General features: G+C 55.7%; 50 protein-coding genes and 1 riboswitch. Of the genes, 26 read left to right on the forward strand and 24 right to left on the reverse strand.

From position 1 onward, the window contains the following. Window positions 1-104: 104 nt before the first annotated feature. The 9 genes from FHW17_RS02240 to FHW17_RS02280 all read right to left on the reverse strand — a co-directional run bounded on the left by FHW17_RS02240 (window position 105) and on the right by FHW17_RS02280 (window position 9,270). The gene (locus FHW17_RS02240) at window positions 105-1,829 is read right to left on the reverse strand and encodes an ABC transporter substrate-binding protein (protein WP_112522619.1); all 1,725 of its coding nucleotides are present in this window, start codon (window positions 1,827-1,829) and stop codon (window positions 105-107) included. 112 nt (window positions 1,830-1,941) lie between these two features. Further along, window positions 1,942-2,223 (reverse strand): DUF2160 domain-containing protein, encoded by a 282-nt coding sequence (locus FHW17_RS02245; RefSeq protein WP_112523072.1) that lies wholly within the window; start codon window positions 2,221-2,223, stop codon window positions 1,942-1,944. Between the two features lie 271 nt (window positions 2,224-2,494). Beyond that, entirely contained in the window at window positions 2,495-2,827 is a 333-nt protein-coding gene (locus tag FHW17_RS02250; protein ID WP_112522621.1) for a hypothetical protein, read from the reverse strand. After that, a complete protein-coding gene (locus tag FHW17_RS02255) occupies window positions 2,827-3,645 on the reverse strand; it encodes a carbohydrate ABC transporter permease (protein WP_112523073.1) in 819 nt (272 codons plus the stop codon). Before FHW17_RS02255 ends, FHW17_RS02250 begins: the two co-directional genes overlap by 1 nt. Before the next feature lie 86 nt (window positions 3,646-3,731). Further along, window positions 3,732-4,598 (reverse strand): sugar ABC transporter permease, encoded by an 867-nt coding sequence (locus FHW17_RS02260; RefSeq protein WP_112522622.1) that lies wholly within the window; start codon window positions 4,596-4,598, stop codon window positions 3,732-3,734. Window positions 4,599-4,601: 3 nt separating this feature from the next. After that, window positions 4,602-5,669 (reverse strand): ABC transporter ATP-binding protein, encoded by a 1,068-nt coding sequence (locus FHW17_RS02265; RefSeq protein ID WP_091879079.1) that lies wholly within the window; start codon window positions 5,667-5,669, stop codon window positions 4,602-4,604. A gap of 9 nt (window positions 5,670-5,678) precedes the next feature. Next, window positions 5,679-6,761, reverse strand: coding sequence for an ABC transporter ATP-binding protein (locus FHW17_RS02270; protein WP_112522624.1), 1,083 nt, complete (start codon window positions 6,759-6,761; stop codon window positions 5,679-5,681). Window positions 6,762-6,847: 86 nt separating this feature from the next. After that, complete coding sequence (gene glpD, locus FHW17_RS02275; RefSeq protein WP_182509130.1) at window positions 6,848-8,377, reverse strand: glycerol-3-phosphate dehydrogenase; 1,530 nt, start codon at window positions 8,375-8,377, stop codon at window positions 6,848-6,850. A gap of 128 nt (window positions 8,378-8,505) precedes the next feature. Beyond that, complete coding sequence (locus tag FHW17_RS02280) at window positions 8,506-9,270, reverse strand: DeoR/GlpR family DNA-binding transcription regulator (RefSeq protein WP_091879083.1); 765 nt, start codon at window positions 9,268-9,270, stop codon at window positions 8,506-8,508. Between the two features lie 281 nt (window positions 9,271-9,551). Here FHW17_RS02280 and FHW17_RS02285 point away from each other — a divergent pair, with 281 nt between their 5' ends. Next, window positions 9,552-9,974, forward strand: a complete 423-nt coding sequence (locus tag FHW17_RS02285) for a DoxX family protein (protein WP_182509131.1) — start codon at window positions 9,552-9,554, stop codon at window positions 9,972-9,974. Window positions 9,975-10,022: 48 nt separating this feature from the next. Here FHW17_RS02285 and FHW17_RS02290 read toward each other — a convergent pair whose 3' ends face one another. Beyond that, entirely contained in the window at window positions 10,023-10,535 is a 513-nt protein-coding gene (locus FHW17_RS02290) for a DUF992 domain-containing protein (RefSeq protein ID WP_112523075.1), read from the reverse strand. 356 nt (window positions 10,536-10,891) lie between these two features. Between FHW17_RS02290 and FHW17_RS02295 the strand changes: the two genes are divergently transcribed. Next, window positions 10,892-11,377: a DUF523 domain-containing protein gene (locus FHW17_RS02295; protein ID WP_112522626.1), complete on the forward strand. Its 486-nt coding sequence runs from the start codon at window positions 10,892-10,894 to the stop codon at window positions 11,375-11,377. Window positions 11,378-11,384: 7 nt separating this feature from the next. Here the strand turns inward: FHW17_RS02295 and FHW17_RS02300 are convergent, their stop codons facing one another. Beyond that, complete coding sequence (locus FHW17_RS02300) at window positions 11,385-12,260, reverse strand: LysR family transcriptional regulator (RefSeq protein WP_112522627.1); 876 nt, start codon at window positions 12,258-12,260, stop codon at window positions 11,385-11,387. 102 nt (window positions 12,261-12,362) lie between these two features. Here FHW17_RS02300 and FHW17_RS02305 point away from each other — a divergent pair, with 102 nt between their 5' ends. Beyond that, on the forward strand, window positions 12,363-13,175 hold the full coding sequence (locus FHW17_RS02305; RefSeq protein ID WP_112522628.1) for an SDR family oxidoreductase: 813 nt from the start codon (window positions 12,363-12,365) through the stop codon (window positions 13,173-13,175). A 17-nt stretch (window positions 13,176-13,192) separates the two neighbouring features. Then, window positions 13,193-13,483 (forward strand): DUF1330 domain-containing protein, encoded by a 291-nt coding sequence (locus FHW17_RS02310; protein WP_112522629.1) that lies wholly within the window; start codon window positions 13,193-13,195, stop codon window positions 13,481-13,483. 5 nt (window positions 13,484-13,488) lie between these two features. On the opposite strand, the gene FHW17_RS02315 is transcribed toward FHW17_RS02310, so the two are convergent. Next, window positions 13,489-14,562: an FAD-binding oxidoreductase gene (locus tag FHW17_RS02315; protein ID WP_112522630.1), complete on the reverse strand. Its 1,074-nt coding sequence runs from the start codon at window positions 14,560-14,562 to the stop codon at window positions 13,489-13,491. Between the two features lie 131 nt (window positions 14,563-14,693). Here FHW17_RS02315 and FHW17_RS02320 point away from each other — a divergent pair, with 131 nt between their 5' ends. Further along, window positions 14,694-15,506, forward strand: a complete 813-nt coding sequence (locus FHW17_RS02320) for an AraC family transcriptional regulator (RefSeq protein ID WP_112522631.1) — start codon at window positions 14,694-14,696, stop codon at window positions 15,504-15,506. An 86-nt stretch (window positions 15,507-15,592) separates the two neighbouring features. Then, window positions 15,593-16,483 carry a DMT family transporter gene (locus FHW17_RS02325; RefSeq protein WP_112522632.1) on the forward strand — a complete coding sequence of 297 codons (891 nt, stop codon included), beginning with the start codon at window positions 15,593-15,595 and terminating at the stop codon, window positions 16,481-16,483. On the opposite strand, the gene otnC is transcribed toward FHW17_RS02325, so the two are convergent. Next, window positions 16,470-17,111 (reverse strand): 3-oxo-tetronate 4-phosphate decarboxylase, encoded by a 642-nt coding sequence (gene otnC, locus FHW17_RS02330; protein WP_182509132.1) that lies wholly within the window; start codon window positions 17,109-17,111, stop codon window positions 16,470-16,472. The two genes, FHW17_RS02325 and otnC, sit on opposite strands and share 14 nt — an antisense overlap. Next, entirely contained in the window at window positions 17,108-18,133 is a 1,026-nt protein-coding gene (locus tag FHW17_RS02335) for a LacI family DNA-binding transcriptional regulator (RefSeq protein WP_112522634.1), read from the reverse strand. The genes otnC and FHW17_RS02335 overlap by 4 nt, the downstream gene beginning before the upstream one ends. Before the next feature lie 146 nt (window positions 18,134-18,279). On the opposite strand from FHW17_RS02335, the gene ltnD reads away from it, so the two are divergent. The 11 genes from ltnD to FHW17_RS02390 all read left to right on the forward strand — a co-directional run bounded on the left by ltnD (window position 18,280) and on the right by FHW17_RS02390 (window position 30,495). Further along, window positions 18,280-19,212, forward strand: coding sequence for an L-threonate dehydrogenase (gene ltnD, locus FHW17_RS02340; protein WP_182509133.1), 933 nt, complete (start codon window positions 18,280-18,282; stop codon window positions 19,210-19,212). Window positions 19,213-19,255: 43 nt separating this feature from the next. Then, window positions 19,256-20,239 (forward strand): D-erythronate dehydrogenase, encoded by a 984-nt coding sequence (denD, locus tag FHW17_RS02345; protein WP_182509134.1) that lies wholly within the window; start codon window positions 19,256-19,258, stop codon window positions 20,237-20,239. Beyond that, on the forward strand, window positions 20,236-21,012 hold the full coding sequence (locus FHW17_RS02350; RefSeq protein WP_182509135.1) for an SDR family oxidoreductase: 777 nt from the start codon (window positions 20,236-20,238) through the stop codon (window positions 21,010-21,012). Before denD ends, FHW17_RS02350 begins: the two co-directional genes overlap by 4 nt. Before the next feature lie 60 nt (window positions 21,013-21,072). Next, window positions 21,073-22,137 (forward strand): sn-glycerol-3-phosphate ABC transporter ATP-binding protein UgpC, encoded by a 1,065-nt coding sequence (gene ugpC, locus FHW17_RS02355; protein WP_113095222.1) that lies wholly within the window; start codon window positions 21,073-21,075, stop codon window positions 22,135-22,137. A gap of 119 nt (window positions 22,138-22,256) precedes the next feature. Beyond that, window positions 22,257-23,570 carry an ABC transporter substrate-binding protein gene (locus FHW17_RS02360; RefSeq protein ID WP_112522639.1) on the forward strand — a complete coding sequence of 438 codons (1,314 nt, stop codon included), beginning with the start codon at window positions 22,257-22,259 and terminating at the stop codon, window positions 23,568-23,570. 53 nt (window positions 23,571-23,623) lie between these two features. Next, window positions 23,624-24,556: a sugar ABC transporter permease gene (locus FHW17_RS02365; RefSeq protein ID WP_182509136.1), complete on the forward strand. Its 933-nt coding sequence runs from the start codon at window positions 23,624-23,626 to the stop codon at window positions 24,554-24,556. Window positions 24,557-24,571: 15 nt separating this feature from the next. Further along, complete coding sequence (locus FHW17_RS02370) at window positions 24,572-25,471, forward strand: carbohydrate ABC transporter permease (RefSeq protein WP_182509137.1); 900 nt, start codon at window positions 24,572-24,574, stop codon at window positions 25,469-25,471. A gap of 29 nt (window positions 25,472-25,500) precedes the next feature. After that, window positions 25,501-27,303 carry an IlvD/Edd family dehydratase gene (locus FHW17_RS02375; protein WP_182509138.1) on the forward strand — a complete coding sequence of 601 codons (1,803 nt, stop codon included), beginning with the start codon at window positions 25,501-25,503 and terminating at the stop codon, window positions 27,301-27,303. Between the two features lie 22 nt (window positions 27,304-27,325). Further along, window positions 27,326-28,078: an SDR family NAD(P)-dependent oxidoreductase gene (locus tag FHW17_RS02380; protein WP_113095224.1), complete on the forward strand. Its 753-nt coding sequence runs from the start codon at window positions 27,326-27,328 to the stop codon at window positions 28,076-28,078. Between the two features lie 27 nt (window positions 28,079-28,105). Further along, a complete protein-coding gene (locus tag FHW17_RS02385) occupies window positions 28,106-28,945 on the forward strand; it encodes a fumarylacetoacetate hydrolase family protein (RefSeq protein WP_113095225.1) in 840 nt (279 codons plus the stop codon). A gap of 215 nt (window positions 28,946-29,160) precedes the next feature. Further along, entirely contained in the window at window positions 29,161-30,495 is a 1,335-nt protein-coding gene (locus tag FHW17_RS02390; RefSeq protein WP_182509139.1) for an MFS transporter, read from the forward strand. A 123-nt stretch (window positions 30,496-30,618) separates the two neighbouring features. Here FHW17_RS02390 and FHW17_RS02395 read toward each other — a convergent pair whose 3' ends face one another. Beyond that, complete coding sequence (locus tag FHW17_RS02395; RefSeq protein WP_182509140.1) at window positions 30,619-35,220, reverse strand: translocation/assembly module TamB domain-containing protein; 4,602 nt, start codon at window positions 35,218-35,220, stop codon at window positions 30,619-30,621. After that, entirely contained in the window at window positions 35,217-37,145 is a 1,929-nt protein-coding gene (locus tag FHW17_RS02400) for an autotransporter assembly complex family protein (protein ID WP_182509141.1), read from the reverse strand. The genes FHW17_RS02395 and FHW17_RS02400 overlap by 4 nt, the downstream gene beginning before the upstream one ends. A 389-nt stretch (window positions 37,146-37,534) precedes the next feature. Between FHW17_RS02400 and FHW17_RS02405 the strand changes: the two genes are divergently transcribed. Next, a complete protein-coding gene (locus FHW17_RS02405) occupies window positions 37,535-37,762 on the forward strand; it encodes a DUF4160 domain-containing protein (RefSeq protein WP_091879120.1) in 228 nt (75 codons plus the stop codon). Further along, window positions 37,755-38,210, forward strand: coding sequence for a DUF2442 domain-containing protein (locus tag FHW17_RS02410; protein ID WP_112522647.1), 456 nt, complete (start codon window positions 37,755-37,757; stop codon window positions 38,208-38,210). The genes FHW17_RS02405 and FHW17_RS02410 overlap by 8 nt, the downstream gene beginning before the upstream one ends. A gap of 24 nt (window positions 38,211-38,234) precedes the next feature. Here FHW17_RS02410 and FHW17_RS02415 read toward each other — a convergent pair whose 3' ends face one another. Then, complete coding sequence (locus FHW17_RS02415; RefSeq protein ID WP_112523076.1) at window positions 38,235-39,509, reverse strand: D-amino acid dehydrogenase; 1,275 nt, start codon at window positions 39,507-39,509, stop codon at window positions 38,235-38,237. A 216-nt stretch (window positions 39,510-39,725) separates the two neighbouring features. Beyond that, window positions 39,726-39,812, reverse strand: a riboswitch (glycine riboswitch). Between the two features lie 105 nt (window positions 39,813-39,917). Here FHW17_RS02415 and FHW17_RS02420 point away from each other — a divergent pair. Both FHW17_RS02420 and ilvD read left to right on the forward strand, forming a co-directional pair. Next, window positions 39,918-40,154 (forward strand): Lrp/AsnC ligand binding domain-containing protein, encoded by a 237-nt coding sequence (locus FHW17_RS02420; RefSeq protein WP_112522648.1) that lies wholly within the window; start codon window positions 39,918-39,920, stop codon window positions 40,152-40,154. 169 nt (window positions 40,155-40,323) lie between these two features. Next, on the forward strand, window positions 40,324-42,177 hold the full coding sequence (gene ilvD, locus FHW17_RS02425; protein ID WP_112522649.1) for a dihydroxy-acid dehydratase: 1,854 nt from the start codon (window positions 40,324-40,326) through the stop codon (window positions 42,175-42,177). 17 nt (window positions 42,178-42,194) lie between these two features. On the opposite strand, the gene FHW17_RS02430 is transcribed toward ilvD, so the two are convergent. Further along, complete coding sequence (locus tag FHW17_RS02430) at window positions 42,195-43,829, reverse strand: Na+/H+ antiporter (RefSeq protein WP_112522650.1); 1,635 nt, start codon at window positions 43,827-43,829, stop codon at window positions 42,195-42,197. A 1,054-nt stretch (window positions 43,830-44,883) separates the two neighbouring features. On the opposite strand from FHW17_RS02430, the gene FHW17_RS02435 reads away from it, so the two are divergent. Next, complete coding sequence (locus FHW17_RS02435; RefSeq protein ID WP_246706738.1) at window positions 44,884-46,563, forward strand: long-chain fatty acid--CoA ligase; 1,680 nt, start codon at window positions 44,884-44,886, stop codon at window positions 46,561-46,563. Between the two features lie 56 nt (window positions 46,564-46,619). Here FHW17_RS02435 and FHW17_RS02440 read toward each other — a convergent pair whose 3' ends face one another. The 5 genes from FHW17_RS02440 to FHW17_RS02460 all read right to left on the reverse strand — a co-directional run bounded on the left by FHW17_RS02440 (window position 46,620) and on the right by FHW17_RS02460 (window position 51,157). Continuing rightward, the gene (locus tag FHW17_RS02440) at window positions 46,620-46,997 is read right to left on the reverse strand and encodes a glyoxalase superfamily protein (protein ID WP_113095230.1); all 378 of its coding nucleotides are present in this window, start codon (window positions 46,995-46,997) and stop codon (window positions 46,620-46,622) included. 201 nt (window positions 46,998-47,198) lie between these two features. Further along, entirely contained in the window at window positions 47,199-47,933 is a 735-nt protein-coding gene (locus FHW17_RS02445) for an HAD family hydrolase (protein ID WP_182509142.1), read from the reverse strand. Beyond that, window positions 47,933-48,991, reverse strand: coding sequence for a succinylglutamate desuccinylase/aspartoacylase family protein (locus FHW17_RS02450; RefSeq protein WP_182509143.1), 1,059 nt, complete (start codon window positions 48,989-48,991; stop codon window positions 47,933-47,935). Before FHW17_RS02450 ends, FHW17_RS02445 begins: the two co-directional genes overlap by 1 nt. Window positions 48,992-49,071: 80 nt before the next feature. Then, window positions 49,072-50,724 carry a glucose-6-phosphate isomerase gene (pgi, locus tag FHW17_RS02455; RefSeq protein ID WP_112522654.1) on the reverse strand — a complete coding sequence of 551 codons (1,653 nt, stop codon included), beginning with the start codon at window positions 50,722-50,724 and terminating at the stop codon, window positions 49,072-49,074. Window positions 50,725-50,890: 166 nt separating this feature from the next. Further along, window positions 50,891-51,157 carry a hypothetical protein gene (locus FHW17_RS02460; RefSeq protein WP_091879131.1) on the reverse strand — a complete coding sequence of 89 codons (267 nt, stop codon included), beginning with the start codon at window positions 51,155-51,157 and terminating at the stop codon, window positions 50,891-50,893. A 261-nt stretch (window positions 51,158-51,418) separates the two neighbouring features. Between FHW17_RS02460 and FHW17_RS02465 the strand changes: the two genes are divergently transcribed. The 4 genes from FHW17_RS02465 (at window position 51,419) to preA (ending at window position 56,609) form a co-directional block, all read left to right on the forward strand. Continuing rightward, window positions 51,419-51,862 (forward strand): carbon monoxide dehydrogenase subunit G, encoded by a 444-nt coding sequence (locus FHW17_RS02465; protein WP_182509144.1) that lies wholly within the window; start codon window positions 51,419-51,421, stop codon window positions 51,860-51,862. Between the two features lie 125 nt (window positions 51,863-51,987). After that, window positions 51,988-53,601 carry a GMC family oxidoreductase N-terminal domain-containing protein gene (locus FHW17_RS02470; RefSeq protein WP_182509145.1) on the forward strand — a complete coding sequence of 538 codons (1,614 nt, stop codon included), beginning with the start codon at window positions 51,988-51,990 and terminating at the stop codon, window positions 53,599-53,601. A gap of 226 nt (window positions 53,602-53,827) precedes the next feature. Then, the gene (locus FHW17_RS02475) at window positions 53,828-55,285 is read left to right on the forward strand and encodes an NAD(P)-dependent oxidoreductase (RefSeq protein ID WP_182509146.1); all 1,458 of its coding nucleotides are present in this window, start codon (window positions 53,828-53,830) and stop codon (window positions 55,283-55,285) included. A gap of 13 nt (window positions 55,286-55,298) precedes the next feature. After that, window positions 55,299-56,609 carry an NAD-dependent dihydropyrimidine dehydrogenase subunit PreA gene (gene preA / locus FHW17_RS02480; RefSeq protein ID WP_091880163.1) on the forward strand — a complete coding sequence of 437 codons (1,311 nt, stop codon included), beginning with the start codon at window positions 55,299-55,301 and terminating at the stop codon, window positions 56,607-56,609. 181 nt (window positions 56,610-56,790) lie between these two features. Here the strand turns inward: preA and FHW17_RS02485 are convergent, their stop codons facing one another. Further along, window positions 56,791-57,528 (reverse strand): acetoacetate decarboxylase, encoded by a 738-nt coding sequence (locus FHW17_RS02485; protein WP_182509147.1) that lies wholly within the window; start codon window positions 57,526-57,528, stop codon window positions 56,791-56,793. Window positions 57,529-57,671 lie beyond the last annotated feature (143 nt).

The following is a 57,671-nucleotide window of genomic DNA, read 5'->3' on the forward strand; positions in this document are numbered from 1 at the left end:
CGATTGACGGTAAAATTCCAATCTGGCTCTATCGATGCGGTTTTGTTCAAAGAAAAAGGGGATGGCGCGCGAGCACCATCCCCTTTTTCATCGGATAGCAGAGCTTACTTGTTCCAGCTCTTGACCAGCTCATCATAATTGATGGTCTGGGGCTTTTCCTTTTCATTGTCGATCTTCAGCTGAGGTGCGAGATGACCGTTCTTGACGGCATCGGCATTCCAGTAGGCAAGATCATGCTCTTCGGCCAGTTTCGGACCGATATCGCCCTGCACACCCGACTTTTCGATGCGGCCCATGACTTTTTCCTGCTCAGCGCAGAGAGAGTCCATGGCGGCCTGCGCCGTCTTTGCACCTGAAGATGCGTCACCAACAGCCTGCCACCAGAGCTGTGCCAGCTTCGGATAGTCAGGAACATTGGTACCTGTGGGTGACCACTGAACACGGGCGGGCGAGCGATAGAACTCGATCAGACCGCCGAGCTGCGGCGCACGCTTGGTGAAGCTCTTGTCCTTGATGGTCGATTCACGGATGAAGGTGAGGCCGATCTGGCTCTTCTTCACGTCAACCGTCTTCGAAGTGACGAACTGTGCGTAGAGCCAAGCGGCCTTGGCACGGTCTGTCGGTGTCGACTTCATCAGGGTCCATGAACCCACGTCCTGATAGCCGAGCTTCATGCCGTCTTTCCAGTAAACGCCATGCGGTGAAGGAGCCATGCGCCACTTTGGCGTGCCGTCGTCGTTCATGACTGGCAGACCCGGCTTGACCATGTCGGCAGTGAAGGCGGTGTACCAGAAAATCTGCTGCGCGACATTGCCCTGTGCCGGTACGGGACCGGATTCAGAGAAGGTCATGCCCTGTGCTTCCGGCGGTGCATAGGCCTTCAGCCAGTCGAGATATTTCTGGATTGAGTAAACCGCTGCTGGTCCATTGGTATCACCGCCACGGGCAACGCAGGAACCGACAGGCTGGGACTTCTCATTGACCTTGATGCCCCATTCATCCACAGGCAGACCGTTTGGCAGGCCCTTATCGCCGTTGCCAGCCATGGAGAGCCAGGCATCGGTAAAGCGCCAACCGAGTGACGGGTCTTTTTTGCCATAGTCCATATGGCCGTAGACCTTCTTGCCGCCGACATCGCGGCCGGTGAAGAATTCGGCGATATCCTCATAGGCAGACCAGTTGACCGGAACACCGAGTTCGTAGCCATATTTTGCCTTGAAGTCCGCCTTGTTCTTTTCGTCGTTGAACCAGTCGTAGCGGAACCAATAGAGGTTGGCGAACTGCTGATCAGGAAGCTGATAAAGCTTCTTGTCCGGTGCAGTCGTGAACTTGGTGCCGATGAAGTCATCGATATCAAGACCGGGATTGGTCACGTCCTTGCCTTCACCCGCCATGAAATCGGTCAGGTTGCGGACCTGCTGATAGCGCCAGTGGGTGCCGATCAGATCGCTATCATTGACCCAGCCGTCATAAAGGTTCTGGCCGGTCTGCATCTGCGTCTGGATCTTTTCAACAACGTCACCTTCCTGGATCACGTCATGCGTGACCTTGATGCCGGTGATAGCCGTGAATGCCGGTGCAAGCACCTGCGATTCATACTGGTGCGTGGTCAGCGATTCCGAAACAACCTTGATTTCCATGCCTGCGAAAGGCTTGGCTGCATCGATAAACCACTGCATTTCCTTTTCCTGACCAGCACGGTCAAGCGTGGAAACATCACCGATTTCCTTGTCGAGGAATTTCTTGGCGTCATCGATCCCGGCATAGGCAGAGCCTGCGCCGAGCAACAGCGCCAGTGCTGTTGTTGTCGTTAGTATTCGCGTTCGCATTGAAGTCCTCCCAGAGTTGCGATTGCTGGAACAACCGGATGATACCGGCCGTCCTGTTTCAACATGGCGTTTTGCCCGGAATTATCCTTCGTTTCCGGCGCCACATCATTTCCTACACGAAGCGGAATACGCCAACGGCGTAGACCACGGAGAGAGCCAAGGCCCACCACAGGTTGGGACCAACCAGCCCCAGCCAAGCGAGATGAATGAATGCACTGCCAAGCAGCGACACGAACAGGCGGTCGCCGCGCGTGGTTTCAAAGCGCAGAATGCCAATACGCGGATTGCCACCGGGAGAGACATATTCCCACACGGCCATACCGATGAGCAGTGCCAGAATTGTCAGGAAGAACAGCGCCGTCGGCAGCGTCCATGCCATCCATGAGAAGTTCATGATAGCACCCATCCCAACTGTAAATCGCTCTGGTTCCACCGCTTCGTCATCCTCGGGCTTGACCCGAGGACCCACAGCAAAGAGGCACCTAGCCTTCGGTTTGCTCGGAGCGATCCGGCGGAATGAGCTTCAAGCGGGAGTTCGTCATCGAGATCGACACCAAGCTGGAATGCACCGTGGGATGTGAAAGGGGTGTGCTCCTTAACCGTGGGTCCTCGGGTCAAGCCCGAGGATGACGGCGAGAGAGGTGCCAAAAAGTTTATGCCAATGGTCATGATATTTTCCTTGAAGCCGGCGCGACAAGTGCTCCGCGCAAATCTGCGTAGGCCACGGTTTTCATCAACCCTGCCAGATGGTGAAAGGCATGCCAGTGAGCAATGCCGGAGGGGTCACTGAGTTCGGCTTTCAGATCGTCCCAATCTTCTCCCACATTGGATTGAACGGGTTCGGGCTTCTCATCATTGAAGACATCGTGGAAATACACCCGCCAATACTGTTCCTTTTCAAGTGGTATCTCCGAAACACCCTGCGCGATAAGGGAAGCGAACAGCTTTGCGGTCGCTTCCTGCAACTCGGAGATCGGAATAGCTTTAAGATCAGGCATTACACCCTCCCCAGAGCAAAGCCCTTGGCGATATAATTGCGCACGAAATAGATGACGATGGCGCCTGGGATCAGCGTCAGCACACCGGCGGCGGCCAGAAGCCCCCAGTCCATGCCCGATGCGGAAACTGTGCGGGTCATGGTTGCTGCGATCGGCTTGGCGTCTGTTGTGGTCAGGGTTCGGGCAATCAGCAGTTCCACCCATGAGAACATGAAGCAGAAGAAGGCTGCCACACCAATGCCGCTCGCGATCATCGGGATAAAAATCTTCACGAAAAAGCGCGGGAAGGAATAGCCATCAATATAGGCCGTTTCATCGATCTCCTTCGGCACGCCCGACATGAAACCTTCCAGAATCCAGACGGCGAGAGGCACGTTGAACAGGCAATGGGCCAAAGCAACGGCGATGTGCGTGTCGATCAGTCCGAAGGCCGAATAGAGCTGGAAGAATGGCAGGGCAAACACCGCTGGCGGTGCCATGCGATTGGTCAGCAGCCAGAAAAACAGATGTTTGTCGCCAAGGAAACGGTAACGCGAAAAGGCATAGGCCGCAGGCAGCGCCACCAGCACCGAAATCACCATGTTCATCACCACGTAGATGATGGAATTGATGTAGCCGCGATACCATGCCGGATCGGTGAAGATGATAGCGTAGTTGTTCAGTGTCGGGTTCTGTGGCCACAAGGTGAAACTGTTGAGAATCTCCTGATTGGTCTTGAAGCTCATATTGACGAGCCAATAGATCGGCAGCAGCAGGAAGATGATATAAAGCGTGGGTATCAGCCACCAGAACTTTGATTCATCGCCGCGCTTGCGCATCTTGCGCGCCAGCGCCTTGTCGAGCTTTGTCTGCTCGGGGCTGACCGTTGCCGTGCGGGCGAGTGTTTCGTTTTGCACGCTCATAATCAGCGCTCCGCATCATAGTTGGTCATGATCGTATAGAAGACCCATGACAGAAGAAGAATGATCAGGAAGTAGACAATGGACATGGCTGCTGCCGGTCCAAGATCGAACTGGCCAATGGCAATCTTCACAAGATCAATGGACAGGAATGTGGTCGAATTGCCCGGACCGCCGCCCGTTACCACGAAGGGCTCGGTATAGATCATAAAACTATCCATGAAGCGCAGGAGCACAGCAATCAGCAAAACGCGGTTCATCTTTGGCAGCTGGATGTAACGGAACACGGCCCAGCGCGATGCACCATCAATCTTGGCGGCCTGATAGAAGGCGTCGGGGATTGAGACAAGACCGGCATAGCAAAGCAGCACGACAAGGCTTGTCCAGTGCCAGACATCCATGAGGATGACCGTGAACCACGCATGCAGCGGGTTTTGCACGTAGTTGTAGTTGATCCCAAGGCTTTCCAGAGTGTGCCCCAGAAGACCAATATCAACGCGGCCAAACACCTGCCAGATCGTGCCAACCACATTCCACGGAATGAGCAGCGGGAGTGCCATCAGCACGAGACAGACCGGAACACCAAGACCCTTGCGCGGCATATTGAGCGCAATGATGATGCCGAGAGGAATCTCGATGGCGAGAATAATAAACGAGAATACCAGATTGCGGAAAAGCGCAGAGTGAAAGCGCTCCGACTGCAGAATTTCCGTGAACCATTCTGTGCCAGCCCAGAAGAACTGGTTATTGCCGAACGTATCCTGCACCGAATAGTTGACCACAGTCATCAGCGGGATAACAGCCGAGAAAGCCACAAGCAGCAGCACCGGCAGAACCATGAACCAGGCTTTGTTGTTCCATGTTTTTTCCATGGCTCAGTTCCCCCCGACGCGCCAGGAATCGGCGTAGATGTTGATGCCCTTCGGATCAAAGGCGATGTGCGGATCAGCAGGAATGGATTCACCCTCAGCCACGATAACCGCGATGTCCTGATTTTCCAGCTTGGTACGCACGATCTTGTGGCGGCCAATATCCTCGACCTTGGCGATGGTGACAGGCATGCCCTCACGGCCAAGCCTGATATATTCAGGGCGGATACCGAGTTCGATCTTCTTGGCGTCCGCAGGCATAGCCGGTGATGGCAAGGCAATCTTGTGACTGCCGACCTGCGCGGTATCACCAGCCAGTTGAACCGGCATGACATTCATGCCAGGTGAACCGATGAAATAGCCGACGAATGTATGTTTTGGCCGCTCGAACAGCTCTTCCGGTGTACCGATCTGCACGATCTCGCCGTCATACATAACGACAACCTTCTGGGCGAAGGTCAGCGCCTCGGTCTGATCGTGGGTAACGTAAACCATGGTGTAGCCGAAGCGCTGGTGCAACTGCTTCAATTGCGAGCGCAACACCCATTTCATGTGCGGGTCGATAACTGTCAAAGGCTCGTCAAACAGAATGGCATTGACGTCCGAGCGCACAAGACCGCGCCCCAGCGAAATCTTCTGCTTCTGGTCAGCCGTAAGGCCGCGTGCCTTCTTGTTAGTCCAGCTGGCAAGATCAATCATCTCCAGCGTCTCGCGCACCTTGCGGTCAATTTCTGCTTCCGGCACACCGCGATTGCGCAGCGGGAAGGCCAGATTGTCGTAAACCGTCATGGTGTCGTAGATGACGGGGAACTGGAACACCTGCGCAATGTTGCGTTCCTGCGTCGACAGGTTGGTCACATCCTGCCCGTTGAACAGCAATTGGCCGTGCGATGGATGGATCAGGCCGGAAATGATGTTGAGCAGCGTGGTCTTGCCGCAGCCCGACGGACCAAGCAGCGCATAAGCGCCGCCATCCTCCCAGGAGTGATGCACTTCACGCAAAGCATAGTCCTTATCCGACTTCGGATTGGGGCCATAGGCGTGACGAATGTGATTGAGATCAATGCGCGCCATGATTTTCCCCTATGCCGCGAGCTTCTGGCGACGGGTAACGGATTGCCCATTCGCGTCGAAGATCATCAGGTTGCGCGGATCGATGAAGATATCGATGACTTCATCGGGTGTGTAGATGTGGATGCCGTGTGTCAGCATGGTCCAGCGTGCATCGGCAAAGGACAGGTGAACAAAGCTCTCAGAACCGGTGATCTCCGTCGCGGTGACGATGGCCTTCAGCGCAATTTCATCGGCATTGCGCCGACTGGTTCCCACATGATGCGGCTGGAACCCAACCGTATAGGTGCCATCGGCAATCTCGCCGAGATTGGACGGAACCGGCATGGCCACGCCGCCTTCCAGCTGGAAGGCCTTGCCGATCTTGGCAAGAGCAATCGTGTTGAGCGGCGGATCGGCAAAGGTCTGTGCGGTGATCAGATCATCCGGCTTGCGGAACACATCGATTGTCGGTCCAAACTGGGTGATACGGCCTTCCGAAAGGGTCGCCGTGTTACCACCGAGAAGCAGTGCCTCATGCGGCTCCGTGGTTGCATAGACAAAGATCGTACCCGCTTCGGCAAAAATCTTCGGCAGTTCCTGCCGCAACTCTTCGCGCAGCTTGTAATCAAGATTGGCAAGCGGCTCATCAAGCAGCACAAGCTTGGCATTTTTGACGATGGCGCGAGCCAATGCGGTGCGCTGCTGCTGACCACCGGAAAGGCTAAGCGGCGTGCGGTCGAGATAGGGTGTCAGCTTGAGAAGTTCGGCAGCCTTGCGCACTTCGCGGTCAATCGTTGCCTTGTCGACACCGGCAACGCGCATGGGCGAAGCAATGTTCTCATAAACGGTGAAGGCCGGATAATTGATGAACTGCTGATAGACCATGGCGACGGAGCGCTTTTGCACGGGAACGCCGGTGACATCCTTGCCATCGAACCAGATGGAGCCTGATGTTGGAACATCAAGACCGGCCATAATACGCATGAGGCTGGTTTTCCCTGATAGGGTCGGTCCCAGCAGAACATTCAGCGTGGCGTGTTGCAGCTCAAGCGAAATATTGTCGAGATGGGTCTTGCCACCCACCACCTTGGACACATTCCGCAATTCCAGCATCTCAGTCCTCCCTGGGACAAAAGGCCTCCAGCCTGTTTGTCCCGCCCTTCGCAATTATCTGCTACGCCGCCGGAGCGGCACAACATCTATTCAGCCGCCACCCTGCTCCGCCGATCAACTGCACCGTCCATGAAACGGTCGAGCGCAGCTGCCTCATCGGCGGAAAGATGCAATCCCATTTTCGTCCGACGCCACAACACATCCTGTGCGGTGACAGCCCATTCATGCGCGATCTGGTGGCGCACTTCGGCCTCGTACAGATCCGCACCGAAAAGCTGTCCAAGATCAGCCAATGATGTCGCTTTGCCCAGAAGAACGCGCGCCTTCGTGCCATAAAGGCGGAACAAGCGACGGGCATGACGCGCATCAAGAAACGGATAATCCGCCTTCAGCTTCTGCAATTCGGCGTCGAATGCAGTTGCCGGGAAATCACCGCCCGGAAGCGTTCCGGTGGCCGTCCAGGGCTTGCCCTTCTTGCCGAGCTGCTCTTCAATCTTTTCCAGCATGTGTTCGGACAATCGGCGATATGTGGTGATCTTGCCGCCGAATATATTGAGAAGCGGTGCCTTGCCGTCTGGCGCATCCGTTTTCAAAACATAATCGCGGGTGGCTTCCTGTGCCTTCGATGCACCGTCATCATAGAGCGGGCGCACGCCGGAATAGGTCCAGACCACATCGTCGCGCTTCACCGGCTCGACGAAATATTCGCTGGCGGCAGCGCAGAGATAATCAATCTCGGCATCGGTGATTTTCACCTCGGCCGGATTGCCATGATAGTCCTGATCCGTCGTGCCGATGAGCGTGAAATCCTGCTCATAGGGAATGGCAAAAATGATACGGCCATCGGTGTTCTGAAAGAAATAGGCGCGGGGATCATCAAACTTCTTGCGCACGACGATGTGGCTGCCCTGAACAAGACGGACATTATGGGCATTATTGATACCGACGACACCGGTCAAAACTTCGTCAACCCAAGGGCCAGCTGCATTGACAACAAGGCGCGAGCGGACCTCTTCGGTCGCACCCGTCAGCATGTCCTGCACAGTCAGGGTCCAGCTATTAGCGTCACGATGGGCTGATATAACCTTCGAACGTGTATGAATGACAGCACCGCGATCGGCAGCATCACGGGCATTCAGCGCAACAAAGCGCGCATCATTGACCCAGCAATCGGAATATTCAAAAGCCTTGGTATAAAGTGACTTCAGTGGCTTGGCTGCCGGATCGCGGGTCATGTCAAGGGTGCGGGTCGCAGGCAGTTTCTTGCGGCCGCCAATATGATCGTAAAGGAACAGGCCCAGACGAAGCAGCCAGGCCGGGCGCAGGCCCGCATGGTGCGGCAGGACAAAGCGCATCGGCCAGATGATATGCGGCGCGGCAGCCCATAGCACTTCGCGCTCCATCAATGATTCACGCACCAGCCGGAACTCGTAATATTCGAGATAGCGCAGACCGCCATGGATAAGCTTGGTGGAACCGGATGACGTGCCACTGGCCAGATCATTCATCTCTGCGAGGAAAACGGAATAGCCACGGCCAACCGCATCCCGGGCAATGCCGCATCCATTGATGCCACCGCCGATCACGAAGACGTCGTAGATCTTGTCCGTTGCCAATGCCCATGCTCCCCATTTCGCAACGCACCATTTCCTCGCAATTGCGAAAGAGATATGGATTAATTACGAAAGCAATACGAAACTAAAAGGAACTATAACGCGCATCACCTGATCACACAAGAGGCAGATCAGACCGAAGTTTCGATCAGCCTGACATCCGCTTCCGCACAAATAGCGCGGATGGCCTCGCTTTCGCATCGGTCTGTGATGAAGGTGTTGACCTGCGACAGATGCCCCATACGAACCGGCGCTGTCCGCTCGAATTTGGTGGAATCAGAAACCAGAATCACATGCCGGGCGTTGGCCATGATCGCCTGCGCCACCTTGACCTCGCGGAAATCGAAATCGAGCAGCGCGCCGTCATGATCGATTGCCGACGTGCCAATGACAGCGAAATCCACTTTGAACTGGCGGATAAAATCCACTGCCGCCTCACCGACAATACCCCCATCGGACCCACGCACAACCCCGCCCGCGATGACCACCTCAATATCTGGGTAGACACGTAACCGATTGGCGACATTGATATTATTCGTAATAACCATCAGGCCTTTGCGATCCAGCAATGCCTGCCCCACGGCCTCGGTCGTCGTCCCGATATTAACGAACAGCGACGCATTATCAGGAATAAGCGCAGCGGCGGCACGGCCAATGGCTTCTTTCTCGCTGGCTGCAATCAGACGACGCGCCTCATATTCAAGATTCTGAATGCCCGAAGGAAACAGCGCACCCCCATGGATGCGGCTTAGAAGCCGCTGATCACACAGATCATTCAGATCCTTACGGATAGTCTGGGGCGTAACGTTGAAATGAACGGCCAGATCGTCCACCAGCACGCGGCCATGTTCTTTGGCCATTTCCAGAATTTCGGCATGTCTGGGCGGCAGGAACATGGAAGCGGCTTTCATTTTCGTTTTTCTGCACGCTATACGAAAACGAAAATGAACATAAGTCAATCAGCGAAAAACGAAGCTGGCTTAAATACCGGATATTTGAATGGTCTTGGACGTCAACCGCTGGCGGCAATTCTTGCGCTTTGCGGTGGGGCTTGATTCTCAACGTGCAAACGGCAGGCAAAAAAATTTCCGACAACTGTGTCGGTATCGGCGATTCCGGTTCGTCCTAGGAACAATCTTCAGGCACAAGGGGTGCCGGATTTACAGGGGACATGATTATGGAAACGACCGGACAGGCAACAGTGATCTCGAACAAGACATTATGGGGAGGCTGGATTCTCAGTGGCCTTGTTATCGCATTTCTGATTTTCGACTTTGGCATCAAACTGGTGCCACTCGATATCGTGCTCAAATCTTTGGCGGAGCTGGGCTATCCCGATACCGTAGCCATGGGGCGCGGGCTTGGTATTCTGCTGATGATCTGCACGGTGCTTTACGCCATCCCGCGCACCTCAATTCTTGGTGCCATCTTGCTGACTGGTTATCTTGGCGGGGCCATTGCCACCCAGCTTCGGGTTGGTAATCCGCTGTTCAGCCATTTGCTGTTCGGCGTGTATCTCGGCCTCATGGTCTGGGGCGGGCTCTATCTGCGCGATCCACGCGTTCGTGCCCTCATTCCATTCCGCGGAATGGATGATTAAAGACTATTGTGTTCTGACCGCCGGAAACCGGCGGTCAGAAAGCTGGTATTAGCGGGTAGAACGCAGCGACAATTGCGTTGCACCGGCGGCAACGTTAAGGCCTTGGGTCGCTTCGGCGCTGAAAGGTTGCAGACCAAAATTCTTCGATGTTCCGCCAACAAGCGCATTAGCGCCCAATCCAACGCCGATGGAGGCACCAGCCGTCACACCAACGTAATTGCCCGCAAGGGCGCCATCACCTGCCCGATTACCGGCGGCTGTATAAACAATCCACTGCAGATAGGATTTCTTGGTGATGCCGATATCCACACCCAGCTTGCCAATACGCCCGGTATATCGATCAACGGAACCGTTGGTCCGCGTGAACTTGCACTGCACCGCTTTGCTTGAACCAATGAGCATTCCGACGCCGCCATCAACCGCGCAGGACAGGGTACCGAGACGCGTCTTGGGGCCGCTCGCGGCATGAGCCTGCTGTTTGCTTTTGTGATGAGGCGCCGCGTAAGCGGTTGCGCCAAAAGCCATCGAAATGGCAGCGGCCATCAGAATCAGTTTTTTCATGATATGTCCTTGTTTGGTTGCGGCCCGGCTCTTGGAAATTGCCGTCGAAGCCTGCAAAGAAACGTGTGCCGGCTTGATTGGTTCCGGAAAATGGGCGCATGGGAGCGTCCAGTCTCGAACTGGGAGTGCCCCCCGGAATGTATTATTTGAAGAGCAACGCTTGAACGCTCATCGCCTGCTGCGGATGAAAATCCGGAAAGGCACGTAGAACAGGTGCCATCTGACGGCGGCTTGATCATGCAATGAATACACTATCAGCGGCATGAACTTGCTGCACCGGTCGCATTGGCGTATTGAGCACGGGATCAAATTAACGCCAGTGATGGATACGGAACAAAGCCGGATACGGAACGGAAATGACAGCCAAAATCCTTGTCAGTGCCTGCCTGCTTGGACGCCCTGTCCGCTACAACGGGTCTGCCAAGACATTGGCTCACCCGTTACTGGCGCAATGGCTGGCAGAAGGCCGCGTGGTGTCGACATGTCCCGAACTTGCCGCCGGTTTCAGTATTCCCCGCCCTCCCGCCGAGATCGGAGAGGGTGAAACCGGAGATGAGGTTTTGTCCGGAACCGCGCGCGTGGTCGATATCAATGGCCGTGATGTAACCGACCTCTATATTACCGGAGCGCACTCTGCTCTTGCGCTGGCACGCGCGAATGACTGCCGTTTCGCATTGCTTATTGACGGCAGTCCGTCCTGTGGAAGCGGTTTTATCTACGATGGAAATTTCGCTGGTAAGAAACATCCGGGAACGGGTGTAACGGCAGCGCTGCTTCGCGCGAATGGGATCGAAGTTTTCTCGGACACCGAGATTGAAGCGCTGGCTATTCAGCTCGCTTAGGTAGCTTTCAGCCGAATCGTTCCGCAACAAAATCAATAAAGCATCGTAGTTTTGGAGGCATCTGGCGATCGCGCAGATAGACCAAATTCATCGGGCGGCTTGGCAGATCGTGATCGGAAAAGAGCCGCACCAGCGTTCCTTCTTTGACATCAGTGGCCAGCAGAACTTCCGGCTGCATCACAATGCCCAGCCCGGAACACGCAGCCACACGCAAGGCCTGACCATTGTTTACCTCCAAGCGGCCCTGCACCGCCGTTTTCTCAGGATGATTGCCCAATCCCAGACGCCACTGCCGACCCGCATAGCTGAAAACGAGACAATCATGCTGCTTTAAATCTTCCGGTCGTTCGGGTGTGCCTCGTTTCGATAAATAGGACGGTGCGGCACACACCCACATGCGATAGGGTTGCAACGAGCGGGCAATCAGGGTGCTGTCGGCCAGATTGCCAATACGTAAAGCCGCATCAAAACCTTCATCAATCAGATCAACCGTCCGATCGCTCAAGGCAAGATCAACCGATATCTCGGGATATTGCGTGAGAAACTCGCCAAGTGCAGGCGTCAAACGTTCGGCGCCGAACGAGACAGGTGCGGCGATACGCAGGCGACCACGAGGTGTTGCCTGCGCCGCCTCCACACCTGCATTGGCTTGGGCCACAAGGTGGAGAATTACCCGCACCTGTTCGTAGTAGGTTTTGCCAATATCGGTGAGGCTGTGACGGCGCGTCGTTCGATTGAGAAGCTTCGCACCCACGCGCAGTTCAAGTGCGCGCAGATGATTACCTGCCATAGTGGCAGACATTCCCTCACGCTCGGCAGCGGCGGAAAGACTGCCCAAATCAACAATCTGGGCAAAGACAGCCATACTTTTCAGGTCGTCCAATTCCACACTCCAGCTGTTTAGTGAAAGAATAATGTCATAATTTATCAACTCATACTGATAGATTACAACACAATCTCATATAACCGAACATGGGATTTACCGATGACCGAAGCAAAACAACGCTTTCATAACCGCACCGTCATCATCACTGGCGGTGGAACAGGCATGGGCAAAGCCGCGGCCCTTCGCCTCGGGCGGGAAGGAGCGAATGTCGTGATCGCAGGTAGGCGTCCTGAAGAGTTGAACGCTGTTGCCACCGAGATCACCCGTGAAGGTGGGGCGGCTCTTGCCATTCCAACTGACATATCGGACCCTGAACAGGTCGAGGCGCTGGTATCGAAGACCGTCTCGAGCTTTGGTAGTTTGCATCTGGCGTGGAACAATGCCGGCGTTCTCGGCGGCTTCGGCAATATGCGTGACTTCGACCTCGCCAACTTCGATACCGTGATGAACACCAATCTGCGCGGCGCCTTTGCCTGCGTGAAATATGAACTGGCCGCGATGCAAACCCACAGCGGCTGCGCTATCGTCAACACATCTTCGTGGACTGCACATGGTTCAATGCCCGGCATTGCTGCTTATGCCGCAAGCAAGGCTGCTCTGGATTCGATGGTGCGCACCGTTGCCTTGGAGGTCGGTATCGATGGCATCCGGATCAACAACGTCAGCCCTGGAGTGATTGACACTCCCATGGCACAAAAAGCGATCCGCGGCGAAGGTGCCATACGCCCTTTCCTGAAACACACGCCCTTGCAGCGTATCGGGCAACCTGAAGATGTTGCTGATGCGGTTCTCTGGCTGCTGTCCCAAGATGCAAAGTTTGTAACTGGACAAAGCATTCTCGTAGATGGAGGCTTTAACCTTGGCGGCCTACGCCCATGGCTCAACGACATCGTCCGTGACCACACCGCCTGAACCCAAGGAGAGAAAATATGGTTGCCTATATCGTCATTACCCGCGAGAAAACTCGGAGTCCCGCTCATCTTGAGAGTTATAAGAAGCTAACGCCGCCGACGTTTCAGGATCATCCGGCAATCGTTCGGGCCTCGAATGGCCGTCATGAAGTATTTGAGGGCCCTGATACGGAAGGCGTTCTGATCCTTGAATTTCCGACCTATGCAGAGGCAAGTGCGTGGTATCACAGCCCCACCTATCAGGCAGCCAGTGAACATCGCTTCCAAGGAGCTGACTATCGCATCATTCTGACAGAAGGCTCGAAGTAAGGCGCTTATTCGGCAAACCTCGAAAGCCGGAAAGGCGCGAGCCTTTCCTCCGGCTTGCCTGACAGGATTTCCTTCGACAGCAGCAAGCCAATAGCGGGAGCCAGTGTAACGCCAGAATGCGTGACGGCAACAGAAAGCCCCTCATGGGTTTCAACCTTGCCAATGACTGGAAACCCATCTTTTGGGGTTGGCCGATAGCCGACGGTTAAAAAATCCAGCGCCAGATCATCAGCGCCCTTCAGCATTGTTTTCAGTTTGGTAAAGAGGCCGTCCGCCGCTGCCTGCGGGTCTTCGCCGGGGTCACGCCCACCGAAATCGGCACCCGCGATGATCCGGCCTTCCGCCGTCTGGCGCATATGCAGTTCCGGCGCGAGGACGAGGCCATTCAGCCGTTTTTCCGTGGGTTTGGAATGCACGATCAGACCCGGCGGCGTCTCGATGGGAAGCGTGACACCCGCTGTTTTTGCCAGCGCAGCAGCCCCTGCTCCCGCTGCAAGCACCACATGATCGGCTTGCATTGCGCCAAATGTTGTGGCGACCCCGGTAATTCTGTTGCCTTCCTGTAGAAGCGCTCCGGCATTTGCCCCATAAAGCAATCGCGCTCCACGTGCCTGCGCGCCCGCCAACATGCGTTGAGCCGCCGCGACCGGTTCGACCACACCTTCTTCCGCAATGCGCAGGGCAATGTCAGGCACCTGAGAAAGATAGGGCTCCTGCGCTGCAACATCGTCGCCGTTGATGCGCCGGATACCGTAACCCCAGCGCCCATACTGCGTCGTATAGGTTTCCATGTCCTCGAGCGACATATCCCAGCAAATACTGCCGCACCAATTGACCCCAATATCAGGCAGTTCTTTCGCCAGACGCTGCCATCCCTCCATCGCATAACGACGAAAACGGAAATAGAATTCAGGATTACCCCAGCTGGCATTGATCCATGCGAAGGATGCGGGTGTGGCAACGCCGCCACTTTTCTCGGCAACAACTGTTACGGCGGCACCCTGCCGCGCCAGATGCCAGGCAATGGAGGCGCCGATAATTCCAGCACCGACCACAACTACATTCTTTGGTTTTGCCACGCGTTTTCTTCTTTCACTAAGACCGGGAAGCTGCCTGCGCCTGATTGGACGACGGTATCATTTCCAGATGAATGCCACTGAAGACTCACAGGAATTTGTGACCAGACTAATCCGGTGGTAGATGTAACACCATGCTGAAAGGACAGTTCCAGATATTGCGGTGTGAAGTTGCAGGCGTTGATGCCGTTGCGGCTGTAACGAAGCATAGTTTTCCGCGCCACACGCACGAGCAGTATGGCATTGGTGTCATCCATCAGGGTGCGCAGAAATCCCATAGCGGCCGAGGTATGGTGGAGGCTGGTTCTGGCGATCTCATCACCGTCAATCCCGGCGAAGTGCATGATGGAGCGCCCATCGGTGATGCCGGACGCGCATGGAAGATGCTCTACTTCGACCCGCATGTGATTAACAATGCGGCCAAGGAGATGAACGAGGCTGGCGCGAAACCGGACGAATTCCCCCGGCCAGTCATCGGCAACACTTACCTCGCAAATGCATTCGAACGGCTTTTTGCCGCCATGACCAATGAACACCCCATCGCATCCACCCTTCTGCGCGAAGAACTTCTGCTGAATTTATTGGCTGGCGTATTTCGTGAGGCGGATGATCCAGTCCAGCAGCAGGCAATACCCAAAGCCATTCGCCGCGCCCGGACTATGATTGATGATCAGCCTGATCTCGCGGTGACTTTGGCTGACCTAGCCAAAGAAGCTGGTCTAAGCCGCTTTCAGCTGCTGCGTGGCTTTACCCGCGCTACCGGCCTCACGCCCCACGCTTATCTGATGCAGCGCCGGATTGATCTTGCCCGCCGGATGATTGCAGGGGGATCGACGCTCGCGCAAGCCGCCATTGCCAGCGGCTTTGCCGACCAGAGCCATATGACGCGAACTTTCGTGCGCAAATACGGCATATCACCCGGTGCCTATGCCGCGGCGATGATCTGATCCATTTCACAATCTGCAATTTCGTTCAATACGAACCACACCCGATGGGATTTTGTGCGCCTTCCCGCTATGGAGAAGGACGGCACATGTCAAAACAGGTTCAAGGTTATGTTTTTCTGACACTGGCTATGGTGCTGGTCGGAAGCACAGTGATTGCCAGCAAGATCATCGCGGTGGGATTACCACCATTCACAGCGACAGCGCTTCGGTTTGCGGTTGCCTTTCCCGTGTTCCTGATACTCATGCGAATGACCAGAACGGGTTGGCCGAAGCTTGACCGGCGAGCCTGGATATTACTTGTGCTGCAGGCGGGTGCGGGCAGCGTCGGCTATACAACACTCCTGATATCGGGCCTGAAACTGACATCGGCGACGGATGCTGGCGTGATTATCGGGACATTGCCCGTTGTATCAGCTGCCATTGCCATTCTCATTCTGGGTGAGCGGCCGCATCGCTTTACCCTCATAGCGATTGTTCTGGCCACGGCAGGCGTGGTTTCCATCGCCTTCCGGCCGGGAGAAAGCGGAATGCATTCGCTTGTTGGTAATGCCCTGATCTTTGCCGCTGTCATCTGCGAGGGTCTGTTCATCCTGCTCAACAAACGCCTCAGAACACCCATTCCACCACTGGCCCTATCAACCCTGATGACCGGTCTTGGACTGGCGGTGGCCGCAGTACCAGCTGTCTTCGAGACGCCTTTGGCGGTCGGCATGAGCGCCGCTTCATTCTGGGCGGTGATCTATTATGCTATCGTCCCGACGGTCGGCGGCTTTCTTCTCTGGTATGCAGGCGCCGCGCGGGTCAGCGGTGCCGAAGCCTCCCTCTTTACCGCCGTGGCCCCTGTCTCGGCTGTACTTTTCGCCGTTATATTGCTCGCAGAGCCCGTCAGCCGAAACCAGATTATCGGTATTGCCTGCGTGCTTCTGGCGGTTATGGGCCTTGGCTTGCAATCCTTGAAAACCATCAAATCCGTTTGAGCGTGGCGACCTGATCTGATGTGAGTGGGCGGATTCGATGGCCATGCAGAAGCAGGAAGAGCTTGGCCGTCTCTTCCAGTTCCTCAATGGCATATTGCGCATCCTGCAGCGTCTTTCCCGCTACAACCGGTCCGTGGTTGGCGAGAAGAACCGCATGGTGCTTTCTGGCTCGTTCGCTGACGGCAAGGGCCAGCGCCTCATCGCCGGGTGGATAATAGGGAACAAGAGGCAGGGCGCCGACGCGCATGACGTAATAGGCAGTCAGGGGTGGCAATACGTCGTTCGGATTAAGGTGAGCAAGGATGCTGACCGCCACCGAATGGGTGGAGTGAAGATGCACCACCGCATTGGCCTGCGCCTGTTCGCAATACATGCAACGATGCAGGAAAGCTTCCTTCGTCGGCTTGTCACCATCGACATGCACGCCTTCCGCGGTGAAGCGGGATAGCCGCGCCGGATCAAGCGTTCCCAGTGAAACATTGGTGGGTGTCATCAGTAGTTCGCCATTCGAAAGCCGAGCACTGATATTCCCTGTTGAACCCGATGTAAGGCCGCGATTGAACAGAGACGCGCCGACCGAAACAATCTCATCGCGCAGTCTGGTCTGTTCGGACAGGATCGCGGTCATGCGGTCGCTCCTTCTATGATGTCATAGCCGGTATTGATAATGGTCTTTTCCGCCGGGCGTTCGCGGCTTTCCAGAAGTTTCTCCGCCGCAGTCTTGCCGATCAGAAAGCGTTTGGAAAGGATCGTCGACAATGGCATCGGCATCGCCTGCCCGATATCAAGGCCGTTGAAGCCGAAAATGCCCAGTTGCTCCTTTGGTGTGATACCCGCATGGATGCAATGGAAGATGCCGCCCATAGCCATGTCGTCATTTGGAAATACAACCACATCGAGACCGGCTGCCTTGCGCAGAATTGTTTCCAGCAGATGACGGCCAGCCATGGTCGAGCTTGGTCCAAGAACCCGCTCTTCGGCAATCAACAACAGACCGGCGTCTTTCAGTGCTGCTCGCAGGCCATCATAACGGGCGCGGGCGCGGTCATCCCCGGCGATGGTGTGACCCACATAGCCAAAGCGCCTGTAACCACGTTGTACCAGATGCTTTCCGGTGTCATAGCCTGCCTGCCAATGCGACATGCCCACAGCAATATCGACCGGATCGCCGTCGATATCCATAAGTTCGGCAACGCGGAAACGTCCATGCTCCAGATGCCGCCGCGCTGTCGCGGTGTGGTGCAGACCCGCAAGGATCACCGCCGCCGGTTGCCACGCCAGAAAGGAAAGAAGAATGCGCTCTTCGATCATAGGGTCATAATCGGTAACACCAATGACCGGCTGAAATGCCGTCTCGGTCAGAGCCGTGTGAATGCCGCGCAGCACATCGGGAAATACAATATTGGATAGGGAAGGCAGAAGCACACTCATCAGAGTGGAAGCTGACGAGGCGAGGCTGCCTGCAGCGCGATTCGGGATATAGCCAAGTTCGGCAATGGCAGCGAGAACCCGGGCCCTTGTGGTATCCGCTATTGGCCCCTTGCTGCGCACCACCCGCGAGGCGGTGATGTCGCTGACACCTGCAAGGCGCGCCACATCCGCCAATGTCGGTGTGTCGGGGTTCCGGTGCGCGTTGCGTTTGCGTGGCATGTCATGATCCCGGTGGGATTGTGCAGAATAATGATAGCGCTACCATAAATCACTTGATGAATGCTAGTGAGTGTGCATAAGTTTATGTTAGCGCTGTCATAAGCCCATCAAAGGGCAAGCGAATGAACCTATCGGGAGGATAGTTCTTGAGTTCAGCAGCAAGGATTGCAGTGATAGGTCTTGGCTCGATGGGCCTTGGCATGGCGCGCTCGGCGCTGCGTGCCGGACATATCGTTGTCGGTTGTGATGTCAATCCGGCTTCCTTGCAGATGCTTGCCGCCGCTGGCGGAAAAACCGCCGCAACACCCGCACTTGCAGCAGTGGGTGCTGATATTGTTGCGGTGGTTGTCGTCAATGCAGAGCAGACAAAAACTGTCCTGTTCGGGGAAAACGGCGCAATCCATGCGTTGAAACCGGGCAGCGTCATCATATCATCCGCAACGCTTTCCCCCACGGACGCCAAGGATTTTGCTGCCCGAGCAGCCGAACATCAGGTGCTTTATCTCGACGCGCCCATCAGCGGCGGAGCGGCAAAGGCCGGTGAAGGCCGCCTGACCGTCATGGCCTCCGGTTCCGCTGATGCGTTTCTGGCCGCCCGCCCTGCGCTCGACGCCATGGCCGAGACTGTCTACGAACTTGGCAATGAGGCCGGGATTGGCTCTTCCTTCAAGATCGTCAACCAGTTGCTTGCCGGTGTGCATATCGCAGCCGCCTGCGAGGCAATTACCTTTGCCAAGCGGCTCGATCTCGACATCAGCAAAGTGTTCGAGGTGATCTCGAAATCAGCAGGAAATTCCTGGATGTTCGAGAACCGCATTCCGCATGTGCTCGCTGGGGATTATTCGCCAAAAAGCGCTGTCGATATTTTCACCAAGGATTTGGGTATCGTTTCGGATATTGGCCGCCAGCAGAAGTTTCCGCTGCCGGTGGCAAGCGCGGCTCTCCAATTATTCCTGATGACTTCGGCATCGGGCATGGGGCGGGATGATGATGCATCCGTGGCACGGCTTTACGCCAACATTACCGGACTGGAGCTTCCGGCTCCAGCACCCGAACAGACTGACGTCACTGCTGTTTGAACAATGAGGGCTGAAGCCCGCACGACAAAGAGGTTGATTGCATATGCATGTACTGGTCATTGGCGCTGCTGGCATGGTGGGCCGCAAACTGCTTGATAGAATTGCGGCCGAAGATGGCATCCTTGGCGGTGGTATTGACAAGCTGACACTCGTTGATGTGATCGAACCGGCAGCACCTGCCCGGCTGGCAAGCATTTCCACATCCAAAGCCGCTGACCTTTCTGATCCGGGTGTCGCGGAACAGCTGATCACCAGCCGCCCCGATCTGATCTTCCACCTTGCCGCTATTGTTTCCGGCGAAGCGGAAGCGGATTTCGAGAAGGGCTACAAGGTTAATCTGGATGGCACGCGCTCACTGTTCGAGGCAATCCGGCTGGAAGGTGCCAAGGCAGCCTATCGTCCCCGTGTGGTTTTTGCCTCGTCGATCGCGGTATTCGGCACGCCGTTTCCCGACAAGATCGGCGATGAGTTTTTCACGACTCCGCTCACCAGTTACGGCACGCAGAAGGCGATTTCCGAACTGCTACTGTCCGATTACAGCCGCCGAGGCTTTTTCGACGGTATCGGCATCCGCCTGCCGACCATCTGTATTCGCCCCGGCAAGCCCAACAAGGCGGCATCGGGTTTCTTCTCCAACATTCTGCGCGAGCCACTGGCGGGGCAAGAGGCAATTCTGCCCGTAGACGAAAACGTGCGGCACTGGTTCGCCAGCCCGCGCTCGGCTGTCGGTTTCTTTGTGCATGCGGCAACACTTGATCTGGAAAAAGTGGGGCCGCGCCGCAACCTCTCCATGCCGGGTCTGTCAGCCTTGGTCGGTGAAGAGATTGCTGCCCTGAAGCGTGTGGCAGGCGAGAAGGCGGTGAAACTGATCCGGCGCGAACCTGATCCCACGATCCAGAAGATTGTTGCGGGATGGGCAACAGATTTCGACACGCGGCGCGCGGCAGCACTCGGCTTCAAGGCTGAGACGGTTTTTGACGACATCATCAAGGCGCATATTGAAGACGAACTGGGCGGAAACATATGACCAATTATCAGGATTCAGGCAAAGGCAAGATCGCGCTCGTCACCGGTGGCGGTACGGGCGTTGGCAAGGCGATTTCAACAGCGCTGCTCGCTGCTGGCTGGACCGTTGTCATTACCGGTCGGCGCAAAGAGGTGCTTGATGAGGCGGCAAGGACGCTGACCAGCGAAACCAGGGGAACCGTCAAATCCATCGCGGCAGACGTGAGCGACCCCAATTCCGTGGCTGCGCTGTTCGACGCTATCAAGACCGATTTTGGACGGCTGGATCTGCTGATTAACAATGCCGGTATCAATGTGCCGAATGTTGCCATGGAAGAGGTGACGTTCGAACAGTGGAACGCCATTCTGGGCGCCAATCTGACAGGTGCATTCCTGTGTACACAACAGGCTTTGAAACTGATGAAGGCGCAGACGCCGCGCGGCGGGCGCATCATCAATAATGGTTCAATTTCCGCAACGACACCGCGCCCGAATTCAGCACCCTATACGGCAACGAAGCATGCCATAACCGGCCTGACCAAATCCACGGCACTGGACGGGCGGCCCTTCGACATTGCCTGCGGCCAGATCGACATCGGCAATGCAACAACCGAAATGACATCGCGAATGGCCGGCGGTGTTTTGCAGGCCAATGGGGAAACCGCGAGCGAACCGACGATACCTGCGCATTATATCGGCGATGCTGTCGTCTACATGGCGGGTCTGCCGCTGGAAGCCAACGTGCTGTCGCTGACAGTCATGGCAACAAAAATGCCGCTGGTCGGGCGCGGATAGCAATTCAAGGCGGCGTTTTGGGAGAAACACCGTTCGATAAAACAATAGGGAGGAACTGGCATGGCATCAGTCGAATTCGCCAATGTAAGAAAATCATTCGGGACGCATCCGGTTATCAAGGGGGTTGATATCGAGATCGCCGATGGCGAGTTCGTCATTCTGGTTGGGCCATCGGGCTGCGGCAAGTCCACGCTTCTGCGCATGCTGGCGGGGCTTGAAAACATTTCCGCCGGTGAAATCCGTATCGGCGGTCAGGTGGTCAATGGTCTTGCGCCGAAGGAGCGCGACATTGCCATGGTGTTCCAGAATTATGCGCTCTACCCGCACATGACCGTTGCCGACAATATGGCCTTCTCGTTGACATTAAAGGGGGCTTCCAAAGCTGAGATCGACAAGCGCGTGAAACCGGCGGCGGAGATATTGGGGCTTACTCATTTGCTCGACCGCTTCCCCCGGCAGTTATCAGGTGGTCAGCGCCAGCGTGTTGCCATGGGCCGCGCCATTGTGCGTGACCCTCAGGTGTTTCTGTTTGACGAACCGCTCTCCAACCTCGATGCGAAATTGCGTGTCGCCATGCGGGCTGAGATCAAGGAACTGCACCAGCGGTTAAAGACAACCACTGTGTATGTGACCCACGACCAGATCGAAGCCATGACCATGGCTGACAAGATCGTCGTCATGCATGACGGGATTGTCGAACAGATCGGCGCACCGCTGGAACTCTATGACCAGCCGGCCAATCTGTTTGTCGCCAGCTTCATCGGCTCGCCCGCCATGAACATGATCAAGGGTAGGCTCGATGCCAACGATACACAGAAATTCATCACCGAAAAGGGTGTGGTCCTGCCCGTGGCCAAGGCACCGGAAAGCGCCAAGGGCCGGGCGTTGATCTATGGTCTGCGGCCAGAGCATATGACGATCGTTGAAGGCGGAATTCCTGCAAACGTCGTTGTGATTGAGCCCACAGGATCGGAAACGCAGATGATCATGCGCATCGGCGGTGACGATATTACCGGCGTGTTTCACCAGCGCATCAATGCCAAGCCCGGTGAAACCGTTGGCCTGTCGATCCATGCGGAGGCCACATATCTTTTCGACGCAGAGACCGGCAAGCGGCTGGTCTGAAACTACCAAACGGCACCTGCCAATCGGGGAGCAGTGCCAGTCATAAAGCCCCCGAAGAGCATGAGCCGGAAGCGGGAGACGTTCCGGACATGCTTGTGAAACCCAAAGGAGGAGCATCCATGACCATCAATAGACGACATCTTCTCGGCGCTTCTGCCGGACTAGTGGCCGCAGCCGGATTGAACCGGTTCGGTCTTACCCCTGCCTTTGCGCAGGCTGCCCCCACCTACAAACCCGAAGCCGGCGCTAAACTGCGTCTGCTCCGCTGGGTACCGTTTGTACCTGCCGAAGAAGCTGCCTGGCTTGCCAATACCAAGAAATTTTCCGACGCCACCGGCGTTGAGGTGCGCATCGATAAGGAAAGCTGGGAGGATGTACGGCCGAAAGCGGCTGTTGCTGCCAATGTGGGCTCCGGTCCTGATATGGTGATGAGCTGGTTCGACGACCCGCATCAATATCCAGATAAGCTTGTCGATGTGACCGAACTTGGCACCTATCTCGGCGGCGCGCATGGCGGCTGGTATCCCGGCCTGGAGGGCTATGCCAAGCGCGACGGCAAATTCATTGCCCTACCGCTTTGCGCTATCGGTAATGCCATCGTTTATCGCGATAGCCACATGAAGGCCGCTGGCTTCAGTGAATTCCCAAAGGATACGGCTGGCTTCCTTGAACTTTGCAAGGCATTGCACGCCAAGGGCACACCGGCAGGTTTCCCGCACGGCAAGGCTGTTGGTGATGGCAACAATTATGCACATTGGCTGCTCTGGAGCCATGGCGGCAAGATGGTCGACGAAAGTGGCAAGGTTGTCATCAACAGTCCTGAAACGCTCGCTTCGGTCAAATATGCACAGGAACTCTACAAGACGTTCATTCCCGGCACGGAAAGCTGGCAGGACGTCAACAACAACCGCGCTTTCCTCGCCGGGCAAGTCTCGCTGACCGCTAATGGCGTGTCTGTCTATTATGCGGCGAAGAAAGATCCATCCATGGCAGCCATTGCCGAGGATATGCGCTCGGTCAACCTGCCCATTGGACCTATCGGCCAATCGGTCGAACTGCATCAGGCATCGACGCTTTCCATCTTCAAACACACAAAGTTCCCGGAAGCAGCCAAGGCCTATCTGCAGTTCATGTATCAGGCTGATAATATGAATGCGTGGATCGAGGGCGCCAGCGCCTATTGCTGCCAGCCGTTGAAGGAATTTGCCGCCAACCCCGTCTGGAAATCCAACCCTATCCATGAAGCCTATGCCAAGGCTTCAGGAAGCCTACGGCCAAACGGCTATGCCGGACCGCTTGGAACAGCCTCAGCAGGCGTGATGGCCGACTATGTGCTTGTTGACATGTATGCCACCGCGGTGACGGGACAGATGACACCTGAAGATGCCATCGCCCAAGCCGAAAAACGCGCCAACCGTTACTACAACGTTTAGCCAGAGGTGGAGACCGGCAGGATGATGATCACAGGATTTAACGTGAAGGCGGGGTGCTCTTCATGACGGCGACAACAAAACCTTCGGCGCTTGTCGCCCTTACCCGGAACAACACCTTTCTTGGTTTCATGTTCCTCCTGCCGGCTGCTGTCTTCCTGCTGTGCTTTTTGACCTACCCGCTCGGGCTTGGTGTCTGGCTCGGTTTCACCGATGCCAAGATCGGGCGGGACGGCGTCTTCATTGGCCTTGAAAACTATCAGGCACTCGCCAGCGATTCCGTTTTCTGGATGGCCGTCTATAATACGGTTCTCTATACCTTCATCGCCTCTGTCTTGAAATTTGGGCTGGGCTTATGGTTGGCGTTGATCCTCAATGAGAACCTGCCATTCAAATCGTTCTTTCGCGCCATTATTCTCCTGCCCTGGGTTGTACCAACCGTGCTATCGGCGCTCGCCTTCTGGTGGATCTATGATGCGCAGTTTTCAATCCTTTCCTGGTCGCTGATCAAACTCGGCCTGATCGATACGCCCATCAATTTCCTCGGCGATCCGAACAATGCACGCGCTTCGGTGATTGCCGCCAATGTCTGGCGCGGTATTCCCTTCGTCGCCATCTCGCTGCTTGCGGGCCTTCAGACCATACCGCAATCATTGCATGAGGCAGCCTCGCTCGATGGTGCAACCGGCTGGCAGCGCTTCCGCTTTATAACGTTGCCAATGCTCACCCCGATTATCGCCGTAGTGATGACCTTCTCGGTTCTCTTCACCTTCACCGATTTCCAGCTGATCTATGTGCTGACCAAGGGCGGGCCTGTTAATGCGACCCACCTCATGGCCACGCTTTCATTCCAGCGCGGCATTCCCGGCGGGCAACTCGGTGAAGGCGCTGCGATTGCCGTCGCCATGATCCCGTTCCTCCTTGCCTCAATCCTGTTCTCGTTCTTCGGCCTTCAGCGCCGGAAATGGCAACAGGGCGGACAGGATTGATAGGGGAGAATGATCATGAGCATTTCCGAACAGACAAACATACAGACCCTGACCGATGATGCACAGGGCATGAGCTATCTCAACAGGTTGCCGCGGCGGATCGTCGTGCTTTACCTGCCGCTGGCCGTCTTCATCATTGTCCTGCTCTTCCCATTCTATTGGATGGCAATTACGGCAGTGAAGCCGAATTCACAGCTAACCGACTATAACAATTACAGCCCATTCTGGGTGGTGGGTCCAACGCTCGACCATATCAAATATCTGCTGTTCGAGACCTCCTATCCCGGCTGGCTGTGGAACACGCTTGTCGTGTCGGTCTGCGCTACAGTCCTGTCGCTCGCAGCCTCTGTTTTCGCCGCCTATGCGATCGAGCGCATCCGTTTCAAGGGGTCGCGTTCCGTCGGACTTCTGATCTTCCTTGCCTATCTCGTACCGCCTTCGATCCTGTTCATTCCGCTCGCTGTGATCGTCTTCAAGTTCGGTATCTATGACAGCAAGCTCGCGCTGATCTTTACCTACCCGACATTCCTCATCCCGTTCTGCACATGGCTGCTGATGGGCTACTTCCGCTCAATCCCGTTCGAACTGGAAGAAAGCGCGCTCGTCGATGGCGCGTCGCGCTGGCAAATCCTCGTCAGGGTCATATTGCCGCTGGCAGTACCGGGACTGATCTCTGCGGGTATTTTCGCCTTCACTTTATCGTGGAATGAGTTCATCTATGCGCTGACCTTTATCCAGTCCTCGGAGAACAAGACTGTTCCGGTCGGTGTCCTGACGGAACTGGTACGAGGAGACGTTTTCGAGTGGGGTTCGCTGATGGCAGGTGCGCTGTTTGGCTCGCTGCCCGTCGTGATCCTCTACTCATTCTTTGTCGATTATTACGTGTCCTCAATGACCGGAGCGGTCAAAGAGTAATTGGGGTTTACCCCATCCAGGAGTACATTATGACGACCACCAAAACCCCGAAAAAGCTTCGCTCGCAGGAATGGTTCGACAATCCTGATAATCCGGGGATGACGGCGCTCTATCTTGAACGCTATCTCAATTATGGCCTGACCCGTGAAGAATTGCAGTCGGGCAAGCCGATCATCGGCATCGCGCAGACCGGCTCTGATCTTTCTCCGTGCAACCGCCATCACATCGAACTGGCGAAGCGGGTGCGCGACGGGATTATCGCTGCTGGCGGCATTCCCTTCGAGTTTCCGGTGCATCCCATTCAGGAAACCGGCAAACGTCCCGGTGCGGCGCTTGATCGTAACCTTGCCTATCTCGGACTGGTGGAAGTGCTTTTCGGTTATCCGCTGGATGGTGTGGTGCTCACCATCGGTTGTGACAAGACAACCCCTGCCATGCTCATGGGCGCTGCGACGGTCAATATTCCGGCCATCGCGCTATCTGTCGGCCCGATGCTGAATGGCTGGCATCGCGGCGAGCGCACCGGCTCCGGTACAATCGTCTGGAAGTCGCGCGAAAAGCTGACATCGGGCGAAATCAATTATGATGAGTTCATGGATATCGTTGCATCCTCCGCCCCATCAGTCGGCTATTGCAACACCATGGGCACGGCAACCACGATGAATTCGCTGGCAGAGGCACTCGGTATGGAACTACCCGGCGGTGCGGCAATTCCAGCGCCCTATCGTGAGCGTGGCCAGATTTCCTATGATACCGGCAAACGCATCGTCGAGATGGTGCGCGAAGACCTGAAACCTTCCGATATCATGACGCGCGAAGCCTTCGAAAATGCCATTGTCATCAATTCGGCTATCGGTGGGTCGACCAATGCGCCGATCCATTTGAATGCCATTGCCCGCCACCTCGATATTGCACTCGACAATGATGATTGGCAGGCCATTGGTCACGACGTGCCACTCTTGGTCAATCTGCAACCGGCGGGTGAATATCTGGGTGAAGATTACCACCGCGCGGGCGGCGTTCCTGCTGTCGTGGCGGAACTGCTGAAAGCGAAACGGTTGCCGCACCCATCGGCACTTACGGTCAATGGCAAAAGTATCGATACCAATTGCGAGGGCGTCGAAAACCTCAACACTGATGTCATCCGTCCTTACGGGACACCATTGAAGAAGAAGGCCGGATTCATCAACCTCAAGGGTAATCTCTTCGATAGCGCCATTATGAAAACCAGCGTGATTTCAGATGAATTCCGCGAACGTTATCTCTCCAACCCTGATGACCCGGAAGCGTTTGAGGGTATCGCCGAAGTGTTCGAGGGTCCGGAAGATTATCATGCACGAATCGATGACCCGAAGCTTGGTCTTGATGAGCACAGCATCCTGATTATGCGCGGTACCGGTCCAATTGGTTATCCCGGCGCGGCTGAGGTCGTCAATATGCAGCCTCCGGGCTACCTGCTCAAGAAAGGCATCCATGCGTTGCCATGTCTTGGTGATGGACGCCAATCCGGCACATCGGGCTCGCCGTCCATTCTCAATGCTTCACCCGAAGCAGCTGTTAATGGCGGTCTGGCGCTGGTGCGTTCCGGCGATCATCTGCGCATCGATTTGAGGAAGGGCACAGCCAATATTCTTATCGATGACGAGGAATTGCAGAAGCGCAAAGAGGATCTGTTGGCAGCGGGTGGATACAAATATCCAGCCAGCCAGACACCGTGGCAGGAAATCCAGCGCAGCATGGTCGACCAGCTGGCGCAGGGCATGGTGCTGAAACCCGCCGTCAATTACCAGCGCATAGCCCAGACCAAGGGATTGCCGCGCGACAACCACTGACGCCAGATATTCGGGAGGAACCATGGCGAATACTATCAGGCGCTATGAAGGGCGGCACGCGGTTATCACCGGTGGCGCTTCCGGCATAGGCTACCGGACAGCGGAGCGGATCGTGTCGGAAGGTGGCACGGTCAGTCTCTGGGACATGGATGCGGCACGGATCGAGGAAGCAAGGGCAAAGCTCGGTGCTACAGCCAGCGGCATCGCCCTTGATGTCTCCGATCCGGTTCAGGTGGAAAAGGCAGCACAGGATACGGCTGCTGATTTCGGCAAGATCGATATCCTGATCTGCTCTGCCGGTATTACCGGTCCCAATGCCAAGGTCGCCGATTACCCTATCGACCAGTGGAAGCGGGTTTTTGACATCAACATCAACGGGCTTTTCTACTGTAACCGCTTTGTCGTTCCAATCATGCAGAAGAACGGTTATGGGCGCATCGTCAATGTCGCGTCCATCGCAGGTAAGGAAGGCAACCCCAACGCCTCCGCTTACAGTGCATCAAAAGCTGCTGTTATCGGCCTTACCAAATCACTGGGCAAGGAGCTGGTGCATGATGGGATCACCGTCAATGCCATTACACCGGCAACAGTAGAAACACCCATCCTGCAGCAATTGAAGCCGGAATTCATCGACTACATGCTGTCGAAGATTCCCATGCAGCGCTTCGGCAAGGTCGAAGAGCTGGCATCGCTGATTACATGGATTGCCAGTGAAGAATGTTCATTCACCACAGGCGCCGTTTTCGATATTTCCGGTGGCCGCGCCACCTATTGACCACCTCCCAATCAGAAAGGTTATCCCATGAAACTCGTGCGTTATGGCCCTGCCGGTCAGGAAAAGCCGGGGCTTGTCGACAAGGATGGCAAGGTTCGCGATCTCTCCGCCCACGTCAAGGATATCGCCGGTGAAGCAATCTCCCCTGCGGGTTTGAAGACGCTTGCTGCTATCGATCCGGCGTCGCTGCCGGAGGTTGCTGTGGAACGCTACGGTGCCTGCGTAACGGGAACAGGAAAATTCATCTGTATCGGCCTCAACTATTCCGATCACGCGGCTGAGACTGGAGCCACCGTGCCGCCGGAGCCAATCATTTTCATGAAGGCGACCTCGGCCATTGTCGGCCCGAATGATAATGTGGAGATACCGCGCGGCTCACTCAAGACCGATTGGGAAGTCGAACTTGGGGTCGTTATCGGCAAACACGCCAAATATGTCAGCGAGGAAGAAGCGCTCGATCACGTGGCGGGATATTGCCTCATCAATGACGTGTCGGAACGCGCCTTTCAGGCGGAACGTCAGGGTCAATGGACCAAGGGCAAGAGCAGCGACACCTTCGGCCCGACGGGTCCGTGGCTTGTTACCAAGGATGAAATTGCCGACCCGCAAAAACTGAAAATGTGGCTGGAGGTCAATGGTCACCGCTACCAGAACGGCTCGACCGAGACGATGGTTTACGGTGTCAAATACCTCGTTTCCTATCTGTCGCAATTCATGAGCCTGCATCCGGGTGATATCATCTCCACAGGTACACCGCCCGGTGTCGGCCTTGGCCAGAAGCCGAATATCTTCCTGAAAGCCGGAGATGTCATGACGCTGGGTATCGAAGGTCTGGGTGAACAAAAACAGACTGTTATTCAGGGTTGACCTGAAAGCCAAATGTGCGTGGTTATGGTTCGTGGTTCGACAAGCTCACCATGAGGGCGAGTGAGGCTGCAACGATAATCGGAAAGGTTGCAAAATTGTGCTCCCTTTCATCACCAATCTCCCTCATGGTGAGCCAATCGAACCACGAACCACACATCCAGACCAAAACCACGCGCAATTGACTGAGCTATAAGCGGCAAAGGGAGTTCCAGATAATGCCATCAACTACAAAAGCCCATCCGCCTCAAAAAGCCCCTGCGGGCGCCAGCAAGGTCCGCTACATCATTCTCGCCATGTGCTTCCTCGGCATTACGATGAATTATCTCGACCGCGCCAATTTGAGCGTGGCCTTGCCCTACATCGATGCCGAACTTAACCTCCAGCTGACCAATGCGGAGAAGGGTCTGATCCTCGGTGCCTTTTTCTGGGCCTATGACGGCATGATGCTGATCGCGGGTTGGTTCACTGATAAAGTCGGTTCACGCCGGTCATTCACCATTGCCGCTGTGTGGTGGTCGGCCTTCACGGCGCTCACCCCGCTTGCCACCAGTTTCTGGGGTTTCTTTGCAGTTCGCTTTGCCCTTGGTGCCGGTGAGGCTCCCGCCTATCCCAGCGCCACCAAGGCCGCATCGCGCTGGTTTCCCAAAAGCGAGCGCGCCTTCGCAACTGCCGTTATCGACTCCGGTTCGCGTGTCGGCACCGTGCTTGCGCTGCCTATTGTGACCGGCATTATTGCCTTGGCGACCTGGCATTACTCTTTTGCGATCCTCGGCGCGCTTGGTCTGGTCTGGGCATTTTTCTGGTATGTGATGTACCGCGACCCGGCCGAACACACCGGTGCCAATGATCTTGAGCGCCAGTACATTACTGATAATGGCGGGCGAACGGATGCAACCGATGATGCGGAGGCAGTGAAAATTCGCTGGATCGATCTTTTCCGCTATCGCACTGTCTGGGGCATGATGATCGGCTTCTTCTGCCTGAACTTCGTTATTTACTTCTTCCTGACCTGGTTCCCGGACTATCTCAAAAATGCACGCGGCCTGAACCTGGCTGAGCTTGGTACATTCGGCATGATTCCGGGCCTGACAGCTGTTTTTGCCGCATGGAGCGCCGGTGCCTGGGCCGACAGGGCCATCCGCGGCGGCGCCGATGTGACAACTGTCCGCAAGATCGTCATGGTTGGTGGATTGTTCGGCGGTGCCGCCATTCTTCCAGCCGCACTGGTGTCATCGCTTTATATGGCGCTTATTTTCCTAGCGATTTCCTATAGCAGCCTCGCCGTTGCCGCCACAGCCATCTGGTCCCTACCTGCTGATGTGGCACCCAGCTCGCATCATGTAGCGTCAATTGGAGGTATCCAGAACTTCGCCTCGAACATTGCCGGTATTATCAGCCCGTTCCTGTTTGGCGCATTGCTCGACCGCTTCCACGGCAACTACACGCCATCCTTTGCCATGGCAGCAGTGATGGCGCTGGTTGGTGCGTTCACCTATGCGTTTATCGTGGGACGTGCGGAGCCTCTGCCAGTGCTTCCACCCCGGAAGTGAGATATTGATAGATTGTTCGTGGTTCGCCCTTCGACAGGCTCAGGATGAGGGGTGCAAAATAAAGCACCCCTCATCCTGAGCCTGTCGAAGGGCGAACCGCGAACCTTTATCGCCACGCGGCAATCAATAGTCTTTTTCGAAAAACACACCGGCGCCCGAGTCGCCATCGCTACCGACAGAGCCCTTGGCTTTCAATTGCGGGGTCACATCAAGATTGATCGTGCCCTTGGTCTTGCCTGCCGCTCCTGCCTCAACTCCGAGATAGACGTTGTCACGGATATAGCGACCAGCTTTGACACCGGCATTGCCTTCGCTGTCCGTCACCACGTCAAGATCATCAAGGCCAGTGCTTTTGCGCAGACTGTCGATCAGGGACGAATTTGATCCACCCGCCAGTTCCGCAGCGGCTGCGGCCAATCGGGCAATCTGCAACGGCGACAGTTCCGTGATGGAGCGGTTGAAGATCAGGCGCGCAAGCACCTCGTCCTGAGGCAATTCCGGCTGCGATGAAAAGGTAATCTTCAGATCGGAAACCCGGCCCTTGACGCCAACATTCACCGTAATGTCACTGCTTTGCGTGCTGGCAACAAAGTTAAGTTCCGGATCAAGATCGCCGACCAATGTAACCTGACCCTCGGTGAAAGTGATGCGTTGGCCCAAGATCTCCAAACGCCCGCGGATCATGTCAAAGCCACCAACGGGCTGGATATTGGTAGCAGGGCCTGTCAGGCGCACCGAACCGCCAAGTTCCGTATCGAGACCGCGACCGCGCACGAAAATCTTGCTGGGCGCTGTCACATTGACATCAAGTCTGACAACGCTGGGCCGTGCGGTGGCCTTTGCGGTGGTCGGCTGATCGGCCTTGGCGCGTTTCAGCGTCTTGGCAACAGCCTTTGGCGTTTTCTTGTGCTTGACATCAATAACCGCAGACGAGCCGCCAAAGCTTTCGGGAACGCTGATTTCCGCACGGTCAATGTTGATGTTACCTGCAATCAGTGGATCACGCGACAATGAACCATTGATGCCGAGCGCCCCGGTCAGCGTGGCGACGACCATATTGCCATCGGCATAGCGTGCCTTGTCGAGCTTGATCTGAATATTGGCAGGGAAATTTGCGGCTGCATCCGTGGAAATAGTGCCGGTCGCACTGACCGTGCCGCCTGTGGAAAGCCCGGCATTGAGTGTGCGGATCGTCACCGTCTGCCCTTCCATGCTGCCAAGCAGGGTAATGCGCTGCAGACGCAGATTGGTTTCCGGGTCTACTATCTCAGCGCCATTGGCGGAGAACATGCCGCGGATCAACGGTTGCTGGAAACTGCCGGAAACCGAAGCGGTTACATCGATATTGCCTTTGGCCTGTGTGCCACGATCAGCAAGGAACCGGTTGGCAAGCGCCAGCGGAATATTGCCCGTTACATTGATGCCGAGGCCGGAACCCGAGACAGGCACATTGCCGCTTGCGGAAACTGTAAAGCCTTGCGGACCATCTGCCTTGGCCGAAGAAAGCGTCAACATGTCATTGGCAAAGCGGCCTGCGGCGGTCAGTTGCAGCGGCGAAAGGCCAGCCTCCTGCAAGGGCTTGGCGGACAGGCCAGAACCTTTGAGGTCGAACTCGGCATTGGGCTTTTGTAGCGTGCCGGTGATACGGCCACGACCGGTGACATTACCGGCCAGATTCTGATCCTTCACCACGCCGTTAAGAGCGCGAAGCGGCAGATTGCCAAGCGTCAGATCAACAGCAAGTTGTCCTGGCGTCAGGGGCACAGAACCTTTCGCAGAGGCATCGAGCCCGTTGGCCCCGGTCAGACGTGCATCGACATTGAGTTGATCGGTGGTCGATGTTCCCTTGGCATCGAGATTGAGACCATCAAGTCCGGCTTTTTTCAGCATGGCAGCGGTGATTGCACGGGCCTGCATATTGAAATTGACATCAGGCTTGTCACGCGTACCGCCAATCTTTGCCGTGCCGTTGATCTCGCCGCCCAAACCCAGATCGGGCTTAACCGTGTTGGCAATATCGAGAGGCAGCTTGTCAATGGCAACCGACAGATCAAGTTTTTCGGCCACGTCACCACGCACAGTCACTTTGCCCTTGCCGATATCGAGAATAATATCGCCAAAGGAAACATTGCTGCCAGCAACATTGATCGCTGCTGGTTGCACCAACCGGGCAGCAAGCGTGCCTTTGGTCAGATCCATATTGGCCAGCGACAGCAGAAAACCCTTCTCGGTCGGTTCAAGCGAACCGCCAACAGACGTTTTCGCACCATTCTTCAATGCGGCGTTGAGCTTGAAATCGGTGGTCTTGCCTTCCTGCGTTGCCTGAGCATCCAGATTGGAAATCTCAATGCCAGCAGCTGAAACAGTGGTTGCCGTCACCGTGCCGTCGGCAGAGGGCACTTTGAAAATATTCTGTGCGGCCAGCGCTATCGCCGCCTTGCCGACAACAACATTGCTTGCCTTCAAGCCATCAATGTCCCCCTTGATGTCGACATTCTGTTGCTCGTCATCATGGGAGAGTGCAATGGCAGCATTGGCCTTGCCTGTTGCTTCCAGAAGGAATAGCGCGGCGGCTGTCGATACATCGCTGGAGGCGAGAGTGAGATTGCCCTGAAGCAGGCCCTTCTTGTCCTGGGTGACATCACCGCGCAAACGCGTTCCACCGGCAATGAACTGCACATTGCTCAGACGTTTTTCATCGTCGTAAAGCGCAAATTCCGTGGCAAGATCAGCACGTACGCCGTCAAGGAAAGCGAGGCCCGATACCCTGCCATCAAGCGCATCCTTGAGGAGTAGTCCATTGAACGAGAATGCGGCTTCGCTGAGCTTGCGTCCTGAAAGCTTGCCATCCGGCACGCCCGCATTGAAAGCCAGGCCGATGATGCCGTCACTGCCACGCGCACTGCCCTTAACCTTCAACGCACCACCGGCCTTCTCGGAAAGGAGGGCAAGATTGGTCAGATCAAGGCCGAAATCGAAATTGGCAGCGCCGGTTGCAAAGGTGCCATTAGCGGTAACGAGCGTCTGCGGGTTTTCAACCCGGAAATTCTTGGCGCTAAGCCCCGCTTGCCCGCGGGCAAGGCCGCCAGTGATGCGGGTTTCGCCTTCAAGCACACGGTCTGCGGAATCGATACCGAGCTTCATGCCAGTGGCATGACCATCCAGCATCAGATCAAAGCCGCCTGTCAGCGCTTCGACGGCACCATTGGCTTTCAGATCGAGCGAACCGGCGACTTCCCGACCAGCCAATTCCGAGAACGGCGCAATGCTTGATGCCTTGACCAGTATGTCACCATTGTAGATGAACTTGTCGATGGTTCCCGCAAGCGAGGTGCTGAATCCGTTGGCGGCAACCAGCGCCTGTTTGAGGTTGACTGGCGTGCCGGCCTTCCAGTCGCCGTTTATCTTCAACTGAATCAATTCGCCCAGCGCCTTGGCAACATCGGCACGTTTGGCCGTGATGCCCGATACATCGCCGGTTACATCATAGGTCAGTGAGCGAGCTGCTGGATTGTCGAGATTTTCCGCCAGCCCTTTGGCAACCAGATTGACCGATTTGGAAGCAAAACTGTTGGTAGTCAGATTGGTCACGTCAACCGTGCTCGACCAGTCATTATTGGCACTCGTGCCAAAGGCGACCGCCAGCACGGCCTTGTCGACAGTCGTCTGACCACCCGCGACAGGCAGAATGACTTTCTTGCCTGTCGGATCGGCAATGGAAGCATTGACTTTCAGACGTCGCAGGAAACCATCATTGGTTGTATCACCCGTCGCATCGACCGACAGGGCGGCGCTCTTGATATTCAAACGATCAAGCGACACACCGCCTGCATCACGCACGACACCATTGACCACAAGCGCGGTGTCGTTACCAAAGAAATCCCGGAAAAGCGGCGGCACCAGCATAGCGATCTGGCCATCGACCGTGCTTTTGAAAGCAAGTCCCTCGCCCTGCCGGTTGATCTGTGTGTTGCCTGTTAATACGCGCTTGCCCGCAGCATCCAATGTCAATTGCAACGCGATGTCGCTGAGCGGTCCGGAACCTTTGAATGACAGCGCGACCGGAGGTCTGCCCTCAATATTGAGAAGGTTGGCGGCGATGCCGTTCTGCGGTTCATTGAGTGAAAGATCAAGGTCGATCTTCTGGGTTGCCTTGGCATAGGCGGCCTTAATGGCGAACTGGCCTCCTGGCCCGTCGAGGCGTTGTACCTTGAGGTTAGAATCCAGTGATCCATCATCAAGCGTGACATTACCCGCAAGCGAAATCTCGGATTTCAACCCGAAGATATTCTCGCCAAAGGCCATGCGTCCAATCTGCAAATCCTGCAAGATGACCGCCAGCGGCAATTCCGGCAGGCTGAAGCCCTTGGTCTCGGGCGAAGGCAGGCTGTTGTCAGGCAATGGCTTGCGAATGATATCGATCCGCTCGGCACCGAGACTGTTGATATCAAGGCGGCCACGCAGCAACGCCAACCTGCTCCAGACAATCTTGGCATTGGTGATACGCAGCCAGATACCTTCGCGATCGGCGATGGTGATACTGCCAATGCTCGCTTCTGACGACAGCACGCCCTGAATGTCTGAAATGACGATCTGTCGATTGGGTGTCGACAGCTGATTTTCGACGAAGCTGAGGAAATAGGATTTCTCTGCCTCGGCGCTATCCTGTGCCAAAGCCGGTGCTGCAAAAAGCAGAAGGAATATGACTGCGAAAATCCGGGTCAAAACGCCTGTCCTATACCAACGTAGAAAGCAAAACTGGGATCATCTGTCTGCCGATCAAGCGGCATTGCCACATCAAGGCGGATCGGGCCGAGACCCGTATTATAGCGGATGCCAGCGCCAACGCCGACACGCAATTGCTGGGCGAAATCCGGAAATGATTCCTCACCAACATAGCCCGCATCAACAAAGGCAACGGCACCAATCGTATTTGTCAGCTTGGCGCGTGCTTCAACAGAACCCTCGACGAGTGATCGTCCGCCGATGACATAATTGTCGCCATTGCGCCGTGCATTTACACCGATGTTGCGATAGGCATAGCCGCGCACCGAACCGCCGCCACCAGCGAAGAACAACTCATCCGAGGGCAATTCGGCAATCTCTGCACCGACGATCGAGCCAAGTTTCAGACGGCTGGCCAGTACAAACCGGTCATCGGTGCCGAAACCGAAATAGGTACGGCCTTCTGCCGTGAGCTTGGTAGCAAAGTTGCCATACTCAACTTCGTAGAAGGGTGAAAGCAGGCCTTCAAGATAATAACCGCGTGCTGGGTCAACCTTGCTGTTGCGGCTGTCATAGGTGAGGCCACCGATCAGCCCAACGGTCAGAAAATTGCGTTTGCCGAAGAAATCGTCCGTGAACTGTGATTTGGCAACATTGGCCGTAAGCTTGCCGGACAACTCATCAGAGAAAATCTGGGTGAACCCAGCATTAGCGGTGATGGACGTTTGCGTATAGGCGTCGAGCACCTTGCGTTCACCGATCAACGACGCGATGAAATCCGTATCGGGCGTATAGACGCCGGGCTTTGTAAAGCTCGCACCAAGCAGATAGCTGTATTCCGACGGATCATAGGACTGGCTGCCAATGCCACCGATTTTGGCATCGATGCGCAGGCGCTCCGCCCGCCCGAACAGGTTGCGCTGCAGCCAGTACGTCTCAAGCCCGACACCATCCAGCGTTGAATAACTACCACCGACACCAAAGCGGCGCAGCTTCTGTTCCTGTACGGCCACGGTGATCGGCAGCAAGCCATCTTTACTAATGGCGTCGCCTTCCTCAATTCGTGCCGAACGGAAGACCTCAAGGCGCGACAGGCGCTTCTTGGCCCTTTCGATCTCGTCCGGATCGTATTCCTGACCGGGTTGCAGACCAGTAATAAACGCGACGAACTCCGGGTCCATGCGCTCGGTGCCCTTGACCTGAACCGGTGCGAAACCAGCTTTCGCGCCGGGATCGGCATCGATGGTCGCATCAATCCGGTTGTTCTCGTGATCGGCCACTACCTCACGGCTGACAATCTTCGCCTTGGGATGCCCCTGCTGGCGCCACGCATCAACTACAAGGCGCTCGGCCTTGACGATGGCGGTGGAGCGGGCAATCTCACCGGCAATATAACCTTCCTTTTCGGGGCTTTCGACAAAGTCCTTTGGATCGAGCGTCGGTGGCGCCATGTTTTTCACACGCGCCGATGCAAACAGAAACTGCGCGCCGGGATCAACCGAGATGACGACTTTGGCAGGCTCAGATAGAACCGCATCGGGTGGAATATCGCTGGCTTCCTTGCCGTCAACCTGAATGCTGATGGTTCCGCCATAGCGGCCATCCGCATAAAGAGCGCCGAGAATGCGCCGGTAGTCGCCCCGCGCCTTGGCGAGCAGTCCCGCCGCGCCGGAGGCTGGTTTTTCCTTGTCGGCAAAAAGGCCTGATGCGCCTTCAACCAGCGTCTTGGTCTGATCATTCGTGGAGGCGGCGGTTTCAACCGTGTATTTCTGAGGATCGGCGATCACCGAATCGGCATCGTCTTCCTTTTTGGCACCCCATAGATGAACGCCGAAAAGATCAAAGGCCTGGGCAGGCGAGACAAAAGCCGTAAGGGCCAGCAATGCGGCACCGAAACAACTGGCCTGTGGGCGCTTGAAGTCCATCAACCAGCAAATTCCCTACACATTAAAACACAAAGACACACCGCAGGAAACGCGCGCACGCCGCCTGCAATTGCTAAAATTCGCCCTTCGAGCTTAAGAAAACGATAACATGTTGGGAAAAGCGGGCCAACCCGCAATGGCGCCCTATGGGCCATGCAACCCAGCATTAGTGGCGTTATAGCCACAAAACCGCGATACAAGCGGGATTGACCGCGCAATCACTTTTTGTGTGGTGCGTGCAATAGTTTACCCGATACCTCCGCCAGCACAGAACTCCGAAGCACATTCACGATTTTTCTCATTCGCGCGCCCTCGATATCGAGTGCGCATTGCGCACTATTTATTGACGAAGTGCATACAGCGCACTATTTTGATGAAAGACATTTTGAATGCCGACCATCGCCAGAATCGGAAATATCAAAATTCAAATTTATGCCGAAGATCATAACCCGCCACACTTTCACGTCATCACACCTGATCGTGAGGCTATCGTTGCCTTGGCGGATCTATCAATTTTGCAAGGCTCGCTTCGCAATGGCGATTACCGGGTTGTGCGTGAATGGGCATTCCAACACAGGAGATTTCTTGAAGATGAATGGAACAGCAGTAATGGATGACGATATTATATCTGTTGGCGCGCCTCTACCTCGCATTGACGAAGCAATTGCTCTCAATGAGAGAAAGGTTCAAATCAGGTGGCGGACCGGCGAAACGCAGATTATCGACACATTGCCCGCCCTCGCAAGCAAACGCATTTTCATTACCCTGCGAACGAATGATGCCCTCTTCTTAACACTCAAAGTCAACGAAGATGGAAATGCAATCGAATGGGAGGATGGCGCAGAACTCTCCGCTATATGGCTTGAGCGCCTCGCCCCGGCCATGTTCGACAATGGTCAGTTCAGAGAGGCCATGGATGAGCTTGGCATGAGTCTTGATGGCATGGCCGCGGCGCTGGAAGTCTCGCGTCGCCTCATTGCAGATTTCCGCAAGGACAAGCCTATCCCCCGGCACATCGCACTCGCCACGCGCTATCTCGTCGAGCACAATAGAAAGAGCGCCTGAAACGACAGGCGCTCTCCCAACAATCTATTCGGCAGCTGCAAGCCAGCCAGTATGCGGCTTGGCATCAACCGGCATGGCAGCGCTGATATGATCAGCAACGATTTCCGCCGTAGCAGCCGAGAGGGTCCAGCCCAGATGACCATGACCTGTGTTGTAGAAGACACCCGGACGCTTGCCCGCACCAACGCGCGGCAGCATGTTCGGCATCATCGGACGCAAACCGGCCCATGGCACGACATTTGACGTGTCCATGCCCGGGAAGAGATCACGGCTCCAATCGACCAGCGGCTTAACGCGGTCATGACGGATGTCACGGTTTTCGCCATTATATTCGGCAGTTCCAGCCACGCGCAGGCGGCCAGCGCCAAGACGGCTGGTGACGATCTTTGCATCATCATCCAGCAGGCTGACCCAAGGTGCCGACTTCTGGCTTTCGGCATCGTCAAGATTGACGGTGATTGAGTAGCCCTTGACCGGATAAATGTTGACGCGGTCGCCCAATTGAGCAGCAAACTTGCGGCTGGCAATACCGGCGCAGATAACAATGGCGTCAAAACGCTCGGTCTCGGTTGCAGAATTGGCAACCGACGCCTTGCCCCATTCGACCACAACGCCGTCGGTTCCATGCTTCAAGGCCGAGACATCGGCATCGCCTATAAAGCGAACACCGTGGCGGATGGCAGCAGCGGCAAGACCGCGTGTGAATTTGTGAATGTCGCCAGTGGAATCGGACGGTGTAAAGAAACCGCCATAGAAAGAGCCATTGAGGGCTGGTTCAATGCTGCGAATTTCCTCATTGGTGACAGCACGGCGGTCAAGACCACCGGCTTCCAGCAGCTTGTTGACCTTAACAGCGTGGTCATAGCCGTATTTCGAGCGGTAAATATGCAGGATGCCGCGCTTCTCCAGATCGAAGTCGATCTTTTCATCGGCGGCAATCTCGAACATGCGCTTGCGGGCTTCGATGGCGAGCCTGGTCGTGGCGATTGTATTTTCTTCGTAATGCGGAATGTTCATCACGAACTCCGCCATCCAGGAATATTTGTGCCAGGAAGGCTTCGGGTTCATCAAAAGCGGCGCGTCCTTGCGCAGCATCCACTTCATGCCCTTGAGCACCGTTGACCAGCTGTTCCACACTTCCGCATTGGAGGCCGACAATTGGCCGCCATTGGCAAAGGACGTTTCCATGGCCGCATAACGGTTGCGATCAAAAACGGTGACGGAATACCCCTGACGGGCAAGCGCATAGGCGGTCGTTACGCCGGTGATACCGGCGCCGATAATGGCGATATGGGTCATGATATAGCAGTCCTCAAGCAACACATGGTTTCAGTTTCGCCGTTCAAAACGGCACGAAACCCCATCTGTCACGGAACCTGAGAGCTTGGCCCTTTGAGCGCCCGCCGGGTGTTTACCACCCATGTCGTCGGCACCGTTTTCCAGTCATATGACCGGGCAGGGCTTTCTCCTTCGGTGGGCACAACCTTTGCAGGCCATACCTCTCTCCAGATGTTCTAGACTATTCTGGTCCTTTTGCCTGAGAGTTTCCGGGGCGGTTGCTCCATCGGCGCCGGTTTTACCGGTCTCTCCCAGATAGTCTGTGCGAACGCGAGATATATATCGCAGTTGCGAGAAGAGAACAACTGGCTAAGAAGCGTTACAGCAATTATGCTTGATTGAAATTGGCATACCCCTCCGGAGGAATTCATGAAGCCTGTCTTTCTGCAACTGCAATGCGCACCCGGCAAGACGTACGAGGTTGCAAAAACCCTGTTCGAACGCGAGATCGTCTCGGAACTCTATTCGACCAGCGGCGAATTTGATCTTTTGGCGAAAGTCTACATTCCTGAAGATCAGGATGTCGGCAAATTCATCAATGAGAACGTGCTCGACATTCCAGGCATTGCCCGTTCATTGACGACACTGACCTTCACGGCGTTCTGACGGGACCGGCTAAAGCGAGACATTACGTCTCGTTTCATGCGCTCCACATCTGCATTATGTAATCAATGCAATAAAACTTGCCATTTCAGGCAACAAAATTCCATTCTTTGCATGGGAGCGCTTTTTCTATAGAGATGCTCCCTCGCCCGTTCTCAGCAGGATTTCGACTATGCCTCCTTATCGTTCACGCACAACCACACATGGCCGCAACATGGCAGGTGCCCGCGGGCTCTGGCGCGCGACCGGCATGAAGGATGAGGATTTCGGCAAACCGATTATTGCTGTGGTCAATTCCTTCACCCAGTTCGTTCCGGGCCACGTTCACTTGAAAGATCTCGGCCAGCTTGTGGCGCGCGAAATCGAGAGCGCTGGCGGCGTTGCCAAGGAATTCAACACAATTGCCGTCGATGATGGCATCGCCATGGGCCATGACGGCATGCTGTATTCGTTGCCATCGCGCGAAATCATCGCTGACAGCGTCGAATATATGGTCAATGCCCACTGCGCCGATGCCATGGTCTGCATTTCCAATTGTGACAAGATCACACCGGGCATGCTGATGGCGGCGCTGCGCCTCAACATACCCGTGGTGTTCGTTTCCGGCGGGCCAATGGAAGCGGGCAAGGTTGTCTGGGATGACAAGGAAAAGAAGCTTGATCTTGTTGATGCCATGGTGGCTGCCGCCGATGACCGCATTTCCGACGAGGAAGTGAAGGCCATCGAGCGTTCCGCTTGCCCAACCTGTGGCTCCTGCTCGGGCATGTTCACCGCCAATTCCATGAACTGCCTGACAGAAGCACTTGGCCTGTCGCTGCCCGGCAATGGATCGACGCTGGCGACCCATGCGGATCGCCGCCGCCTTTTTGTCGAGGCTGGTCATCTGGTCGTTGATCTTGCCCGTCGCTATTACGAGCAGGACGACGAAACGGTTCTGCCGCGCTCCATCGCCTCGTTTGCAGCATTCGAAAACGCCATGACGCTTGATATTGCCATGGGCGGTTCGACCAATACGGTGCTGCATTTGCTGGCCGCTGCCCATGAGGGCGAGGTTGACTTCACCATGAGTGACATTGATCGCCTCTCCCGCCGTGTGCCTGTTCTCTGCAAAGTTGCACCTGCCGTTGCCAATGTTCACATGGAAGATGTGCATCATGCGGGCGGTGTCATGGGCATTCTTGGCGAACTTGACCGTGCGGGTCTGCTCGACACGTCAGTCTATTCCGTGCATGCAGCCAACCTTGGCGCGGCGCTCGACCGCTGGGATGTGGTGCGCAGCAAGAACAAGTCGGTACATGATTTCTTCATGGCCGCACCGGGCGGTGTGCCGACACAGGTCGCATTCAGCCAGGAACGCCGCTTTGCCGATGTCGATCTCGACCGCGAAAAGGGCGTCATCCGCAATCTTGAACATGCCTATTCGAAGGATGGCGGTCTTGCGGTTCTCTATGGCAATCTGGCAGAAGACGGCTGCATTGTGAAAACCGCCGGTGTTGACGATTCGATCCTGAAGTTTTCCGGCCCTGCCCGCATTTTTGAAAGTCAGGACAGCGCTGTTCTGGGCATTCTCAATGGTGGAATCAAGCCCGGTGATATCGTGCTGATCCGCTATGAAGGTCCGCGCGGTGGACCCGGCATGCAGGAAATGCTCTATCCAACCAGCTATCTGAAATCAAAGGGCCTCGGCAAAGCCTGCGCCCTGATTACCGATGGTCGTTTCTCGGGCGGCTCGTCAGGTCTTTCCATTGGCCATGTTTCACCGGAAGCGGCTGAAGGCGGTCTGATCGGTCTGGTACAGGAAGGCGATATCATCAACATCGATATTCCGAACCGCGGGATTCATCTGGCTGTTGACGATGCTGTTCTGGCCGAGCGCCGTGCCCAGATGGAAGCCAAGGGCACTGCCGCGTGGAAGCCTGAGGAAAAGCGCAAGCGCAAGATCACGACGGCATTGCGCGCTTATGGTGCGATGGCAACCAGCGCCGCCAAGGGTGCCGTGCGCCAGATTCCGGATGACTGGAACTAACCTGGATCAAATCCGATCTACTGGAAGCGCGCTTCCAGTAGATCGATATCCCTGACCATCTTCGTGGCAATGGTGCTTTCGAGCCGTCTTGCCCGGACAAGGCGATGAATTTCCTGCCGCTCTGCCCTCAGCGCCGTGATGCGCAGCAGCTTCTCGATCTCTTCACTGCGCGCCACTTCTTCACGCTCTTCGCCCAGATGCATACGTCCATCAATACGCTTGCGATAAAGCTCCATGATGTGGTTGGCGACATCCGTATAAATGTCGGCATCGGCGCGCCCTGATGCGAGATCATGTTGAGCCCGCTCGATTGCCATGATGGCCGCTTCTGCCGCTGCAATACGCGCATAATCCTCTTCCCGCTGGTTCGAGTCCTCCACTGGCAGGTCAATGTTACGAAGCAACCGGGGCAGACCGATACTCGCCATAATGAGCGACAGGATGATCACCCCCGTTGCAAGAAAGATGACGAGATCACGGGCGGGAAACAACGAGCCATCATAAAGAAACAATGGCAACGTCAGAATACCCGCCAGCGTGATTGCGCCACGAACACCGGCAAAGGACATGGTCGCTATGAGCTTCCAGCTCGGTTTGACCACGGCTTCGCCCTGTGCGTTGCGCTTCGCCATGGTGACGCGCCATGAGCCCCAGACCCAGAGAAAGCGCAATGTCGCCAAAACAGCATAAATCACCACGACATAGACAAGCAGCCACCAGGGACTGGACTCGCCCGCCTCCTGTACGTTCTTGACGGCACCGGAGAATATGCCGGGCAGTTGTTCGCCCAGCAGCACAAAGATGGCACCATTGGCGGCGAACTGCGCCGTATCCCAGACGGCTGTGCGGCGCACGCGGGTCAGCGCCATGGATTGTGCAGTGTTCTCGGCATAGCTCATGGTGATACCGGCAGCGACCGCGGCAAGGATGCCCGATGCATGCACATGTTCTGCCAGAAGATAAGCGCCGAACGGAATGAGCAGGCTAATGAGGATTTGCGAGCCGCTCTCCTCACCCAGTTTACGCGCCAGAAAGGCCTTGCCGCGTGTGACGCCGAGGGTGACACCGATGCCGATGGCAATACCGGCAAAAGCGAGCCACAGGAAGGTGAAGAAGGCCTCGGTGATCGAGAAACTGCCTGTTAGCATCGCAGCGACTGCAAAGCGCATGCATACGAGACCGGACGCGTCGTTGAGAAGAGATTCCCCTTCAAGAATATGCATCATGCGGGAGGGGATCGGCACACGGGCGGCAATGGCCGACACCGCAATTGGATCTGTTGGCGAGACGATTGCAGCCAAGGCAAATGCCACCGGCAGCGGCACAGATGGAATCATCCAATGCACGAAGAAACCGACGCCGATGACCGTAAAGATGACAAGGCCAAGCGCCATTTCCAGAATGATGCCCTTATCCCGGAAAAGCCCTTCTTTGGGTATACGCCAGCCATCAAGAAACAGGAGCGGCGGCAGGAACAACAGGAAGAAAATGTCTGGATCAAGCTGAACGCGAATGGTGGTAACCGAAGCAATCGCCGCGCCAAGACCGATCTGCACCAACGGCAGCGGTACAGCCAAAGGCAGTATGCGCACGATGGAGTCACTGACCACAACGGCCAATAACATCAGCAGGACGATGGTGATTGTTTCCACGGCGAATCCATTTGGATTGTCGGAATAGGATGAAGGAAAGGCCGGTGCTTTGTCGAGGTGAACCTTGGCAACTTTGCGCCCAGATCGTGCCTATTGGGTGAAATGCCGCCGGGACCAGACATTTTCGTGACAATCAATTTTACGTTTACGTCAATGTAATACTTGCAAGCGCATCGCCTATCGCCATAGATAGGATTGTTGAGTAGCATGGCAAAGGTTGGAGGACCGAAAGCCAGCTACAAGGAAACCATCAGGGGAGGTTAATGTGGCAAAAGAGACAACGCCGGTAAAAACATCCGTGACAGCCAAGCGCGCCAGTACAAAGGCAGCGCCAGCCAAAACGGCGAAGCCCGCCGTCACGACTGTAAAAGCCGCCGCGAAAAAACCCGTCGGCGAGGTCAAGACAACTGCAAAGGCCGTGAAACCAGCAGCAGTAAAACCAGTTGCCAAAACGACACCAGCAAAATCAGTTTCGAATACAAAGACCGCAGCGCCTGCTATCGCAAAAACAACCAAGCCCGCACCGAAGCCCAGCGCGTCGGCTGAGCCAGTGGCAAAAGCTGCATCTGCCAAACCTGCCGCCATAAAGAAAGCCACAAAGGCAACGACACCTGCTGTCAGCGACGTCAAACCCGCAGCGAAGGCTGCTCCAAAGGCAACAGCCAAGGCAAAGAGCACAGGGCCTGCAAAGGTGACGGCGAAGGCCGCGACCAAAGCAGCGCCGGCACCAAGCCCGACGCCAGTGGCAGCAACAAAGCCCGCTGCGAAGAAAGCCCCTGCAAAGAAGACACCAGCGCCCGCAGCATTGAAAGCTGCTACGCCAGTTGCGCAGGAAGCCAAACCTGCCGCAAAACCCAAAGCTGCACCAAAAACCGCAACCAAGGCAAAGAGCACAGAACCTGCAAAAGTTACCGCGAAAGCTGCGGCCAAAGCAGCACCGGCGCGAAGCCCGGCGCCAGTGGCAGTAACACAGCCTGCCGTGAAGAAAACAGCGACAAAGGCCAAAACTGCTGCCCCCGCTGCTGCCAAGGCTGCGCCCGCAAAAGCCGCATCTCTGGCAAAAATACCTGAGCCGAAATTATGGGTCAAATCCTATCCTGAAGGCGTTCCCGCCGAAATCGGACCGCTACCTTACGAGAATATCAACGAACTCTTTACGGCAGCCTATAAGAAATACGCCAACCGGCCGGCTTTCACATGCATGGGCAAAGCCATGTCCTATGCGGAAATGGATCGTCATTCCCGCGATCTCGGCGCTTGGCTGCAGTCACGCGGACTGGTCAAGGGTGATCGCGTTGCCGTTATGATGCCGAACATCCTGCAATACCCGGTCGCCATTGCGGCGATCCTGCGTGCAGGTCTGACGGTCGTCAACATCAACCCGCTTTATACGCCGCGAGAGCTTGAGCACCAGTTGAAAGACAGTGGCGCCAAGGCCATTATCATTCTGGAAAACTTTGCGATAACGCTGCAAAAGGTTCTGACGGCAACACCGATCAAGCACATTGTTGTCGCGACCATGGGTGATATGCTGGGTCTCAAGGGCCACATCGTCAATCTGGTGGTGCGGCGCGTCAAGAAGATGGTGCCAGCCTGGACCCTGCCCGGCCATACATCATTCAAGACGGCTCTTTCGCAAGGTGCAGGCCTTACCCTGAAGCCGGTTGAGATCAAAAGCAACGATGTTGCCTTCCTGCAATATACTGGCGGTACGACAGGTGTTTCCAAGGGCGCCGTCCTGATGCACAGCAACATTGTGGCCAATGTCACGCAGATGCGCTTTTGGGTTGAGGTCGGTTTCAAAAAGAAGGGTCGCCCTGATAATCTGACCTTCATTTGCGCGCTGCCGCTCTATCATATTTTCGGCCTCACCGTGAATGCGATGATCAGCATGGAGCTTGGCGGCAACAATATCCTGATCCCCAATCCGCGTGATATTCCCGCCTTCGTCAAGGAATTGCAGAAGGTGCCGATCCACGTCTTCCCCGGCCTCAACACGCTGTTCAACGGCCTTCTCAACAATGAGGATTTCCGCAAGCTGAATTTCACGGGTCTTGTCCTGTCGCTGGGTGGCGGTATGGCCGTGCAAAGGCCGGTTGCGGATCGCTGGTATGAAGTGACCGGCAACCTGATCACGGAAGGTTTCGGCCTTTCCGAAACCTCGCCTGTTGCCTCGGCCAACCGGCTGGATGCGACGGAATTCTCCGGGACGATCGGTACACCGCTTCCATCCACGGACTTCTCCATTCGCGACGATGATGGCAAGGAACTGCCACTGCTGGAGGTTGGCGAAATCTGTATTCGCGGACCTCAGGTCATGGCCGGTTACTGGAACCGCCCGGATGAAACGGCAAAGGTCATGACATCGGACGGCTTCTTCCGTTCCGGCGATATGGGCTATATGGACGAGCGCGGCTACACCAAGATTGTTGATCGCAAGAAGGACATGATCCTGGTCTCCGGTTTCAACGTCTATCCGAATGAAATCGAAGAAGTGGCCATGGAACATCCCGGCGTGCGCGAAGCGGCGGCGATTGGTGTTCCCAACGAGCATTCCGGCGAGGTGGTCAAACTCTTCATCGTGCGCAAAGATCCGCTGCTGACCGAAGACGCGATCAAGGCATTCTGTGCCGAGCGACTGACCAATTATAAGCGTCCCCGAACCATTGAGTTCCGTGACGAACTGCCGAAAAGCAATGTTGGTAAAATCCTGCGGCGCGAGTTGCGCGGCTGACAAACACCAGAAAGCCGCCCCGTGCGGCTTTCTTCTTTTTTGATGTATCCTAATTTTTAAATGGGTTGGCCGACATCAATCCGGTTGCCGTCGAGGTCCTCGAAAACAAAGGCCCGTAAACCATAGTCCTTGTCCTTCAGCCCCTTGATGATACGCAATCCCTGTGCCTGACAAATCGCGTGCAACGCGTCGACATTATCAACCATCATATGGATGACATTGAAGGGCGCGGCCTTGTGGTCTTTCTGCAGGGTGAGATGCAGTTCGGCATTATCGCGCTTCAAAATCATGAAACCAACAGGGCTGCCATTCTGGAAGGTTTTAGTGAAGCCAAGAACCCCAGTGTAAAAATCATGAGCGCGGGCCATATCACCGACGGGTAACATGGCAGCGATGCGGCCGAAATGAATGGAATTGGCGGGAGTGTCGTTCATGTCATAACCTCATGGTTTGAAGGCCCACAGGCTTTACCGGACGGTGCCGGATCAAGCCGCTGCTTTCGTCAATCAGATCATGAGACGGTGCCCACACATCGTTCCTATACATTGCCGCGTTGGTTCACTCAATGCTGCTTTTGCATCCATCAAAACATATCCGCTGCAACAAGGAGCATCAACCTGTCACATCAATCAGAATTACTGTGATTTAGCCCGCCCTGCCAGAAAATCCGGCAGATCGGCAATCGAACCCAGAATGACATCGCTTAACGAAGCAAGATCATCAAGCGTGCTGTTGCCGGAGAGCACACCCACGGCAAGGCCTGCACCGGCAGCATGGGCCATTTCCAGATCGTGCCCATTGTCACCAACCATGGCGATAGCGCTGGCATGAAACCCCGTCTTTGCGGCAAACAGCTCCAACTGGTCCGCATGGGGTTTTGCTCGCGCCACGGAATCATAACCGATGATGACCGAAAAGAGCGTTGTGAGCCCCAAGGCTTCGGCGGTTGCGCGCGCGCCGGCCTCGGAATCATTCGTGGCGATGCCAAGGATAAAACCCTGCGCGGCCAACTTTTCCAGCGTCTCACGCAATCCATCAATGCCTACAGCGCGGCGCGATCCCTCACGCACCGCATATTCGTCATAGGCACGGATACGCTCGCGCTTTTCTTCCAGCGTCAATTCCGGGTGCCAGAGATCGACAATGTCGTTGATCGTTCCGGCGGCCACCACAGAGCCACCGCGGAAACGCTCCATCTCCCAGTCATAGCCACCAGCTTCGACCAGGGCGCGTGCGCGGCCCTCGTCCCCGCCTGCGGCTTTGTGGGCGAGTTCCATGGTTATGCCGAACCATGTGCGATTGAAATCAACGAGTGTGCCATCCTTGTCAAACAGGATGGCGCGGATTTCCGAAGGTTGAGCGCGGGCCATCAGGCTTCCAGTGACCCGGGTCGCGCCTGTTCGGAACGCTTGGCGCCCAAGAGCTTGAGAAGATCATCACCCCGGCGTGTATACCTATGGCTGCGGCGCGTGAGAATGCGGCCTGCCTGCGGGGCTGTCAGCGTGATATCGCCCGAGGGATCACCCGGTATGGTGACAATCGTGACCAGTTTCGCACCCGCCTCGACTTTATCGCCGATATCAACGTGAAACAGGATCATGCCGCCCTGCGGCGCGCGGACCATTTCAACGTTCTCGAGTGGTGTGACCGGTCCCTTGAAATCGACAGTCAGCTTGACGGCAGGATCAGTGACCACACCACGATGCACAAGGAACCGGTAAAGGCCTTCCGCATCGGCTTTGCCGGTAGCGATATCGACATCGCTCAACCCGCGAAACTCAATAGTTGTAACAGCGCGACGTTTTACGTCACGCTTGGCTTCCGGCAGTTGCAGAACCGGGTGGGCGCATGCTTCTTCAAAGGCAGCATCGGCAGTGCTGTTCCATGACAGAATAGCTGTTGAGCCCAGCGCCGCAGCGAGATCATACATTTCGGGCAGGAATGCCTGATGGATATAGAGATAATTTTCGCTTTCATCATCGCAGTGCAGGTCGAGCACGATTTCATGCGGTAGCGCCAGACGCAGCAAGTGTGCTTTCAATCGTTCAGCCAGAGATTTCGGGCCATCGATGGGAACAAGCCCTGAAGTATCGAACGTGTCGAGCAGCGGGAATGAACGATTGAAATTGACGCTGGAAAAGAATTCAAACCGGCCCAGATGCTGATGCGACTGCCACTGCGCCGAGCCAACTGGGTTGGCCTGCGGAACCACTGTAATGTTACCGGATATCCGACCTTCCTTCTCAGCTTTTTCCAGCATGGGAATGAGAAAATGCAAGGCAGCCTGTCCGGGCAGTTCGGAGCCATGGAGGGAGGATTGCAGATAGGCGCTGACCGCCTTTTCATCCTTGCCCGTAAAACGCAGCACGCGCAGTTCAATATGGTTGCCCGGCACATCGCCAGCCAGCTGAATAGTCTCGGTTTTCATCAATGCTTTCCCGGTTCCTCAAATCCGGCCCTGGAGCAAAGGCCGGAAACCCATTCTATTTGTTATTGGGCCACTATAGCCTATTTGGCGCGGCGTTTTCTCAAGTGCGCGACAAGACCTTGCGTGGATGCGTCCTTGTCCTTTGGCTTGACCTCGCCGGAGACAATCGGGAGAAGTTCTGTTGCCAGCTCCTTGCCCAACTCAACACCCCACTGGTCAAAAGCATTGATCCCGAAAAGCTGCGCCTCGACAAACACTCGGTGTTCGTAGAGTGCAATCAGGCGGCCAAGCGCAAAGGGGTCGAGCTTGTCGTAAACGATGGTGATCGATGGACGATTGCCGGTGAAAACGCGGTGCGGTGCAATCCGTTTCACTTCGGACTTCGGCAGATTTTTCGCTGTAAGCTGCGCCTTGGCTTCATCAAGCGTCCGCCCTTTCATCAGGGCTTCCGACTGGGCAAGGCAATTGGCAAGCAGCATCTCGTGCTGATTGTCCAGATGTGGTTCATGCCCCTTCGCCGCGACAATAAACTCCAGCGGGATCGTATCTGTGCCCTGATGCAGAAGCTGGAAGAAAGCGTGCTGGCCATTGGTGCCGGGCTCACCCCAGACGACAGGCCCGGTTGGCCCTGAGACAGGCTTGCCATCAACAGTGACGCCCTTGCCGTTCGATTCCATATCGAGTTGTTGCAGATAAGCGGGCAAACGGGCCAGACGCTGATCATAGGGAATAACGGCACGGCTGGTATAGCCTGAGATGGCACGGTGCCAATATCCGACCAGACCAAGCATCATGGGCAGATTCTTATGCAGCGCAGCTTTACGGAAATGTTCATCCATTGAATGGGCGCCGTCGAGGAAACGGCCAAAATTTTCGGGCCCGATAGCGATCATCAGAGGCAGACCAATAGCCGACCAGATGGAATAGCGACCGCCGACCCAATCCCAGAAACCAAAGATCCGGTCTTCCGGAATACCAAAGGCGTCGACCTTGTCGAGCGCGGTCGAAACTGCAGCAAAATGCTGGCCAACGGCCTTCTCGCCCAACGCGTCGGCAATCCATTTGCGCGCTGCCTTGGCATTGGTCATGGTTTCAATGGTGGTGAATGTCTTCGAGGCGACGATGATCAGCGTTGTCGCCGGGTCAAGGCCTTTCAGTGTATCGGCGATATGCGCGCCATCAACATTGGAGACAAAATGCGTCTTCGGCCCATCATGATATGGTGACAGCGCGAGCGTTGCCATGGCCGGCCCAAGATCGGAACCACCAATACCAATATTGATCACGTCAGAAATCGGCTTGTTCTTGGAACCCTTGATCACTCCCGAGCGCAGACCATCCGCATAGGCACCCATGCGTTTGAGCACATCATTGACGCCGGGCATAACATCCACACCATCAACCTTGATAGGCTTGTTGGAGCGGTTGCGCAGCGCTGTGTGCAGAACGGCGCGGCCTTCCGTATTGTTGATTGGTTCGCCGGCAAACATTGCATCACGCCGGGCTTCGACATTGGCAACTTTTGCCAGATCGGCAAGAAGAGACAATGTCTTGTCATTGACGAGACATTTCGACCAGTCGAGAAGAAGATCATCAAGATGGAGTGAGTAGCGGTCGAAGCGTTTGGGATCTTCTGCAAAGGTTGCGCGCATGTTTTTCGGTGCGCCGCTTTTGAAATGTGCTTTCAATGCTTGAACGGAACCACGCAGGTCGTTCGCTTTCACCTTCGCCATATCTCTCTCCTGAAGTCACGCCTTGAACCTGTCGGGCAGGAACCTGCCACCGGAATCATTTTGTTTCAATCGGTTTGAAGCAGAATCTCTTCTGATTTAACGTCATGCCGATTTACATCAGGAGTGTGCGCCGCAAATCCGGGCGGAACTGCGGCGCAAAAGTCTATCAGCCCTTGATGGCTGTCAGAACTTCGTCATACGCCTTGCAGGCGTCTTTCAGATCGGTCTGGCCCTGATACTTGGTCGCCAGTTCCTGCATCTTGGTAACAATTCCCTGTGCCTTGGATGGATCTTTGGTAACGACCTGCTGTACGGCAGCGGTGATTTCACCGGCCTTTTTGGTCAGCTCTTCCTGGGTGCAGGTAGGGGCTTTCGAGCAACCGACGAGAGCGACAGCCAGCAGCGAAATGCCGGCGACCATTTTCAATTTCATTTGCAGTCTCCCTTGATGAGATGAGTGAAGTAGAGAAGTGAAACACTTCTCCGATATTGCCCTGTGATGCGTCATCCCTACGGAATCACAAAGTCTTAACCCTGTTATTACACTGCCTCTGTTCGGTCCAGAGCCATCATCGCCAGTATCATGATGTTTTGTGACAGGATTTAATACATTGGCAAAAATATTGGCCTTTATAAATTGTGGACAGGCTGAGTCGTCTATTTTAGCCTTCTCTTTGCAAAGAGGATTTGAAATATGGACATAACAGGCGAAGAGCGCATCGCTGCACCACGCGATGCAGTCTGGAAAGCATTGAATGATCCGGACGTCCTGAAAGCCTGTATTCCCGGCTGCGAGAGGCTTGAATGGATTTCAGATAGGGAACTTGAAGCGACAGTTGTCGTGAAACTCAGCCTCATAAAAGCGCGGTTCAGCGGCAGGATTGAACTGAGCAATCTCAATCCGCCGCACTCCTACACCATCACCGCCGAGGGCAAGGGCGGTATTGCCGGATTTGCCAAAGGCGCAGCAGATGTCACCCTGATCGAGGACGGCAACGAGACTGTGCTTGTCTACAAGGTCCATGCTGATGTGAGTGGCAGAATCGCGCAAATCGGTGGCCGACTGGTATGGTCCTGGGCCACAAAACTTGCCGCCCGGTTTTTCGAAAACCTTGGTCAAATTGCCGCCGGCACCTGAGAGCTTCCAGAAATCGACCGGCCTGTCGTATTTTCCATAAGCCATGGCGGAATGACGTTTGGGTCTGATGCAACGAAGCCGGATATCCTGCCTGCAGATTAAAGATTGCATTCAGGCTGGAATTCATGCGCGCGTTTGACTTCATCATTGTTGGCTCAGGTTCAGCTGGATCGGTTGTTGCCGAGCGCCTGTCCGCCAGCGGACGCCATTCCGTGCTTGTGCTGGAAGCTGGTGGTTCGGATCGGCGGTTTTTCGTTCAGATGCCGCTTGGTTACGGCAAGACCTTTTATGACAAATCCGTCAACTGGATGTACCGCGCCGAATCCGATCCGGGTCTTGGCGGCAATGCCGATTACTGGCCGCGCGGCAAGGTGCTCGGCGGATCAAGCTCGATCAACGCCATGGTCTATGTGCGCGGTGCGAGGGAAGATTTTGACGAATGGCGCGAGCGTGGCAATCCCGGCTGGGGCCATGATGACCTGCTCTCCATATTCCGGGCGCTGGAAGATCACGACGGACCAGCGAAAAGCCTTGGCCGCGGCGGTCCTGTACATGTCACCGATTGCTCGGGACTGTTTCATCCACTTACCAACCAAATTCTGAAAGCCGCACAGGAGGCGGGCTTACCCTATAATCCTGATTTTAATGGTGCTACGCAGGAGGGTACAGGACCATTTCAGCTGACCACGAAGAACGGGCGGCGCATGTCCGCCGCGCGGGCTTTCCTGCGCCCGGCGATGAAACGCGCCAATGTGACTGTACTCACAGGCGCCATGGTGCAGCGCGTCACTTTCGCGGGCAAGCGCGCCACCGGTGTCACATTTGTCCGCAATGGCCAAACCGAGACAGTCACTGCCGGGCGCGAAGTCATTCTGTGTGGCGGTTCCGTCAACTCGCCACAGCTGCTTGAACTATCGGGTATTGGCAATGCAACGCGATTGCAGCAACTCGGCATTCCCGTCATACATGCCAATAGTCAGGTTGGAGAAAACCTGCAGGATCATCTCGGTATCAATTACACCTACCGCGCCAATGTTGCCTCGCTCAATCAGGTGCTGCGGCCATGGTGGGGAAAGATGCTGGTCGGCATCGAATATCTGCTGCTGCGAACGGGGCCGCTATCGATCAGCATGAATCAGGGCGGGGGCTTTTTTCGCACCGATCCATCCCGCCCACGGCCGAACATGCAGCTTTATTTTCAGGCGTTCTCAACAGTGCGTCCCAAGGAGGGCGAACGGCCAATCCTCACACCTGACCCATGGCCGGGCTTTTCCATTGGCCTGTCCAATTGCCGTCCGACCAGCGTCGGCTCTATCCATATTCGCTCTGAGAATCCGCTTGAAGCACCGCGGATTGTGCCGAATGCCTTTTCCACGGAGCATGATGTGGCTGAGATGCTCGATGCGGTTAAATTCCTGCGGAAAATTGCGGGCACACCAACCCTGTCAAAACTGATTGTCGAGGAGTTATTGCCCGGCCCGGATTGCCAGAGCAACGAGGACCTGATTACCGATTTCCGTAAGCGCAGCGGTACGGTCTATCATCCCGTTTCCACCTGTCGCATGGGGCCAGACCCCGCTCAGTCGGTGGTCGATCCGCGCTTGCGCGTTCACGGTGTCGAGGGCCTGCGCGTTATCGATTGTTCGATTTTTCCCAACATCATATCGGGCAACACCAATGCCGCTGCCATGATGGTGGGTGCCAAGGGCGCAAGCCTTGTTCTGGAAGATCTTGCATAAATCTCATCTCTTTCAATAGTCCAATTCAATCCTTCCTTTGCGAGCGCCAGAGGATGGAACACATCGTTTTCGCATTTTCTTGACCGTTTGATAAAAAATTTGACCTTTTGTAAAAATCTGGCATTCTTCCCCTCAACAGGCGCCGGACATACCGGCCCACCACCAAATTGCGGATGTTTCCAAAGGGAACGGGACGCCGCAATTTCAGAAATGGAGAGGCGATTTCATGGGATCGATTGATTCTGGAATCCGTGATGTGAGGGCCGGACGGCTTGAGTCTGAGGTCTACACCGATGTTTTTTCCGATCTGCACCCGGCTCTGACACGGCATGAGGCCTTTGTCGAATCCGACCGCTGTTACTTCTGCTACGATGCGCCGTGCATGAATGCCTGTCCCACGGGCATCGATATTCCGCTATTCATTCGCCAGATTGCCGCCGACAACCCCACCGGTTCGGCAAAGACCATTCTTTCCGAAAACATTCTGGGGGGCATGTGTGCCCGTGTCTGCCCGACAGAAACCCTGTGCGAGCAGGCCTGCGTGCGCGAAACGGCCGAAGGCAAGCCGGTCAAGATCGGGCTTCTGCAACGCTATGCCACCGATCATCTGATGGAAAAAGGCCAGCACCCATTCAAACGGGCTGAACCAACAGGCAAGAGCGTTGCCGTTGTCGGTGCCGGTCCTGCCGGATTGTCCGCTGCGCATCGCCTTGCCAAGCATGGGCACAATGTAACGATCTTCGAGGCACGGCCCAAGGCTGGCGGGCTCAATGAATATGGTATCGCCGCCTATAAGAGCGTCGATAATTTCGCCCAGCAGGAACTCGATTTCATTCTGGAAATCGGCGGAATCACCATCGAGAATGACAAGGCGCTTGGCCGGGATATCAGCATCGACGCGCTGAAAGCGGGTTTTGATGCGGTGTTCCTTGGCATGGGCTTGCCGGGCGTTAATGAACTTGGCCTTGAAGGGGAAGACGCCGCAGGCTGCATCGATGCGGTTGATTACATCTCCGTACTGCGCCAGAGCGAAGACCTGTCGCAAATATCCGTCGGACGCGATGTTGTCGTCATTGGTGGAGGCATGACCGCCATCGACGTGGCAGTCCAGACCAAACTGCTTGGTGCGGAGAATGTCATTATCGCCTACCGGCGCGGGCCGGAAAGCATGAATGCCAGCCCCTATGAACAGGAACTGGCGCTGAAAACCGGTGTCATCATCCGTCATTGGTTGCAGCCGCGTGCGCTTACCCGCAACGCGGCAGGCGAAGTCTGCGGTATCACGCTTGACTATACGGCCATGGTCGATGGCAGGCTTGCCGGGACAGGCGAGAGCATCACGCTTGCCAGTGACCAGATTTTCAAGGCCATTGGCCAGACACCGGCGCAGAGCATTTTAGCTGAATCCGGCTTGGCTTTGGCGAAGGGACGCATCAGCGTCGATGATGATCGCCGTACATCAGTTCCCGGTATATGGGCGGGCGGTGACTGCATTGCCGGTGGTCAGGATTTGACTGTGGCAGCGGTTCAGGATGGCAAGCTTGCCGCTGAATCGATCCATCGCGCCTTGACGCAGCAGCCGGAGAAAGTCAGCGGGTTTGTTGAAGCCGTCATGGCCGAAAATCCGGATGGCACGTCAGCCGCAGCTGAGCATCCCACCCATCCACACCAGATTGCTGGTTGAAGGAGATATCGACATGGCTGATCTTTCATCGAATTTCCTCGGCATCAAATCCCCTAACCCCTTCTGGCTGGCTTCTGCACCACCAACGGATAAGGCCTACAATGTCGAGCGCGCCTTCAAGGCGGGCTGGGGCGGTGTAGTCTGGAAGACATTGGGGGAAGAGGGTCCACCTGTCGTCAACGTCAACGGTCCACGCTATGGCGCAATCCACGGCCCTGACCGGCGGTTGCTTGGCCTGAACAATATCGAGCTTATCACCGACCGCCCGCTGGAAGTGAACCTGCGGGAAATGACCGAGGTGAAGAAGAAGTGGCCAGACCGGGCGCTGATTGCCTCTATCATGGTGCCCTGCGAGGAGAACGCCTGGAAAGCCATTCTGCCCTTGGTTGAGGCTACCGGTGCTGACGGTATCGAGCTTAACTTCGGCTGCCCGCACGGCATGTCCGAGCGCGGCATGGGTGCCGCTGTCGGTCAGGTACCTGAATATATCGAAATGGTTGTCCGCTGGTGCAAACAGTATACGCGCATGCCTGTCATCACCAAGCTGACGCCGAATATCGCCGATATTCGCAAGCCCGCACGGGCGGCAAAAGCCGGTGGTACGGACGCCGTGTCACTGATCAACACCATCAATTCCATTGTATCGGTTGATCTTGATACATTTGCGCCCAATCCATCGATTGATGGCCGTGGTTCACATGGCGGTTATTGTGGTCCGGCAGTCAAGCCAATCGCGCTGAACATGGTGGCGGAAATTGCGCGTGATGCGGAAACCCGTGGCCTGCCGATTTCGGGCATTGGCGGTATCACCACTTGGCGCGATGCGGCTGAATTCATCGCGCTTGGTTGTGGCAATGTGCAGGTCTGCACCGCCGCCATGACCTACGGCTTCAAGGTCGTGCAGGAGATGATCGACGGATTGTCCGATTGGATGGATTCACGTGGTTTCAGCTCCATCGAAGACTTTCGCGGTCTGGCCGTGCCGAATGTTTCTGACTGGCAATATCTCAACCTCAACTACATCACCAAGGCGCAGATCGATCAGGATCTCTGCATCAAATGCGGTCGTTGTCACATCGCCTGCGAAGACACATCGCATCAGGCCATCACAGCGATGGTTGACGGTGCGCGGCATTTCGAGGTGATTGATGAGGAATGCGTTGGCTGCAATCTCTGCGTCAATGTCTGCCCGGTTGATAACTGCATCACCATGGTGCCGATGACGTCGGGCGTTGATCCACGCACCAAGACACCGATTCAGCCTGATTACGCCAACTGGACGACACACCCGAACAATCCGATGGCCAAGGCTGCTGCAGAGTAGCAAACTTAAAACCCGCCCTTCGAGGCGGGTTTTTTGTGAAGTGTCTGGTTCATGTTTCGTGGTTCGACATAACAACCATGAGGGAAAGTGTGGATGCAACGCTAATCGCAAGGGGTACAGTATAAAGCACCCCTCATCCTGAGCCTGTCCAAGGGACTGCAACTTGTACAGCTACGAATAGCTACTCTACCATGTAATCGTGGACGACTTCCCCAAGTCCCAATGTCAGATCGGCAATGAAATGCGAAGCTGACAGAACTTCCAGCACCGGCAGACGTGAGACGTCAGCCATGACATGTGCATGAAGTTCCAGCGCGGCAGGGGCGGTCCATGCGCCCTTCAGATCAATATCCTGCAGGTGATACTGAACCAGCTCGCAAATGCGTGCCGTGCCGTCCACATGCGGAATAATCTTGATGAGATAATTCGGCAGCAGGAGCGATTTCAGCACGGCATCATGATCGGCAGCTTTGTGCTTATAGCCCATGGTGCCGGTGGCACAGAGGACGCTGCCATAATGCAGGGTACCAAGGATGGTTTCGCCCTCATGGGTGATTTTCGGGCTGGCCAGTTTCTTCGGGAAACCCCAGATCTCACGCCCACCCGCAATCGGGGCGTCATCATCGAGATACATGGAATGAACGTAAACACCATCCTTGCCATTAAAGCGGACCGGGATGACCTGGCCAGACTCCGTATAGTCACCAAAACCGGTGGAGTCGGGCATACGGATGAACTCGAATTTGACGACCGGTTCCGTGATCTCAAGCGGTTCCGGCACGACAGCCCTCAGTGCTTCCGGATCGGTGCGATAGGTGATGACCACATATTCACGGTTGATGAAACGGTAGGGTCCCGGCGGATAGGACGGGTTGGTAAGCGGCATGGCATAGGCGGAACGAACGTCGGATATTTTCACGGGTTATCTCCGGATATCAGGGGCGGCCTTGCTGACAAGACAGGCGCGACAACGAATATTGCAGCGCGATGTGACAATAGTGCAATGCACAATCTACGCTTGTCAATTTCGCGTGAGATCACCTGATTGGTGATCTGCATATA

This window comes from Phyllobacterium sp. P30BS-XVII (assembly GCF_014138335.1).
In the GTDB taxonomy this organism is placed as follows: domain Bacteria; phylum Pseudomonadota; class Alphaproteobacteria; order Rhizobiales; family Rhizobiaceae; genus Phyllobacterium; species Phyllobacterium meliloti.

Coding starts and splice junctions, on each gene's coding strand:
- FHW17_RS02240 (WP_112522619.1), bottom strand. CDS start 1,829: ATGCGAACGCGAATACTAACGACAACAACAGCACTGGCGCTGTTGCTC.
- FHW17_RS02245 (WP_112523072.1), bottom strand. CDS start 2,223: ATGAACTTCTCATGGATGGCATGGACGCTGCCGACGGCGCTGTTCTTC.
- FHW17_RS02250 (WP_112522621.1), bottom strand. CDS start 2,827: ATGCCTGATCTTAAAGCTATTCCGATCTCCGAGTTGCAGGAAGCGACC.
- FHW17_RS02255 (WP_112523073.1), bottom strand. CDS start 3,645: ATGCGCAAGCGCGGCGATGAATCAAAGTTCTGGTGGCTGATACCCACG.
- FHW17_RS02260 (WP_112522622.1), bottom strand. CDS start 4,598: ATGGAAAAAACATGGAACAACAAAGCCTGGTTCATGGTTCTGCCGGTG.
- FHW17_RS02265 (WP_091879079.1), bottom strand. CDS start 5,669: ATGGCGCGCATTGATCTCAATCACATTCGTCACGCCTATGGCCCCAAT.
- FHW17_RS02270 (WP_112522624.1), bottom strand. CDS start 6,761: ATGCTGGAATTGCGGAATGTGTCCAAGGTGGTGGGTGGCAAGACCCAT.
- FHW17_RS02280 (WP_091879083.1), bottom strand. CDS start 9,270: ATGTTCCTGCCGCCCAGACATGCCGAAATTCTGGAAATGGCCAAAGAA.
- FHW17_RS02285 (WP_182509131.1), top strand. CDS start 9,552: ATGGAAACGACCGGACAGGCAACAGTGATCTCGAACAAGACATTATGG.
- FHW17_RS02290 (WP_112523075.1), bottom strand. CDS start 10,535: ATGAAAAAACTGATTCTGATGGCCGCTGCCATTTCGATGGCTTTTGGC.
- FHW17_RS02295 (WP_112522626.1), top strand. CDS start 10,892: ATGACAGCCAAAATCCTTGTCAGTGCCTGCCTGCTTGGACGCCCTGTC.
- FHW17_RS02305 (WP_112522628.1), top strand. CDS start 12,363: ATGACCGAAGCAAAACAACGCTTTCATAACCGCACCGTCATCATCACT.
- FHW17_RS02310 (WP_112522629.1), top strand. CDS start 13,193: ATGGTTGCCTATATCGTCATTACCCGCGAGAAAACTCGGAGTCCCGCT.
- FHW17_RS02320 (WP_112522631.1), top strand. CDS start 14,694: ATGCTGAAAGGACAGTTCCAGATATTGCGGTGTGAAGTTGCAGGCGTT.
- FHW17_RS02325 (WP_112522632.1), top strand. CDS start 15,593: ATGTCAAAACAGGTTCAAGGTTATGTTTTTCTGACACTGGCTATGGTG.
- otnC (WP_182509132.1), bottom strand. CDS start 17,111: ATGACCGCGATCCTGTCCGAACAGACCAGACTGCGCGATGAGATTGTT.
- FHW17_RS02335 (WP_112522634.1), bottom strand. CDS start 18,133: ATGCCACGCAAACGCAACGCGCACCGGAACCCCGACACACCGACATTG.
- denD (WP_182509134.1), top strand. CDS start 19,256: ATGCATGTACTGGTCATTGGCGCTGCTGGCATGGTGGGCCGCAAACTG.
- FHW17_RS02350 (WP_182509135.1), top strand. CDS start 20,236: ATGACCAATTATCAGGATTCAGGCAAAGGCAAGATCGCGCTCGTCACC.
- ugpC (WP_113095222.1), top strand. CDS start 21,073: ATGGCATCAGTCGAATTCGCCAATGTAAGAAAATCATTCGGGACGCAT.
- FHW17_RS02360 (WP_112522639.1), top strand. CDS start 22,257: ATGACCATCAATAGACGACATCTTCTCGGCGCTTCTGCCGGACTAGTG.
- FHW17_RS02370 (WP_182509137.1), top strand. CDS start 24,572: ATGAGCATTTCCGAACAGACAAACATACAGACCCTGACCGATGATGCA.
- FHW17_RS02375 (WP_182509138.1), top strand. CDS start 25,501: ATGACGACCACCAAAACCCCGAAAAAGCTTCGCTCGCAGGAATGGTTC.
- FHW17_RS02380 (WP_113095224.1), top strand. CDS start 27,326: ATGGCGAATACTATCAGGCGCTATGAAGGGCGGCACGCGGTTATCACC.
- FHW17_RS02385 (WP_113095225.1), top strand. CDS start 28,106: ATGAAACTCGTGCGTTATGGCCCTGCCGGTCAGGAAAAGCCGGGGCTT.
- FHW17_RS02390 (WP_182509139.1), top strand. CDS start 29,161: ATGCCATCAACTACAAAAGCCCATCCGCCTCAAAAAGCCCCTGCGGGC.
- FHW17_RS02400 (WP_182509141.1), bottom strand. CDS start 37,145: ATGGACTTCAAGCGCCCACAGGCCAGTTGTTTCGGTGCCGCATTGCTG.
- FHW17_RS02405 (WP_091879120.1), top strand. CDS start 37,535: ATGCCGACCATCGCCAGAATCGGAAATATCAAAATTCAAATTTATGCC.
- FHW17_RS02410 (WP_112522647.1), top strand. CDS start 37,755: ATGGATGACGATATTATATCTGTTGGCGCGCCTCTACCTCGCATTGAC.
- FHW17_RS02415 (WP_112523076.1), bottom strand. CDS start 39,509: ATGACCCATATCGCCATTATCGGCGCCGGTATCACCGGCGTAACGACC.
- FHW17_RS02420 (WP_112522648.1), top strand. CDS start 39,918: ATGAAGCCTGTCTTTCTGCAACTGCAATGCGCACCCGGCAAGACGTAC.
- ilvD (WP_112522649.1), top strand. CDS start 40,324: ATGCCTCCTTATCGTTCACGCACAACCACACATGGCCGCAACATGGCA.
- FHW17_RS02440 (WP_113095230.1), bottom strand. CDS start 46,997: ATGAACGACACTCCCGCCAATTCCATTCATTTCGGCCGCATCGCTGCC.
- FHW17_RS02445 (WP_182509142.1), bottom strand. CDS start 47,933: ATGGCCCGCGCTCAACCTTCGGAAATCCGCGCCATCCTGTTTGACAAG.
- FHW17_RS02450 (WP_182509143.1), bottom strand. CDS start 48,991: ATGAAAACCGAGACTATTCAGCTGGCTGGCGATGTGCCGGGCAACCAT.
- pgi (WP_112522654.1), bottom strand. CDS start 50,724: ATGGCGAAGGTGAAAGCGAACGACCTGCGTGGTTCCGTTCAAGCATTG.
- FHW17_RS02460 (WP_091879131.1), bottom strand. CDS start 51,157: ATGAAATTGAAAATGGTCGCCGGCATTTCGCTGCTGGCTGTCGCTCTC.
- FHW17_RS02465 (WP_182509144.1), top strand. CDS start 51,419: ATGGACATAACAGGCGAAGAGCGCATCGCTGCACCACGCGATGCAGTC.
- FHW17_RS02470 (WP_182509145.1), top strand. CDS start 51,988: ATGCGCGCGTTTGACTTCATCATTGTTGGCTCAGGTTCAGCTGGATCG.
- FHW17_RS02475 (WP_182509146.1), top strand. CDS start 53,828: ATGGGATCGATTGATTCTGGAATCCGTGATGTGAGGGCCGGACGGCTT.
- preA (WP_091880163.1), top strand. CDS start 55,299: ATGGCTGATCTTTCATCGAATTTCCTCGGCATCAAATCCCCTAACCCC.